The sequence below is a fragment of the Sulfitobacter sp. G5_S2_6_S6 genome, assembly GCF_054968505.1.
Map to the genome: position 1 here is coordinate 57,363 of NZ_JBQKUI010000011.1, position 45,003 is coordinate 102,365.

The window sequence follows — 45,003 nt, forward strand, 5'->3', positions numbered from 1 at the left end:
TTTGGAACCTGTTCCTGCCCGAGGAATATGGCGAATACAGCCCCGGCCTGACAAACCTAGAGTATGCGCCCCTGGCAGAGATCATGGGCCGCAACATGTGGTCTGCCGAAGTCTTCAACTGCTCCGCACCTGACACCGGCAATATGGAAGTCTTTGCCAAGTTCGGCACCGCCGCCCAGAAAGAGGAATGGCTGCTGCCGTTGCTCGCGGGAGAAATTCGGTCGGCATATTTGATGACCGAACCCGATCATGCCTGCTCTGATGCGACGAATGTCCGCACTGAAATCCGCAGTGACGGCAACGATTATGTCATCAACGGCAAGAAATGGTGGATTTCAGGCGTCATGGACCCGCGCTGCAAGGTCCTGCTGCTGATGGGCCAGACCAATCCGGAAAACCCGCGCCATACGCAGCAATCAACCGTTATCATTCCGCGTGACGCGCCGGGTGTTAAGGTGATCTGCGCCCAGACAGTATTCGGCGATGTCCATTCACCCGGCGGGCATTGCGAAGTGCATCTGAAGGATGTGCGCATCCCCAAAGAGAACATCATTCTTGGCGAGGGGCGGGGCTTTGAAATCGCACAGGGCCGCCTTGGGCCTGGCCGCATTCATCACTGCATGCCCTCCATCGGATCGGCGCAGCGTGCCTTGGAGCTGATGTGTCAGCGCGTGACAGAGCGCAAGACCTTTGGCCGGATGCTGTCGGATCGTTCCAGCATTCGGATGGAAATCGCAAAGAGCTATTGCGACATCGAACAGGCGCGCCTGCTCACGTTGAAAGCGGCGGATGCGATTGACCGTCACGGGGCCAGGAACGCCAAGGATTTGATCGGCGCGATCAAAGTCGTGGCCCCGCAAATGGCACAAACCGTGGCGGATCGCGCGATTCAGATCTTCGGCGGCATGGGGGTGAGCGATGACGTGCCCTTGGCAGAAATCCTCGCCACACAGCGTTTTATCCGCCTTGCAGATGGTCCCGACGAAGTGCACGCATCCCAGCTTGGCAAGTTCAAGATCGCTCAATACGCAAAACCCGGTGCCGGTTGGAATAACATCTCTGAAACTTGACTGCTACGATTGTGACTATGGTATTGCAACTCTGCCCGTCCGCGCAGGGCGTCGATCCTGCAAGGCCCTGACCCTAACGGGGTTTCGCAGGGACTACCAACCTCCACCACCGCCGCCGCCGCCGCCCGATCCGGCAGAGCTGTTGCTATCGTCTGCACCGCTATGGAGCGATGCAGCAACAGCTTCTGCGAAACGTGAAAGTCCGCTGATTGCGTCGTCATCATCGCCCACAAACCAGCTTGGTGCATAACTGGGTCCTGTGAGTGACTGGCCTGATATTAAATGAGCTCTGAACGCCTCGCGCCAAGGTTTTTCGATACCGAGAGCGATCGCGCTTGGCAGTAGGGTTTCGAAATGCGCTGGCGATAATTCCGGTGCGTCGCGGATGTTCATGCGGTCCATCTCTCCTACCGTGAGATAGAGGCGCAGCCCCGTGATGTGATCCCTTATCTTTGCCCCTGCACGTGTGGTTGATCCGATCAGCACAAGGAAGATCTGGTTGAACGTCACGCCACCCCAGACGACCAACAAAGCCTGAAAGGCGATATTCATTCCTGTGTCTTCGTAGAGCATGGCGCAAAACAATAGCGCCCCGAAGACCCACATGCCCGCAAGGATGGCCAATCCCAAAAAATTCAGGAGCCGCTTCATCCAAGAGTACGGATTCCTGCGCGATTTCAGCAGCTTCCAGATGCCTGCATTAAGGAATAGGGGCGCGAGACTGGAGAAGAATACGAGCTTCATGGCCGACTCATTAAGATCGATAACCACCAGCCAGGCAAAGGCAGCGGCACCCGATATGATGATGCCCAGATGGAACAGAATTTTGTTTTGACGGTAAAAGCGCCCGTCGTTTTCAGCCTCGACGCCAACTTTGAAGTTAAGCAAAACTGCTTCGATATCATCTTCGTGTAGTGAGGCCAGGGACATCTCACCTTCATGCGCATGAAGCATGTCCAGAATAGCGATATGACCGGCAGGCAGCCCGTCTGATATGGGCAAGTCAGTCCGCCTGATGGTGACCAGATGATCAAGGCCGTCCAGAACAACGTAGCCCTTCACAGCGAGATCCAGAACCGTGGCAGTAAGCGCCGTTTTCCCTTCATCCCGCAAGGTTCCATCAAAGATATAGCTCATCAATGCTGGCGAAATCCCCATTGGTAGATCCCACCGTGGGACGATTGTCCCTGCCTTGGGATCGCGCCCGAACCAAAGCCACATAAACACCATATAAGCAAAAACGGCCGCAAAGCCGTAGATCAAGACGACCCATCCCAGATTGTCCCGCCACCACCAGTCTGACAGTTGCGCGGTGGTTGGAGGTGCAACAGCGCCCTTGGGGAGCTGTACCATGATCGTCAGCCCTTCGAATGGATCAAGAGCGTGGGTGGTTTCAAACGTGGCACCGCGCCCGGATACTGTCGCGACTGCATCGGCCAACTTGCTGCCGCGGGAACCGGTAAAGGCTATCGGTTCAAAAGGCTGTGCGCCGCTCGACAGGATGACGTGCGCAGATGCACTCAGGATCGGGAAACTCCACTCGTCGCCAGTGACGTTCCAGCGCAATCTGTCGCTCACGTCTCCGAAGATAATCTGTCGGTCGGTCAAATAGCGGATCTGGTAGGTGTGGTTGCCGGTCGAAACGAGCTGAAACTGATCACCGATGCGAATCTTGGTGCCCAGATCGGTGTCAGTTGCCTCCCATGGTTCATCCTCCCCGTTGCGTGTGACCGAAAGGATCTCGAAGCTTACCTTGTATCGCGTACCTTCCGGCGTAGTGACATATTGCGGGAAGTCGCGATAAATCCCGTGCTGGATATCTGTTCCATCGGCATTCACTTTGATCGTCTCGGTCACATCAAGGACACCATCCTCCCGCACGAGGATATCGGCGTTGAAAGATCGGATCACATCGCCAGCGTGCGCCCCGTAGGCCCAGATAGAAAGTAATACAGCGGCAAGGACGCGCGCGATGTGCTTGGTCACAGCGTTAAAATCCAACCGTTGGGAGTCTGCGATCCGCGGGCTCTTCGATCTCGAAGAAAGCACTTTGTTCGAAGCCGAAGCTTTTGGCGACCAGATTGGAGGGGAAGCTTTCGACCTTGATATTCAGATCTCGCGCCGCGCCATTGTAGTAGCGTCGGGCCATTTGGATCTCACTCTCGACAGTATCAAGGTTAGCTGCCAGATCGCGGAAGTTATTGCTTGCCTTTAAGTCCGGATAGGCTTCGGCCAAGGCAAACAGCTTTCCGATGGCCTGCCCCACCACGTTTTCGGCGCGTGCACGTTTTTGCACATCAGAAGGGTTCAGGGTGGCCGCCGAATTACGGGCTGCAACGATCTCGTCAAAGGTGGCGCGTTCGTGCGCGGCGTATCCTTTTACGGTTTCGATCAGGTTGGGGATCAGATCTGCGCGTCGTTTCAACTGGACATCGATACCGGACCACCCCTCTCGAACGCGCTGACGGGCGCGCACAAGCGCGTTGTACAAAGAAATGAGCAAGACACCAGCAATCGCAACTACGGTAATAATAATCAGAAGCGTATTCAAAGGGTGGTTCCTATTCCAAGTGGAGCATTCAGGGTTGGGGCCAGTGGATCAGAACCGGCAATCGGGCAGGGCAGTCGCGTCAAAATCCCCTTCCACGGGCTCGTCGAAACTGGCGTCAATTCTGATCGGGTCGAAAGGGGCATAGTCTTGGGTGTCGGGGGCAAGCCGGACGACGTAGTGACAACTCGATCTGACGATGGTCGAACCCTCATTGGTTTCCATCTCTACAACGACGGGCACCGCCGAGACCTCTGTACCGACACCAGCGCTGGTGAATCCCAGTTCGAAGCGCAGCTTAATGCTGCGGATATCCTGAAATTTGTTGCGAAACGCATTGTAATCAGCGGCAAGCTGGTTCGCATCTTTTTCGGGAGTGCCTTTAAGGGTGTAACTGAAAGCGCGTGCTAGCTGCCCCGTGCCGATTGCGTTGTAGTAAGACTGGACGAGATCAAGCGCTGTTGATCTATTGTCGTAATACGTTGATGCGGCGGTCAGGTGTAGCGCGGGTTCCTTAGCTTGTGCCTGGGTGTACGGCAGCACCGCGCATAACCCTGCGCAAAGCAGTGGGCGGAACGCTTTTCGGATATGCATGGGAGCACCTTCTGAAGAAAATGTTTTCAGACGAGATGTTTATAAGTTGTTCGTTTGTCCACAATGGGCAAAAATTTTTAGCCCAGATATGAGTTGAGAGCGGCGCGGTCGATGCTGTTGTGCGCCCCTCTGAAAAGCGAAACTAGATAGATCATGATCCAGACTGCCGATACCGCACCTTCTTATGACGCAGCACAGCTTATTGCGCGCCCGATGTTCTGGGAGGCGCTGAAGGGAGAGGCAAGCGATCTGTTGAAGGTCCACGCCGTTGCTCCAGAGGTTGTGCATTACCTCGCCGATATACGGCATTGGATCTTGATCCATATGGCGATTGCCTTGCATTTCGAACGCAAGATTGACCCGGCCGCGCCGCCCTTAACGCCGAAAAAGCTTCTGACCGAACTGGCTGGCACAGGAATCGCCAGTCGCAATACTGTGCAGTCCTTCTTGCGAGAACTTTTGCGAATTAAGCTGACAGAACCGCCAAAAACCGGGACTTTGCGTCAGCATGCGACTGAAGTCTCCGCAAAAAGCGAAAAGCTTATGTTTGTCTACATCGACATCCACCTTCGCGCGCTCGATATGGTTGATGGGGGCGGGCGTAGTGCACTCTTTAACCGGAACCCGACGCTTTTACATAAGCTTCAACCCGCTTTCGCCCGAAAAATTTGTTTGAATCCTGCGTGGTACAATCCGCCGGCAATGGTCAACTGCTTTACCAATAGCGTCTCCGGCAGCAGCATCTTGCATGAAATGGTGCTGTCCACCCAATCCAACGAGCCGGATGGGGATGGCCGGTTCTGGCTCGGCACCGTGTCGACAGCGGGTTTGGCCGCACGCTACCACGTATCCGACGCTCATATTTCGCGCATACTGATAAAGGCACAGCAGGTCGGCGGTATCGGCTGGGAAAACGAAAGGCGACGCGGGGCGTGCTGGCTGTCAACGACACTGCGCGACGCTTATCTTTTGTGGCAGGCCGAAAAACTGGCTGCGTTATCGAGCGCGTTTAATCGGTGCGTCAGCGCAACCGCATAGGGGCAACTTTAAATCGCTCGATGACACTTAGCTGCATTGAGCCAGAAGTATGAGAGCTGGTGGCGTGTTTATATGCAAGGAAAGTTCAAGCCTTCTGCCAAGTTGTTAGGTTATGGGGAGCAACTGCGACTACCAGAGATGAACCCTCTTCGATTCCGAACAGCGGGGAAACCGAAGATACGAAGCCACCTTAGAGATGGGGCGCTACGTACCTCACAGCTGCGCCAGATAATTTCGCCAGTCCCCAAGCTGAGTGATGTCTGTACCATCTCCGACGGCTTCGGCCTCACAAATGAACCCTTTTACCTGCCGCCCGTCGGACAGATCGACAGTGCCGATACCAAGAGGGGCGGGAATGGCTTCCAGAAAGCCGCCGACCTTTTCAAAGGGAAGGGACCACAGTTCTACCGCAATGGAAGCACCTGATCCGGGGGTGCCTTTCACCAAGCCCGGCCTTGCAGGAGGGTCGCCGGCGAGCGCGTAGAAACGATAGCTGTCGGTCGTCGTCGCTGCGCCGTGATAGGTCGCGCCCCGCTGGGTCAATTGATGGTTCAACGGCAGCCCGTCCATATGGGCACCGCACACCGCGAGGATCAGACCGTCGGTCGCCGCAGCTTCAAGCGTGGGCGTGCCGTTGAATGGCCAACCCGTTGCGCCCAGGTTCCGCTTCTCTGCGGCCTCCAGTGCAAGACCTGAGGCGGCGATATCTGCATCTTTGCCCGCGGCTGCCAGCAATGTGACGCTGCCCGGACGGCCATCACTGCGCGCCGGCACGGGCACGGCGATACCGCACATATCCAGCAGGTTGACGAAGTTCGTATAGGTGCCGAAGTTCGAGTTCGGTCCGATGGGGTCAGCTTCTAGCTCGGCGACAGTGTGGAAGGTCGGGATGGTTGGCACGCAGAGCATATCCAAGCCCTCCAACGCGGTTTCAGCAATGCGCGACAGCTCTTTCAGACGGTACATGCCGCGAAACGCATCTGCGGCAGAAAGCGCTTCGGCCTTGCAAATGACCTGGCGCGTGACAGGCAGGATCGCCTCTGGGTCTGTATGCAAAAGATCTTCAATGACCGTATAACGCTCCGCGACCCACGCCCCTTCATAAAGCATATCAGCCACATCATAGAGCGGCGTGAAATCAATCTCGCGTATCTCGGCCCCTTGGCCGCGTAGCAGGTCCACCGCTGCGTTGAACGAAGCCTCTTGGACGGCGTCACCCGAAAAGCGGATGCTGTCACGGCTCGGAATGCCGATCACAGGGGCGGATTTTGGCGCAGCGAGGGGAGGGGCCGAGATGTGTCGTGCATAGGCATCGGCGGCATCATAGGCGCAGGCGACAGTGAAAGCCGTATAGGCGTCGGCGACGGTAAGTGCGAAGATCGAGACCGTCTCGACCGACCGGCACGCGGGCACGACACCAGTTGCAGATAAGGCACCGAGGGTTGGTTTCAGGCCTATAATATTGTTCAGCGCTGCTGGCACCCGCCCGGACCCTGCGGTATCGGTGCCAAGCGAGAAGGCGACAATACCATGGCCTACCGCCACGCCCGAGCCGCCTGAGGACCCACCGGGCACAATTTCAGGATCGATAGAATTGCGCGGCGCGCCATAAGGGGTGCGGACGCCCACAAGCCCTGTCGCAAATTGGTCAAGGTTGGTTTTCCCGATGAAAATTGCCCCCGCCTCGCGCAGTTTGGCGACGACGAAGGCGTCTTGCGTGGGGGTATAGGCATAGGCAGGGCATGCGGCGGTTGTCTCGTACCCCGCGACATCGATGTTGTCTTTCACCGCAAAAGGGACCCCCCACAGCGGTTTGGCAGGGTCGTATGGGCCAAGAGCCGCCGCCGCCGCTTGGGCGTCAGCCTCGCTTGCCATGGATAGAAAGATGCATGGGTCGTCCACTTCACGCAGTCGGGTATAGACTTGGGCGATGATTTGTTCAGGCGACACACCGCGCGCATAGGCCGCGTGAAGGTCTGGGATGGTCATCGCAATATCGGTCATAGGAGGCTCTTTTGTAGTTGCACTGGGGTCATCGTTGCGGGCCGTACCGCTGACGTGTCTCAGTCGTCCTCTGTTGCGCTGCGGAATTCAAATGCTAAGAATTCACAAAAGCGGTGCAAAAAATGCACCATCATGGGTTGGAAGGTCTTTTCTATGAAACATCTGCAAACTTTCCGCTTCATCGAGGCAGTGTCGCGCGCGGGCTCAATCCGGAAAGCGGCGGACGATATGAACATCACGGCCTCTGCCCTGAACCGTCGGATCCAGCGGTTCGAAGAAGAGTTTGGCGTCGAAATTTTTGAACGCCTGCCGCGTGGTGTGCGCTTGAACCCAGCCGGTGAGTTGCTGATGCAGCATTTCCTGATGCAGGAGTCCGACTTGCGGCGGGTGAGAAGCCAAGTGGCTGATCTGTCCGGCGAACGACGGGGCCATGTGACGGTGGCCTGCTCTCAGGCGCTGATCCCGTATTTTATGCCTGCGCACACCGCAGCTTACCGGCGTGACCATCCCGGGGTTTCTTTTTCTGTGCAAGTGCGTGATCGCGAAGACGCAGAGCGCGATCTGGCCGAGTTCAGAAGCGATCTGGCCTTGGTATTCGAGCCTGTCCATATGGTAGACCTCGATGTGCTGATGCGTATCCCTCAGGTCATCCATGCGATTATGCGCCATGATCACCCTTTGGCGTCAAAGCCCGACGTGCGGTTGCGTGATTGTCTGGACCAGCCGCATGTCATCCCGTCCCGCCGGTATGGGGTCCGGGCCATGCTGGATGATGCTGCGGCGCGGGGGTCGCGCCCGCTACGCCCCATTGCCACATCCGACAGTTTCGAGTTCATGCGCCACTATGTGCTGCATGAGGATGCCATCGCATTCCAGATCCCCATCGGTCTGGATATGGAGCATTGCGCCGAACTGACTTCGCGCCCGCTATCGTTACGTGACGTCGCGGCGGGTAGTCTGGTACTGTGTCAGTTACGCGGTCGGACCTTGCCCGTGGCGTCCGCCCGTTTCGGCTTGGCACTTTCCACCGCATTGGAACAGTTTTCCGACGTCTAGCAGGCGACTCTGGGGCGACCACACACCGAGCGATGCATTTTTTGCACCGCTTTGTGGAATAATGAGCAGACGTAATCACCGCTAAGATTTTGTAGTCATTGAATCACATCATATGCGCTCTCTCCTCCCAGGGCGGCGCATCATCATTGGAGATTTGAATGACACATGCACCGTTCCTGAACCGCCGTGGTTTCCTTGGTACTTCCGCCGCTTTGCTGGGCACTGCCGCAATCGGTGGTCTGGCCCGTCCCGCGATGGCGGCTGATCCTTTGACTGTGGGGTTCATCTACGTCGGTCCGAAAGATGATTTCGGCTATAACCAGGCGCATGCCGAAGGGGCAGCGGCGGTCAAGGCGATGTCTGGCGTGGTCGTGCTGGAAGAAGAGAACGTCCCGGAAAGCCAGGACGTGCAGAATTCCATGGAATCGATGATCAATTTTGACGGGGCCAAGCTGATCTTCCCCACGTCCTTCGGTTATTACAAACCCCATGTGCTTGAGACAGCGCCGAAACATCCTGACGTGCGCTTTCAACATTGCGGCGGCCTGTGGTCCAAAAATGACCCGTCGAACGCCGGTTCCTACTTTGGCTATATCGGCATGGGGCAGTATCTGAACGGCGTTGCCGCAGGTCATGCGACCAAGACCAAAAAGATCGGGTTTGTCGCGGCCAAGCCGATCCCTCAGGTGCTCAACAATATCAACTCCTTCCTATTGGGTGCGCGTTCGGTTGATCCCACGATCGTCTGTCAGGTGATCTTTACCGGTGAATGGTCGCTTGCCGTAAAAGAAGCCGAAGCGACCAATGCCTTAGCAGACCAAGGGTGTGATGTAGTCACCTGCCACGTCGATGGGCCGAAGGTGATCTGTGAAACCGCAGTCTCGCGCGACATTTTTGTTTGCGGTTACCACGCCGACCAGACACCGATTGCAGGGGACAAATACCTGACAGGGGCGGAATGGAACTGGGCCAATGTTTATACCGACATGGTGGCCAAGACCTTGGCAGGGGAACCGATCCCGAACTTCGTGCGCGGCGGGCTGGCGGACGGCTTCATCAAGATGAGCCCCCTCGGCCCCGCGGTCAGCGATGCGGCGCGTGCACAGTTTGAAGCCACGAAAGCAGAGATCGAGGCAGGCGGCTTTGCCGCGATCAAAGGGCCGCTGAAGGACAACAAAGGCAATGTGATCGCCGCCGAAGGGGAATCCTTTGTCGAAACCGATGTCGCGATCGAGAGCATGGACTACCTTGTCGAAGGCGTGATCGGGTCCACAAGCTAAGATGACTTTGGTTGCTCAAGCTGAAAAGCCCGCGGCCACTGCGGCGCGGTCCTTTATCGGGATCGCGCCGCGGGCCGAGGCTGTGGTAATCCCGATCTGTGCTTTGCTGGTCGGTTTCGCGTTATTTAGTGTCTTTTTGCTGATGGTCGGGAAATCCCCGGTCGCGTTTTACCAGCTGGTCTGGAAGGCGGGATTCTCGTCTGCTTTCTCGTGGCAGAACACGTTGTCGCGCGTGGCACCTCTGGTGCTGGCGGCATTGTGCGTCGCACTTCCCGCACGACTGGGGCTTGTTGTTATTGGCGGCGAAGGTGCGATCGTCCTGGGCGGGCTTGCCGCCGCCGTTGCAGGCACCGCCGTTGCCGGGATGCCCGCCGCTTTTGGCATGGTCACAATGGCGATTGCCGCGATGATCGTCGGCGGTGTCTGGATCGGTGCCGTGGGCGCGCTGCGGATCAAACGGGGCGTGAACGAAACAATCGCTTCCCTGCTGATGGCCTATGTCGCGATTGCGCTGTTGAACCACTTTGTCGAGGGGCCGTTCCGCGATCCGGCGTCGCTCAACAAACCCTCCACCGTGCCACTGACAGAGAGTTTGCGCGTCGGGGATATGCCGTTTCTGCCGTCGCATTGGGGCATTCTTGCGGGCGTGCTTGCCTGCCTCTTTGCATGGGTCTTGATTGAACGCACGACGCTGGGGTTTGCAGCGCGTATTGCGGGTGACAATGTGCGTGCCGCGCAGGTGCAAGGGTTACCCGTCGGGCGTCTGGTGATCGGTTTTACCGCACTTGGCGGTGCCTTTGCAGGGCTGGCGGGTTATTTCGAAGTGGCGGCGGTGCACGGTTCCGCCAATGCGTCGCTGATCGCGGGCTATGGCTATACCGGCATCCTGATCGCCTTTCTCGCGCGGCATAACCCGTTGGCGATCCTGCCGGTTGCGGTTCTGTTCGGCGGGTTCGAAGCCTCTAGCGGGCTGATCCAGCGGCGTATGGAGCTGCCCGATGCGACGATCCTTGTCTTTGAAGGCATCGTGTTCCTGGTGATCCTGCTGAGCGAGGCGCTGTACGGGCGGGTGCCGATCTTTACCGCTGCATATTGGGAGAAACGCTGATGGAACAGGTAGATGTCGGCCTTTGGGGCGTTCTCATCGCAATACTGGGCGGGGCCATCCGCGTCTCGACACCGTTCATATTTGTTTCGCTGGGGGAGCTGCTGACCGAACGTTCCGGTCGGTTCAACCTTGGGCTGGAAGGGACATTGGTGTTCGGCGCGATGAGCGGCTACGCCGTTGCTTACGAGACTAACAGTGCGTTTGTCGGCGTTTTGGCGGCGGCTGCGGCGGGGGCCTGCTTTGGGTTACTGCACGGGTGGATCTGCAAGTTCAAAGGGGTGAACGACATTGCTGTGGGCATCGCCATGATGCTGCTTGGCATGGGCCTCGCCTTCTTTTTTGGCAAACCCTACATCCAGCCGCAGGCACCTGATCTGCCTGCGATCAGCTTGGGCTGGTGGTCGGATATCCCGCAGCTTCGGGCGGCACTCGAGGTGAATGTGTTGTTCATCGTCGGCGGGCTGCTGGCGCTTGCCATTGCATGGATGCTGCGTACCACCCGCATGGGGCTGCGCTTGCGCGTTGTCGGGGACAGTACCGACGCGGCACGTGCCATGGGATTAAACCCCGATCGCATCCGGCTGCTGGCAACCGGCGCCGGTGGGGCAATGGCGGGCGTCGGCGGTGCCTATCTGTCGCTTTATTATCCCGGTAGCTGGACGGAAGGCATTTCTTCGGGCCAAGGCCTGATGGCCATTGCGCTGGTGATCTTTGCCCGTTGGAACCCGATCAACTGCTTTTGGGCGGCATTGCTCTTTGGCGGGGCGGGCGCACTTGGCCCGGCCTTGCAATCGGTGGGCATCACCGAAGGCTACTACCTTTTTGGTGCGGCACCCTACGCCCTGACACTGGGCCTTTTGATCCTCACCAGCGCGCCGGATCGCGCGGTACAAGGCGCACCGCTTGCGCTGACACTGACGAAATAAGGATAGAGATTATGAATGGTTTAGGTGGACTGAACAAATCTGACCAAGGTGTTGTGATTGGCATGGTTCAGTTGCAATTGCCGACTGTCGCGACCAAAGCCGAGCTGACAGCACAAACCGCCCGTGTGGTTGATCTGGTGGGCAAGGCGCGTCGCAATATGGCGACGATGGATCTCGTGGTATTCCCTGAATACATGTTGCACGGGCTGTCGATGAACACTGACCCCGAGATCATGTGTACGATGGATGGCCCCGAGGTCGCGGCGCTCAAGCAGGCCTGCGTCGACAATGACATCTGGGGCTGCTTTTCGATTATGGAGCTGAACCCCGGCGGATACCCTTACAATACGGGCCTGATTATTGACCCGCAGGGCGAGGTGCAGCTGTACTACCGCAAGATGCATCCTTGGGTCCCGGTAGAACCGTGGGAGCCGGGCAATGGGGGCATTCCGGTCTGCACCGGCCCCAAAGGGGCCAAAATCGGGCTGATCATCTGCCACGACGGGATGTTCCCTGAAATGTCCCGTGAAGCGGCGTATAAAGGGGCGGAGATCATGATCCGCACTGCGGGTTACACCGCCCCGATGCGCGAGGCGTGGCGGTTTACCAATCAATCCAACAGCTTCTGTAACCTGATGATCACCGCGAACGTGTGTATGTGCGGCTCTGACGGGACGTTCGACAGCATGGGCGAGGCAATGATCATCGACCACGAAGGCACCGTCATCGCGCATGGCAAAACCGGGCGCGTGGACGAGATCATTACCGCCGAGGTCCGCCCCGATATCGTCCGCGAGGCGCGCATTGGCTGGGGCGTGGAAAACAACCCTTATCAGTTCGGACATCGCGGATATGTTGCCGTGAAGGGTGGGGCGCAGGATTGCCCCTATACCTATATGACCGATCTCGCCAAGGGGGCGTATCGCCTGCCATGGGAGGATGAGGTCAAGGTCACTGACGGCACAAGCTGTGGCTTCCCGCTGCCCAACCGTAGATTCAACGAGCAGGAGCCGCAGACGTGACCACCGTTCAAAGCCACCCCTACGCCTGGCCCTATAACGGCGATCTGCGCCCCGAGAATACGGCGCTGGTCATTATCGATATGCAGACCGATTTCTGCGGGGTCGGCGGGTATGTCGATCACATGGGCTATGATCTGTCGCTGACCCAAGCACCGATCGCTCCAATCACGTCGCTGCTGGCGGACATGCGGGCCAAAGGCTACCACATCATCCACACCCGCGAAGGGCATCGCCCCGATATGGCGGATCTGCCCGCGAACAAGCGCTGGCGCAGTCAGCAGATTGGTGCCGGGATCGGCGACAGCGGCCCCTGCGGCAAGATCCTGATCCGTGGCGAGGCTGGGTGGGACATCATTCCGGAGCTCGCCCCGCTGGAGGGAGAGACAATCATCGATAAACCCGGCAAGGGCAGCTTCTATGCCACTGATCTGGAGCTGATCCTGCGCACAAGGCAGATCGACAATCTGATCCTCACCGGCATCACAACCGATGTCTGCGTTTCCACCACCATGAGAGAGGCGAATGATCGCGGGTTCGAATGTGTGGTCGTCGAGGATTGCTGCGGCGCAACCGACCCCGCAAACCATGCCGCGGCCATCAAGATGGTCACAATGCAAGGCGGCGTCTTTGGGGCCGTGACGACCAGCGCTGATCTGATTGCGGGGCTGCCGTCATGACAGTGCATGCGCGTACGTCTGGCGATGCCATCAGCGTCGAAGCCATCGGCATGACCATGCGCTTTGGCGATTTCACAGCGCTCGACGATGTCTCGCTCAAAATACCGGCGGGCAGCTTCCATGTGTTGTTGGGCGAAAACGGGGCCGGGAAATCGACGTTGGTGAAATGCCTCATGGGGTTTAACCGCGCAACACATGGCGAGATGATAGTGGACGGGGCTCAGGCCTTCATGACCGACCCGAAGGTCGCGCAATCGCTGGGACTGGGAATGGTCTATCAGCACTTTACCCTCGTGCCCGCGCTGACCGGTGCAGAAAACCTCGTGATCAGCCGCACCGACACCCCAAGCGTTATTGACTGGGCACAAGAACATCAGTCGCTTCGGTCCTTCATGGCGACGATGCCGTTTAACGTGCCGCTCGACCGACCGGTGAGCCAGCTTGCCGCAGGCGAAAAGCAAAAGCTCGAGATCATCAAACAGCTCTACCTTGGCAATCGATTTCTGATCTTAGACGAGCCGACATCCGTGCTGACCCCTGCCGAGGCAGATGAGGTTCTGGGCCATATCCGTGCGATGACGGACGCGGGCGCGCTGACTGTGCTCATGATCTCGCACAAGTTCCGCGAGGTGACGGCATTTGCCGATCACGTCACGATCTTGCGCCACGGTAAATACGTTGCCGGCGGCGCAGTTTCCGAGATGAGCGTGGAAGACATGAGCGCCGCCATGATGGACAAAGCGCCTGTACACAATCCGCGTGTTCGCGTTGATACGGCACGCAAGCCTGTGCTGCACCTAAACGGCATTCGGGCACAAGACCGCAGCGGGTTGAACAGCATCCAGATCGACGACGTTACCCTGCATTCCGGCGAGGTTCTGGGCATCGCTGGCATCTCGGGTAACGGCCAGATGGAGCTGATGGAAATCCTGACAGGTCAGCGTCGTCTTCAAGCCGGAGAGATACGGGCTAACGGCACCCGCTACACCGCCACACGGGCAGAGGCGCGGCAGCATAAAATCCGCTACCTGCCCGAAGAACCCCTGCGCAATGCCTGCGCCCCCAAGATGAGCGTCGCCGATAATCTTGCGTTCAAGATGTTCGATGTCAGGCGCAACGGCCGGCCTGCCTTCTGGTGCAATCGCAAAGATATGGCGCGCAATGCCGATCGGCTGATTGCCGAGTTCAACGTCAAGACAACCTCTCCCGATGCCCGTATCGCTTCGCTGTCGGGCGGGAACGTGCAGAGGGCTGTTCTGGGGCGCGAGCTGACCGGCGAGGTGAATGCGCTGATCATATCAAACCCCTGTTTCGGGCTGGATTTTGGTGCGGTCTCCGCCATTCGCGACCGCATCATCGAAGCCCGCAATAACGGCACGGCAGTGCTGCTGATCAGCGAGGACCTTGACGAGATCATGGAGCTTTCTGACCGCATATTGGTCATGTCAGAAGGGCGCATTGCCTTTGAAACCACCGCCGCCGCGGCAGATCTGACAGAGATCGGGCAGCATATGGCAGGGCATGCCGCATGACACAGATCCCCGCCCGACCTTTCGATTTTCCGCTTGCCCGTCATCAAGTTGCGCTGATCATTATCGACATGCAGTGCGATTTTGTCGAACCGGGTGGCTTTGGTGCAAGCCTCGGCAACGATGTCCGCCCGCTGCAGGCAATCGTGCCCACGGTTGCGCGGCTGCTTGCAGGCTTTCGCACCGCAGGCCTGCCGATCTTCCACACGCGCGAAGCACACCGCCCCGATCTGTCCGATTGCCCACCCGCCAAACGTCTCCGCGGTGCGCCTGCGCTACGTATTGGGGACCCCGGTCCAATGGGCCGTGTGTTGATCGCAGGCGCGCCCGGTTGCGAGATCATCCCCGCGCTGACCCCGCTGCCCGATGAACCCGTCATCGACAAACCCGGCAAAGGTGCCTTCTACGCCACAGACCTCGGCGATCAGCTTGCCGAACGGGGGATCACTCAGCTTGTCTGCGCAGGTGTCACGACCGAGGTTTGCGTACAAACCACGATGCGCGAGGCCAATGATCGCGGGTTTGAATGCCTTTTGGCGACCGATGCCACCGAAAGCTATTTCCCAAGTTTCAAAGCTGCCGCGATAGAAATGATCGTCGCCCAAGGGGGTATCGTCGGCTGGGCAACCGATACGGATACAATTCTAGGAGCGATCAATGGCTGAGGGTCTGCCATCACCAAACGTGTTTCGGGGGCTCGTGCCCGACGGTTGGCAAAACATGACGTTCGAGCCCTTCCGCGACGGGGTCGAGATTTGCCACCTTGGCCGCGGTGGTCCGGACGTCGCCTTGCTGCGCTACGCCCCCGGTGCCTCTGTTCCCCGTCATCGCCATCAAGGGCTGGAGGTGATCATCGTCCTGTCCGGCAGCCAAAGTGATGACCATGGGCGGTATCGCGCCGGGGATGTCGTGCTGAACCCGAAAGGAAGCGAACATGAGGTCTGGTCCGAGGATGGATGTACCGTCCTGATCCAATGGGAACGCCCGGTGACGTTTGTCGACTGAGCGACAAACCTTATCCAGATCGCCATGCTGAGCGCGGAACTGTTGCTTTTGCAAAGTTGTCGGGTCAATTTTCATACGTGTCTTGGATTTAAATTTGGCCGTAAGCCGTGCCGTCGAAAAGCCGAGGGATTAGCGACAAATGCCTCCGGGTTCGTAAGTGGACCCATTCGTTCGGACAGATGTACGCCCAGTTTAACGTGTATCTGTCTAAGCCAGCAGCACCCACACTAAATTGGTCAAAATTAGAGGCCTGAGAATACAACTATCAGCCCGGCCGCGCAGAGCGCGATCGTCTGTATGGGTCGGCGCGCTCCGATCAGACCGGATGAGAGTAACGTCAGCCCCAAGGCCACGCGCGCCGCCGCCAAGAGAGCGGCCAGTGGAGCGTCCGAGAGCCGCAGCATGTCGGGGTTGGCGACCATGCCCAACGGAATGATATAAAGCCCAATGCCAAGTGCCATTGCGGTCAGCGCGACCTTCAACCAGTTCTCGCCGATCATCCCCGCTGCAATGAACACCGCCCCGCAGACGGGGGGCGTAATCGTCCACAAGAGCGCGAACCAGAAGACAAACAGATGTGCCTGAAGCGGCGAGAGACCCAGGCCAATAAGCGCAGGTCCGGCGACCGAGACACAAATCACATAGGCCGCTGTGGTCGGCACCTCCATCCCCAGGATCAGGCAGGCCAGCGCCGTCAGCAGCAGGGATGGCCACAAAAGGCCGCCTGACCCTTCAAGAATGAGCGAAGTGATTTTCACGCCAAGCCCGGTGATCGACAGCACGCCGATGATGATGGACGCGCAAAGGAGGATCGACGCGTCCCGCAGCGCAGGGCGATCGACCGCGGCGGCAAGGCGTTTGGGATAGCCAAGCTTCGTCATCGCGGGCAGGGTGAGCGCGCCGGTGGAGGCGACATTCGCCGAGGCCGACATGGAGCCGAACAGGGCTGACGACAACACCGAAACCTTGGCGGCACCGCCCTTCAGCCGACCCCCCCTTCTTTTAAGGAGACTGCCATGACAGCGCTCGCACAAGATGTCTCGAAACTCACGGATCGGTATCAGACGACCGTGCCGGCCGGTGTGCGCAAACAGCTCAAGCTGGGGAAAGGCGACCAGATTCGCTACTGCACCGAGCCGAGTGGCAGGGTCTATATCGAGCGCGTCCGCAGCGACGAGGACTATCCCGTGCTCGGAGCCTTTCTCGATTATGTCGAGGCCGATATCAAGGCGCATCCGGACCGTATTCGGGCGTTCGATGGGGCCTTGCATGGCCGTCTTGCAGCACTGGTCGGAGACGTTGACGTCAATCTCGATGCGCCGCTATCGCTCGAGGATGAATGACCGGCGATAGCGCGCCCGCCCAAGCGCCCCTTGTCGTAAACGGATGGTCCATTTATGCGCATCCGCTCTTTCTGGACCAGCTCGAAGGGCTGACCCTGGCGGTCGAGGCGCGGAAGTCACGCGATCCAAAGACCTGGCGCAAGAAAAACTCGACGAAACGGCTGGCCGCCATCTTCAAGCTGCTCACCGAGGCCCTACCGGCAGATCCGGGTGCCGCCGCCTTGCGGCAAGGCGGCACACCCGGCGATCCCCGCAAGCACTGGTTCCCGCGAAATACTTCCAGCAGTATCGATTGTTCTACCGCTTCAACAGCGATGCGAAGGTCATCGTGGTGGCTTGGGTGAACGAAGGCAAGACCCTGCGCGCTTATGGTAGCAAGACGGATGCCTATGCGACGTTCAAAGGGATGTTGGAAGATGGCAATCCACCTGACGATTTCGACGTGCTCTTGAAAGAAGCGGGGGCGGACAAGTGGTTCGAAACGTCTCTTGAAGCGGCACCAGATCGGTAAGTGGGGTCGAATGCCGGAGAGGGCAGAATCCCCCGCTAAGGCTGCCAGTAAGGGGGGCGTTCTGCCTTTTAATCTCCCGTCACCCTTGAGCCGAGTGAAATAGGCGACATTGGTGCGTCATTTGGCTGGTACGACGAGATTCTCAGAAGTCCCAGCGTATCCGTACACCTGCCGTTCGCTGCATCGTGTACGAACTGGTAACGTGCGGACCTCACTTTGACCTTTGCCCGTATCCCCATCTGTTTTGCAATCCCACCCAACGATCACGAGAGCGTCCAGTAGCCTTGGACGCTCAAAATGCTCATACAATCACGTGAGGCTTGGAGGGCCGTTAGGGCAGTCGATCAGATAGCCCCAACCGCCGTTTGCCAGCTTTTTGGCGACTTCGGTGGATTGACCTTCGGCCATCACCGTGCCGTCCGGCGCAATCACGCTCCAATTTGCGCGCAGCATGGCGATATCGCCATTAATGACCTCGCTGAACACCTCGCTTTTGACCTGAGGCCGGATGTCCAAGAACCCCTCAAAGGCCTTGCGCGCACCGTCCAACCCCGTCAAGGGCGGCTGGTCGGGTGGAAAGAAGATCTGGCAATCAGGATGGAACATCGAGATGATCCCATACAGATCACCCTCTTGCAGATAGGCGCTGACGCAATCCGCGATTTCGCGGGGCTGGTGGGCGATACGTTGTGTCATGTCATTGCTTTCGGATTAGGGTTGACTAGAAGTCGTAGGAGCCAGCTTCACGTAGATCATCACGAAGCCATGTTTCTTGAATGTGCAGCCAGGTCACCGGATCGGTGATTTTCATCAGTACGCTGGACAGACGCGCGTTGTTCTTTTCGGCTGAATTCGCGGCACCTGTCTGCCACTCGGTATATGTTGCCATCACCAGATCACCGAATTCATGCCGGATGGTGACGTCACGGATTTGGGCGCGGAAGCCCTTGTTTGCGCCATATCCGCGGTCGAATCCGCCTTTGAGCATGTCGCCCGTCATGATGCGTCCTACGGGCGGGATGAAGACCACATTCTCATCCAAACGCGACAGGAACCGTGGCTCCAGTTGGTCGCGCTCTACGGTTCCGTTGAACCACTCGGTAAAGAAGTCGTGCAAATCGACGATTTCCTTTGTGACAATCTGCAGTGTGGTCATCTCGAACTCCTTGGTCTTTCCTGAAATGTAGGAAGGCCGCGCCAGAACAGGCGCGGCAGTAACGGCCTAGGCCGGGCCGTTATTGTCCATGTCGAGGAACATCTTCCACGCGCCGGTTTTGTCGCGCTTATAGCCAAGCACCAAGCGGCCCTCGGGCGTCTTGACCTCGCCTGTGTCGCGCATCTTCATCGTTCCGTAGAAACGGCCCGATACGATGACAGTGTCGCCGTATTCCTGTAGGTCTTCGATATCATAACCAGAGGTGATTTCTGCGGCGGCGATACGCGGGTTGTACTTGTCGCGGATCGCTTGCGTGCCTGTTGTGACAGGCTGGCGTTCGTTCACCGTCATCACATCAGGATGACATGACGCCACCATCCGTTCGATGTCACCATTGTCGAGGCCAGTGTTCCACTCAGCGATGGCGGCTTGGATTTCTTCAAGTACTGTCATTGTCTTGCTCCTTGGTCTGTTGATTGAAGGCCCGGTCATCGACCTGATCTTTGCGTTTTCATTTCCATGTTGCTGAGAATGTAGGCGGCTGGTATCGTAAGGATAACCCCACTTTAACCTGACACAGTGATCGGAAAAGCGAACAATGACCCGTAGCAGCTTTGGTGACATTCGTGTTTTTGTCGAAGTCGCGCGCCGCGGGGGCTTCCGTGCAGCGGCCGAGCACCTTCAGCAAGCCCCCGCCTCGGTGAGCGAGGCCATCCAACGGTTCGAGGACCGTCTGGGTGTGCGTCTTTTTGAACGGTCATCACGCTCCGTTGTGCTGACACGCGCAGGCGAACAGCTCTATGATAAAAGCCTGCCCGCCATTGTGGATCTGGAAGGTGCGCTGGATGACATCCATGCGCAGAAGGACGAGGTCGCAGGCACCTTGAGGCTTTCGGCTCCCTACAGCGCTGGCCCCTTCTTTCTGGATGATCTGGTCGCACGTTTCGCGACTGCATTTCCGACGGTCGATGTTGAAGTTATCTATGATGACAAAAAGGTCGATCTTTTGACGTCAGGCATCGACGCCGCGATCCGTTCAAACACGATGCTTGGACCAGATACACATGCTGTCGCTGTTGGACCAGAGCTGGAAATGACCATCGTCGGTTCGGCCGAGTACCTTGCGGGGAAGGGGACGCCTGCGCATCCGCGGGATATCCTGAAGCACGATGCAATCTGCTATGCCTTTGGCTCGGGCGCTCATCTGGCCCCGTGGGGGTTCGACGGGCCGGAGGGCATGTACACGATGCAGCCGAAACCGCGCATGGTGGCGAACGATATGCGGTCGCTTCTGACCTATGCACAGCAAGGGCTTGGTCTTGCGTATCTGTACAGGGAAATAGCCCTGCCTCATCTGGAAAAAGGCGGCCTGACCGAAGTTCTAAGCGGCCATGTGGGGCAGCTTCCGCGCTATTCCTTGAATTACCGCAGCAAGCGGAACATGACGCGCCGGCTCAGAGCTTTCGTCGATATGGCAAAGGCGTAGCGCAAGTCAGGTCTTGGCGCTATCGGAACAAAGCTCCGGATCATCCGCGAGATGGTCAATAAGCGCCCGCACCCGCGTTGTAAGGCGCCTGTTCTGCGGGAAGAGCGCAGCAACGGCATAGGGCGAAACCCGATGCTCGGCGAAAAGCTCCACCAGATCACCGGATCTGAAGGCATCCGCTACCGTGTAGGCGGGGCAACGGGCAATTGCAGCGCCTGTTGCGGCAAGCCGGGCTGCAGCTGCGGGCGCGTTCATGCGGAAACGCCCGCGGACCGGAACAGCCTCTTCCTGACCATTGATATCAAACCTCCAGATGGTCGGCTCGGTCATGTTCCCGTCAAGAATACACTCATGCGTGGCCAGCGCCCGCGGATGGACCGGCGTTCCGGTGCGTTCCAGATAGGCGGGCGACGCACACACGACCAACGGCATCGGGCCCAGTTGCCGTACTTTGAGCGAGCTGTCGCGCATCGGGCCAATCCTGATGGCGAGGTCAAAGCCCTCCTCAATGATCGACACGCGCCGGTCAGAGAATTGCAAATTAAGGTCCACATTGGGGTGTTTCGCCCCGAATCTTGCCAGCGACGGCGTCAGCCGCAAAGCTCCGAATCCGGTGGGGGCCGAAATGTGTATTACACCACGTAGCGACGTCTGATCGTGTCTGACCCTCTCCTCCAACTCGTCAAAGCCATCAAGAAGCGGCTCACATAGCGCAAGATATGTCGCACCAGCGTCTGTCAAAGAGACACTCCGCGTGGTGCGATTAAGCAACTGCACCCCAAGCGCGTTTTCCAAGTCAGCGACATATTTGCTGACCAATCGGGCAGATCGCCCCATACGCTGCGCGGCAATCGTGAAAGAGGCGTTCTTGGCGACAAGCGCAAAGGCCCGCATCCGGTCGATTTTATCCATCTCATTGCGCCTTATCAGGGCTTAAATATACGCCAATTTAGACAATTATCGCCGGAATACGCAACTGGTAGGGCTTGCACATATCTTGAAAAATGACTGGAGACATCGATGTCAAACGCCGTTCGCATTCACCACTTCGCAAAATCAGGTCACGCTCACCGCGCCTTGGTGTTTGCGAAGCTCGCAGGGATCGCACATGAGGAAGTTCCCGTAGATCTGGCAGGTGGTGCGCATAAGTCGTCTGAGTTTCTGGCCATGAACCCGAACGGGCAGGTCCCGGTCTTGCAAGATGGGGATGTAACCGTATCGGACTCCAACGCAATCCTCGTCTACCTCGCACGGACATATGCGCCGGACTGGATGCCAAGCACTCCGATCGATGAGGCCAATGTTCAACGCTGGCTGACACTTGCGGCAGGCGAAGTTGCCTTTGGGTCCTGTGCCGCACGACTGATCACCGTTTTCGGCGCGCCCTTGGACGTAGAATTCGCCGATGCAACAGCGACCAAGGCAATGCAAAAACTGGAACATGGGCTGGAAGGTCGCGATTGGTTGGTTGGCGATCGCCCGACAATCGCCGATGTGGCGAATTATTCCTATACCGCCCATGCGCCCGAGGGGAACGTCTCGCTTGACCCCTACCCGAATGTCCGCGCATGGCTCGCCCGTTTCGAAGCCCTGCCCGGGTTTCAGGCCATGCCAGCAACCGCTGTTGGCCTTGCGGCTGAATAGGGGGGGCCATGACATCCGAAGCCCCACGCCATCCGGGTCTAAGCGATCTGGGGCTATAGCGCTGACGCCGTAACACCAATAACCGCTGACGCCTTTCAGTCCTAAAGAAAGGCGTCAGCGCAAACACCGCAACAGGACCGCTTTTCAGACGAACGATTGGAATACGAAATGGCCCAGTTTCATAAATCGCACAAAGGCGAGCTGCGGCTTCAGGAGCGGCGCAATACGCCCAAGGAATTGATCTTATCCATTCCCCAGTACATCGCCCCTGACATGCCAAAGCAGCACGCGGATTTCTTTGCTGAACTGCCTTATTTGCCGCTCGCAACACTGGATCACGACGGGCGGCCTTGGGTGAGCCTTCTGGTTACACGTTCGGAGAGTGACCCGTCGATAGACATCAAAATTTCCGATCAAAACACAATGGAGGTTGTTGCCGAAAGCAACCCATACGATCCCTTCGCGCGGGCATTGATACAGAATCCAATCTCTGGCCATGCACAGAAACTCTTTGCCGGCGTAGGGGTCGATTTCAGCAATCGCCGGCGCAACAAAATCGCCGGGCAAATTAGTGCGGCATCTGTTGAAAAGAGCGGAAAGATTAGCCTGCACTTGGCGTCCGACCAACATCTGGGAAACTGTCCCAAATATATTACCGTGCGTGAGTTGGCGTATGAAAAACGCAGTGCAGGCCTTGTGTATGAGAGGTTTGAAACCCACACCGCCGCTTTGCCGGATGCCGCCAAAGCCGTTGTGGACCAAGCCAGCACGGTGTTTTTGGCGACAAAGCACACTGCAGATGAGGCCAGTTCTGGCCTCAAGACCGACATGGGCGTCAATCACCGCGGCGGCGCACCGGGTTTTACCCGCATCTACGAAGACGCCAATGGTGACGACATCACGACGTATCTGGTTTTGCCCGACCATTCTGGCAATCGCTTCTATCAATCTTTGGGAAATATCGAGACGGACCCACAAGTCGGACTCGTTTTTCCAGATTTCACGACAGGCAGTGTCCTTTACATTACGGGGGATGCCGAAAACTTGCTTGATGACGATGCAGAAGCACTTATTCCACGCGTGAGCCTGCTCACGCGTATCAAAGTGACAGGTGCCGTCTTTGTCAAAGACGGTCTAAACCTCAAGTTAACATCTCAAGAGCAGTTCTCGCCGTATAACCCGCCGGTCAAGCTCCTGCGTCGGGAAATGCAAGAAATGGGGCATGTACTGGTTGCTCACGAAACTGAAACCCCCATCACAGCCACACTCGCATCGACAGAAACGCTTTCTGAGAGCATCAAGACTTTCAATTTCGAACTGTCACAGCCTGTCAGTACGCCATTGCCCGGCGGGTTCGGTGTCTTCGACTTCTCAAACCTTTTGGACTCGGGATACAGTCATATGAACGAAGCCAATCCGCAGCTGGTCAACGAAGACTACGTGCGAACTTGGACGATTTCAAATACGCCCGTTTTCGACGCTGACAGCAACGAGTTTGCTGCCACCAATCAGGTGAGCGTCACCGTCAAAAGGAAACCGGGCGGCTTGATGTCCAATGTTCTTCACGCCAACGCTTACAAACTTATCGAACAAAGGCTGCCGGTTGAGTTCAAAGGTTCTGGTGCAGGCTTTACGTGCTTTACGCCGGGTACTCAGAATGCTCCTCCAAGTGTTTCATCCAAGATGCTCTGGATCGCGGGCGGTGTCGGCATTACACCATTTATGGCGATGTGGGACGGTATCCTCCAACTGGCGAACGCTCACCCGCAAACAACGACTGACATCGTCCTCCTATTTTCTGGTCGTGGTGATGACATCAAAGTTCTGAAGCATTTTGTCCGGCAAATTGGTCCTGGCCCCGCCAATGTGAAACTGCGCATTGTGGCGTTTCAAAGCATCGGCGATGATTCACTGGTCGCAAAATCTGCACGGGAGGATCTGTGTCTGACATTTTCTGAGGATGCGCTGCAGATCAAAGAACGTCGCGCGCAGGTTGAAGATATCCAATCCATCCCCGCACTCGACAAGCGAGAGGTCTATATGTGCGGACCCGATGCGTTCATGAGGTGGAGCGAAGCAACCCTCAGCACACTAAACGTCGAAGACGGGCGACGTCATCGCGAGTCCTTCATCTTCTGAGTACAAGATTCATAAAGCCGACGACGATTTTGCCCGCAGTCACTGAACTTTGAACCAAATTTTTGCGGCGCTATGTACGCACGGCTGGTCTATCCACCGCGCGGCAGCACTAGATTTTACACCGACGCAGCATTTCCCATGCTGCATGCGCGCCGAGCGACACCGTGCGCAGCTCACCGCGAAATCTTAGATACTTTAGTCAACTGTCGTTTGCATTCCAGTGGCACGTCAGAATGTATCCACGTCGGGCACCGGGATCAGCAAGGTGACACGGTCCGGGTTCATTTCTGCGATGATGATGGTCCCATCGCGCTGAACAGCCAATCCATGACCAAAGGTTGAAAAGGTGCGACAGCGACCGACCAACTCACCACTCGGAGTATAAGCGGACAGACGCGGGGTCTGATCACTGACCAGCAATAGGCCATCAGGCGTTAGCGCCAGCGCCATCGGCTTGTACAATCCCTCAATCTGACCCAGCCAAGTGCCATCCCCATCAAAAAGCTGAACGCGGTTGTTCTCACGGTCCGCTACACAGAGCCTGCCTTGGCCGTCGAACAACAGGCTGTGCGGGGTCGAGAACGCGCCCGGTTCAGTACCGGGGTGTCCAAAGGTCTTGAGGTGGCGCAGTTCCGGGTCAAAGATGTGAACCGCGCTATTCCCGTATCCGTCAGCGACATAATAGCGGCCGTCGGGACCTTGGGTGCAATCGCAGGGATGGTTGAAGGGGCGCCCCAAGCCCGGCCGCTCCGCGCAGTCCATCCGGGTGATCTCGTGCATCGTTTCATCGAGTAGCACGATCTTGTGGCCATCCATGTCCGTGGCGGCCAATTGGTTCGCAGAGGTGGCGCGCAGCCCGTGGCCGCATACGAACTGCGGCAGATCGGTGCTTTCGCCACTCATTGCACCGTTGGGCCCGACTATGACCAGCTCAGGCGCTTGCCGCCTGAGAACAACGATCCTGTCGCCCAAGACCGCGACATCGGAAAGGCCCGACAGCATTGGATCGCTGACATGGCGCATGCGGTAGCGTTGCGTGCCCAAGGCCACATAGGCGCAAGGTCGTTTCGTCGTCTCGCTCACAATGCGCCCTGCAATGTTTCGGCCATGGTGATGAGCATCGCATCCCGGCCTGCCGGAGCGGTCAACATTAGCCCCGTGCCGGGGTCGTCGGTGATGGGTATGCTGACCGAACAGCCGTCGATCACATTCGCAAGGCTGGTGTTGCGCAGCGCCAGCAGGTTGATCCGGTCATAGGTCGCGTCGTCGTTCAGATCATCCAGCTTCGGCGGCATGATGGCGACGCTTGGCAAGGCCACGGGCGTGTCGCCAAAGAGCCGGTCTGCCCGTGCGATCAGTGCTTCCCGCGCGGCTATCGTGCGGGCGAATTCGATGCCGGTGACGCCGTCCGCCCGGGCCATACGCGAGGCGACGCGCGGATCAAGCTCGGCACGTGTCTGGTCAAAATAGGCCCCGTGGTGGGCGCGGGACTCGACTGCCGAGAATTGCCAAACGGGTAGGGCGCGGTAGTCCTCGAAAAAATCGAGGGTCTGTCGTCGTACGCTGACGCCAGATGCCCGAAGCACCTCGAGCGCGGCTTCAAAGGCGTCGATGACTTCGGCATCCAACCCGTCCATGCCGAAGTTCTCTGGCACGATGACTGCACGCGGTGCAGAGGACGCGGGAAGCGGTCGGTCTCGTAGCACGTTCAACACCGGCCGCAGCAGGCCAACGTCTCGGGTTAGCACCCCGACACTATCCAGCGAATGCGACAGCGGCACCGCCCCCTCGCGAGAGATCGTTTGCGCTGTCGCTTTGAACCCGAATAACCCGCAAAAGGCCGCTGGAATACGTGCGGAGCCGCCGGTGTCTGTCCCAAGCGCGATGTCAGCCACACCTCGCGCCACGGCAGAGGCACCGCCCGAGGTCGATCCACCCGCGATACAGCCTTCTTTCAACGGGGTGAGGGGGGGGCCGTAATGTGGGTTCAGGCCAAGACCGGAATAGGCGAATTCCGTCATATTTGCGTGACCAACGAGGCCCGCACCTGCACCGCGCAGCCGCGCGACCGCCACAGCGTCCTTGATGGCGGGTGACGCGTCTTTACGGACCAGCGATCCCGCACGGGTGACTTGGCCCCGCACGTCGAACAGGTCTTTGACTGCTACGTTCAGCCCTGATAGCGGCCCTTCGCCTTCGACCGGATCATCGAAGGTGCGGGTGAAATCGGGCGAGGTTGCGCGCGCGCGGGCCGCGTCGAGGAGAGATTGAGGGGTCTGTGTCATCAAATCAGCCTTTAAATCGTTTGCTCTACAAGCCATGTCGCGATGCCGGGGAAAGCCGTCAGCAGGATCACGGCCAGCACAAGGATCAAGAAGTAGGGGACGATCATACGAGTGATCTCGAAGATCGACTTGCCTGTCAGGTTCTGGATCACGAACAGGTTGAACCCCAGCGGCGGCGTGATCTGCGCCATTTCGACGACGATGATCAGATAGATCCCGAACCATACCGGATCGATCCCAACGGCAGCCACGGCGGGCATCACAACCGAGGTCGTGAGCACCACGATGGAGATTCCGTCTAGGAAACAGCCAAGCAACACGAAGAACACCGTCAGCACAGCAATCAACCCCGGTGCGCCCAACCCACTGGCAGAGATGATTTCGGCCAGTTGCCCGGGCAAGCCGGAGAAGCTCATGGCCGAAGTGAGAAAGGCCGCGCCAAGCAGGATCAGGCCGATCATGGCAGAGGTGCGGGTGGCCCCCAAAAGCGAGGCGATGAAACTGTCGCGGTTCAGTGACCGGCCAAAGGCCGCGATGATGAGCGCCCCGGCCACACCGATGGCGGCGGCTTCGGTCGCGGTGGCGACCCCGGCATAGATCGACCCGATGACCCCGATGATCAAACCGACCACCGGCAGCAGCATCCGCAGGCGGTGCAGGCGCTCAGCGATCGGTAGACGGGGTTCGGGGGCGGGCACGCCATCGGGGTTCATTTTTGCCCAGATGGCGATATAGCCCGAGAACAGCGCCATGAGCATCAGCCCCGGCACCACGCCCGCAATGAACAGACGGTTCACGGACACTTGGGCCGCGACGCCGTAGACGATCATCACGATCGACGGCGGGATCAACAGGCCAAGTGTGCCCGATCCAGCCAAAGAGCCGATGGCGAGACGGTCGGCATAGCCGCGCGATTTCAGTTCGGGCAGGGAAATGCGGCCAACGGTGGCGGTGGTGGCTGCCGATGATCCCGACACAGCGGCAAAGATCCCGCAGCCCGCAACGTTGACATGCGCCAACCCACCGGGCAGCCGCCCGACCCAAGGGGCGAGACCGGAAAATAGGTCTTCGGCCAGACGGGTGCGGTAGAGAATTTCGCCCATCCAGATGAAGAGCGGCAGCGCCGTTAGCGTCCAGCTGGCGGAATGCGCCCACATCGTGGTGCCGAGGATCGCATCGACCGGCGTCGAGGTGAACATCATGAAGATCACGACGCCCGACGCCATCAGTGCCACGCCAACCCAGATGCCCAAGCCCAAAAGGACGAGCAGAGACACGACCAGAACGGCGGATTGCAGAAAAATATCCATGATTATTCGCCCCGACCTTGTTCGTTTGTATCGTCGCTCTCGACCGGTAGGCCGAGGATGAGGCGCAGCGTGCGCTCGGCAAAGGCTAGAGCAAAGAGCACCGACCCCAAAACCATCGCAGATTGAGGCCACCAAAGCGGAACGGCCACCACACCTTGGCTGACTTCGTTGTAGGTCCAGCTTTCGTGGACATAGCCAAAGATCGCCCAAGCGACCCAGCCCATCATCGCAGTGGCAAAGGCAGCGGCCAGAATGTCAGCGATATGTCCCAGACGATCCGGCATCAGCTGGCGTAGCGAGGTGACGCGGATATGATCGCCCCGTATCAGGGTCGCCGGCAGCGCAAGGAAAATCGAAGCGCTTAACCCCCATGCCGCGAAATCATCAGCCGACGGGATTTGACTTCCCATCAGGCGAAGGCCGATTTGCGACAGGATCAGGGCCGCGATCCCCAGAAGGGACAGCGCGGCCAAGACTCCGCAAAAGTTGAATAAATGGCGGGTTAGCAACATGGCGGGGGCTCCGGATTGGTGGGGCGGGCGGGGTAGGGACACCCCTAGCTGTTTGCATAAAGGCCCGGGCGTTTGACAGCCCGAGCCTGCTTGGATCAGTTCAACGCATCGACGATCTTTTGACCGTCTTCACCTGCCTGTTCCAGCCATTCTGCACGCATGGTCGCGGCAATCGTCTCGAAGTCGGCGGCCAGTCCTTCGGGGGTCGGCAGCACGTTCATGCCATTGTCAGCCATTGTATTTGTCGCTTCGGTAGTGGCCACTTCGGCCATCTCAAAGCCACGGGTTTCCGCCAGTTCAGCCGCTTCTTGCAGCGCGGTTTTCACCTCGTCAGACAGACCGTCGTAGACCCCTTTGTTCACGATCACCATGTTCTTGGGCAGGAAGGCCTGAACGTCATAGTAATGCGACACGAAATCCCACGCTTGGCTGTCCACACCCGTCGACGGCGAGGTGATCATACCGTTGATGACCCCGGTCGAGAAGGCTTGGCTGATCTCGGAGGTGGCGATGGTGGCGGGAACGGCACCCAAAAGCTCGGCCAGGCGCGCGGTCGATGGGTTATAGGCGCGGAATTTGACCCCGTCGAAGGAGGAGGCGTTGGTCACCTCTTGGTTCATGTAGACGCCTTGCGGTGGCCAAGGGGCAGCGAACAGCAGAACCAGTCCATCTTCGGCCAGTTTTTCTTCGTAGATGGGGCGGGAGGCTTCCCAAAGCGCGCGGGCCTCGTCAAATGTGGTCGCCAAAAGCGGCACGGCATCGGCAGAGTAAACGGCGTCTTCGTTGCCAAGGGCCGAGATCAGGACTTCGCCGATGGGAACGATGCCGCGCTGGACGCCGCGCTTCAGTTCGGGGCGCTTGAGCAGGACAGAGTTCGACACAACGTCGATTTCCAGCGCGCCATCCGACAGGCGGGCCACGTCATCGGCGAAGGCGCGGATGTTCTGCGTCAGATAGTTGCCGTCTGGTGCGTCCGCTGACATTTTCCACGTTTCAGCATGGGCCAGACCGGCCGTCAGGGCTGCGATCGCAGTTCCGATGAGAAGGTGTTTCATGTGAGGTATCTCCTGTTGGGGTGGTTTGTTGTTCTTGCCCTGCCGTTGTGGCAGGGCAGGGTGGTTCACTCAGTCTTCTAATGCGGGCAGGTCCTGCGCATCCAATGACCACATCAGGCGGAAGGTTTCGGCCTCGCGTACCGCGCCGCCCAATTGCTCGGTCAGTTGGCGCAGGGTCGCTTCGGCGATAGGCTCTGACGTCACATCTATCGCGATGCAAGGGGCCAGAACGCGCCCTTCGATGGTTTCGGACGGCAGCGGGGTCGAAAGGGTTTCGTCGGGGATCATATGATGCACGCGCAGCACGCCTTCCTCGGCCATCAACTTGCCAAGCACGGTGCTGACGGCGTCGGTATCCATTGCATTCGGCACCAGTTCGATCAGCACCAGTGCGCCGCCCCAGCCAAAGCCGCCCTCTTGCGCGACCTGCATCACCCGGCGGCGGGTGTTGGACATCCGACCGAAGTTGGTGATCGACCACTGGGTCTGTTTAGTAAAGGCTTTGCGGTAGGCGTCGGAGGTGAAATCGGCAAGGCTGCTGGCGCGGTAAAGCGCAAGGTATCGCCGGGCCGAGCCGGATACCGCACGATAGCGCCGCGCACCGGTGAAGCCCGGAATGCGAACGCGCTCCTCCATATGCTCTCTGTCATACCACTGGTTGAAATCTGCTTCATGATCTGGGTCGATATCGCTCCAGACGAAAAGCTGTGCCTGATCGGTTGTACGGATATTGCTCATTCTGCATCCTGATCTTGGACATAGCTTTCCCGTCACGTGGCGGGGCACGGCCCGCCTCCGTCGAGGTGCGGTCAAGCTCTGTCGATTGTTGTTGGGGCACCCTTGCCGAGATGGGGCCCAACGACAAACGGGATTATTCAGGGGGGGGTGATAGGGTTTTCCGATCAGGCCGGTTCACACCGCGTCAGGTTTGGCGCTGATGACGCTCTGCACAGTCCCGCGCAAGATCGGCGATTGCCTTGTAAGTGGCCACATCGGAACTGCGCCGCCAAATGCAATACAGCGGCAGCGGCGGCAGTTCCGCATCGACATCAAGCTCGTAAATACCTGGCCCGGCCAAATCACAGGCCAGTGGCATGGTCGCAATCCCAAGTCCGCGCTGTGTCAAACGGGCAATCGCGGCCATTGATGTGATACAATGTACGATCGAAGGCCGCAGGCCGCGATCGCTGAAAAGCGCGAGTACATTGGCATGGGGGCGCGAATTGCGGGTGAAGGTGATCAGCGGGCTGGTGACAACATCAGCGAGGGAGAGTTTTTCCTCGCGCATCCCCTCTGGCCCGAACCAGCCCATGGCCAGTGGCGGCAAGTCGGCGCAGACACAGGTTTGATCATGGCGGTCATCTGTCGTCAGCAACATATCCAAAGCACCGCGTTCAAAGGCGGCCGCGATGTTCGGCGTTGGCTCAACCGTCAGTTCAAGCTCTAGCCGGGGATAGCAGCGCGCCACCTCTTCGATCAGATCGCAAAGCCAAGTATGAACGACCGAAGATACCAGCCCCAGACGCACCCGCCCCACGGCGGTGGTCGGATCGGACAAGGTGGCGCGCAGATTGCGCTCCGTCGCGAGCATCTCTTGCGCTGTTTCAAGAATCATGGCCCCAGCCACGGTGATCCGGGTGGCGTGAAACTCACGGTCAAACAGGTCGACCTGGAGGTCCGTCTCCAGCGACGAAATCCGGCTGGAGACCGTCGCTTGGCTCACATTCAATTGCTCGGCCGCCGCTCGGAAACTGCCCAAGTTGGCGACTGTGACGAATGTCTCTAAAAAGCGCGTGTTCACGAAGAGCCTCTATTTCTTGTTTCGGTCGCGAAGGAAGAGGGTAATTCAGCCCGACGGTGAAGTCACCTGTCGTCAAAGAACGCTGGACCAATCAGGTGGTGAGCAACAATTGGGCGGTGAGGGCCCTTCGCTATAGCATGCATAGATGTCCGGTGTGCGGACCAAAGCTGCCTTTCGCTGCAAGTGCGTTAAATGCCCAAGACCGTCAAATAGCGCTTTCTTAAACCATAGTATTTAACGATGCTGCATCAGTTGCAGTTGCCACCTGGCAGAGGGTTTTGAGGGTGTTGAGTTGACCGATCAAATGGTCTCTGTCACGTGCATCGCTGCTGGCTGCTTTGGCGGAACGCTGAACAAAGTCAGAGAGACCAATGGCGGTCAGCCCCGAGCGCAATAATGCGGCTTCGTGAGGTGACAGGATCCTTTCAATCACAGCTCGGAATTTTTCAGCCGAGGCCTCCAATTCCCTCTGACCGATTGCGTTGAACCCTTCGATGATGTCTTGGGCATTCGGTGTGGCTTGAACCAGGTCGAAGCCAGCGACGGACATCCTGTTGAAGATAATGTCGAGTTGGTCGCCAAGAGCCTGGACGCCATCCAGTCCGGCCTCGATCTCGTCGATCGCCATATCTGTGTGGTAGCGGATCAGAGCCCTCAGAACGTCATCCTTGTTCTTGTAGGCATTGTAGAGCGTCTGGCGCGCCACCCCGGCCTCTTCAGCCAGGTCGCCCATGCTGGTGCGCTTGACGCCATAACGCGAGAACAGGCGCACCGCAGCGTCGAGGATATACTTATCTCTGTCGGTCATGCTGCGCATATTGACATTTGGACGAATAATGTCAATATAGACAATCATACGAAAAATGTCCATTCGACAGGGGGGCACGACATGCGACAGAACGTGAGTTTCAAAAGCCATGGAGAGGTCATTCGGGGACATCTCTACCTCCCCGAAAATTTCGACGCCGGTCAGAAATACCCCACGATCGCCGTTGCTGGCCCGATGGCGACCGTCAAGGAGCAATCACAGGGCGTCTTCGCCAACGCGCTGGCCGAACGGGGTCTGATCGCGCTCGCCTTCGATCACCGGACCTTCGGGGAAAGCGGCGGGCAGCCGCGTCAATACGAAGACCCGAATTCCAAGACCGAGGACATCCAGAACGCGATTTGCTTCCTATGCGCTCATGAAAACGTGGGGAGCGTGGGTGCATTGGGGATCTGCGCGGGCGCGTCCTACACTGCCGACGCCCTGCAAGGCGACCGGCGGGTCAAGGCCTTTGGCACAGTCAGCGGTCATTTCAGCCTGCGTGAGGCGTTGGTCTCGAACCCGCTTGCGACCGACGAACAGAAGCGTGTCATGTATGACAGGTCCAACACGGCGCGGCAGCGCTATTTCGAGACAGGTGAGGCCGAGCCGGATGACATGCTCATCCCTGACATGACCGAAGTGCCCCCAGCCGGGGCCGATCCGTTCCTGGCCGAGCAGTATGATTACTACTTTTGCCGGGTGGCCGCCGAATGGCCAAACTACAGCAACCACATGGTGCCGTTTTCGTATCAGCAACTCGCGCGCTCGCACGGGCTGGACTACGCCGGTCAGATCACCTGTCCGTATCTGGGCATCGTGGGTGAACAGGCCTTCACCAAACCGTTCACCGAACGCTTTATCGCAGCCAAAACGCAAGGCGCGGCCGAGATGGTGGTCCTTGAAGGCGGCAGCCATCTGCGCACCTACGACACGCCAGACCTCGTGGTGCAGGGCGCCGACGCGCTGAGCGCATTCTTCAAGAAAAGCCTCGGAAATTGAGACTGACATGCCCCTGATCAGCGACCGCACCCGCATCACGATCAACCTGTTCCGGCCGCAGCGCCGGACGCCCGATCCACGCCACGCAATTCCCCAAGCCGACCGTGATCTGACGGGCAAGACCATCGTTATGACCGGCGGCACAGACGGTATAGGTCGCGTAGCCGCCGGGATGCTATGTGACATGGGGGCGAACCTTGTCCTTCTGGGGCGCAGGCAGGCCGTGGGTGATCGCGTGATACGGGAACTGGCGGCGACAGGCGGCGCAGGAACCGTCAGTTTTCAGGTCTGCGATCTGGCCTCGATGGACAGCGTCAAAGCCTGTGCCGAACGGATACTCGCCGCGCATGATCGGATCGACGTTCTGATCAATGGCGCAGGGGTCAACGCAACCAGGCCGACCTTCACCGAGGATGGGTTCGAGATGAATTGGGCGGTAAACTATCTGGCGCCGATCCTGTTGACCCGGTTGCTGGCCGACCGGATCACTGCCTCGGCTCCGGCGCGTATCGTCTATCTGGTAACCAATCTGGCCTTTCTCGACCGGATCAACATGGACGAGATCGCCGCCAAGCCAGACTTCGCCACGAGCGAGGCTTATGTGGAATCCAAACTTTCGGGGTCGATGTTCATGATCGATCTGGCGCAAGAGCTTGAGAGCAAGGGCGTTACCGTGAATTACCTGCATCCCGGCAATATCCGGTCCAACCTGCTGCGAGACCTGACCGGAGCCGACCGGATCATGGGATACGTCATACGTGTCGCAGCCTCACCCACCGAGGTGGGGGCCGACAGGATTGTGCGCCTTGCGGCCTCTTCCGAATTTGACGGCATCACCGGGGCCTATCTTGTCGAAGACACTGTCCGCCCGGCGCATCCCGAAGCGCAGAATGCGTCGCAGAGGAAGCAGCTCTCCCGGATCACGGAACGAGCCCTGAAAAACTGGCTCCCGGCAGATGAGCCTGCGTCCGGAGAAGCGGTGCTGCTATGAAAAAGTGCGTCCTGATCTTTGGTGCCACTGGCACAGTGGGTGCCGGTGCCCTTCTCGAATGTCTGGATCATCCGGAAATCGGCGAGGTCCTCTGCATTGTCAGACGCCCGACAGGAAGATCGCACCCGAAGCTGCGAGAGATCATTCATCGTGATTTCCTGGACTTCGCGACGATTGCCAGTGACATGCACGACATCGACGGATGCTTCTGGGCGGTCGGAACACCCAGTTCCGGCGCTGATGAGCAAGCCTATATCCGGGTGGAGCATGATTACGTCGCCGCCGCTGCCCGAGCCTTGCACAAGCAAAGTCCGCAATGCTGCTTCGTCTTCGGGTCCGGCGCAGGTGCCGACGAAACCGAGACCTCTCGGCAGCTTTGGGCCCGTGTCAAAGGGCAGGCCGAAAACGCCGTTCTGGGTATGGGCTTCAAGCAGGCGCTGATCTTTCGGCCGGGTACGATCGCGCCCCGGCGGGGCATCAAACACAACGTTCCAGTGTACGGCCTGGCGGCCTGGCTGGCACCGCTGATGCGCCCGTTCGGGATGGCAACATCAACGGAAGAAATAGGACGCGCGTTCATCGCTGCGGTTCTGGGAAAGAACGCAGAACAGCCTGCAAGAATCCGCCTCGGCTCAGCCGAAATCAACACCCTGGCCAAACTGGCCTAACAAGACGCGATCAAGGATCGCAAAGGAGAAACACTATGGATACCCAAGAGAACAAGGCCCTTGCGAATAAGGTCATCCAAGCAATCGGCGCTGGCGACTGGACGTTCGTCGAAGAAGCCTTTGCTGAGGATGCAAAGGTCTGGGTGGCGGGATCAATGCCGATCTCTGGAAATCACGGCAAGGCGTTCGTTCTGGCCTCGGGAGGGCGAACCAAGGCGTTCTTTCCGGAGGGCATGAGTCTTACGCCCAAGGCACTGACAGCGGAAGGTGAGCGTGTTGCGGTTGAGGCCGTGTCATTGGGCAAGCATGTCAGCGGCAAGATCTATAACAACCATTTCCATATCCTGATGGTGATCCGGGACGGCAAGGTCCAGGAATGGAAGGAATACATGGATACAATGCACGCCAACGACGTTTTCTTTGGCGGGCCAGATTGATCCGGCCCTTCCAGGGACCAAGCACTTGGCAGGCTTTCCTCCCAAAGGCGCGGGCTCATGAGGGCCGGATGGGCACCATGCCCGGCTCCGCAGCCCGTCCGCAAAAACAGATCCCGAACACGAGAACCTCCTCAGTTGACATCCATTGGCACCGAATGCCTGAAACTTAGGATAACAAGATGAACAGCAAAACAGTCCTCATCACCGGATGCAGCTCCGGCTTTGGCAAGCAGTCCGCGAAGCTGTTTCAATCCAAAGGCTGGAATGTCGTTGCAACGATGCGCTCTCCCGAGAAGGAGGCCGATCTGGGTGAGTTGGAAAACACGCTTCTGTGCCGGCTCGATGTGACCGATCCGCAGAGCATCAAGGAGGTCGTCGACAAGAGCCTTGATGCCTTCGGACGGATTGACGTTCTGGTCAACAACGCAGGGATATCCGGTGTTGGGGTTTTCGAGCAATGGGATGAGGGCTCAATCCACGGCCTTTTTGACACCAATGTGTTTGGCCTGATGCGCGTGACGAAAGCGGTCCTTCCCGTCATGCGGCGGCAGCGCGAGGGGACGATAATTAACATCTCGTCGCTCGCGGCCTTGATCGCTTTTCCGTTTGCTTCCGTATACAGCTCCGCGAAATTCGCCGTAGAGGGCCTGACCGAGGCTCTGGCGCTTGAATACGCGCCGTTCAACATCTCTGTGAAGGCCATTGCCCCCGGATCATACGAGACGAACCTCTATACGTCGATGGACGAAGGGATACTGGCAAACGGTGACGACCACATAAGGGCTTATTCGGCCAAACTCGCTACGAAAATGAACGATGCCGTGACCCAGATGGCTCGACAGGGTGGTGAGCCATCTGACCCGCGTGAGGTGGCCGAAAAAGTCTATGAATGCGCGACCGAAGATACGCCCACCCACAATGTTTGCGGCCGTGATGCGGAATCGTTTCTGCAGATGAAGAAGTCGCTGTCAGAACAGGAGATGTCCCAGTTCATCTCAGACCAGGTGGTGCCAAAAGACCTGTAGCAGCGCCGAGACGCGCCAACCAACGGGTGGCGTGCATCAACACTAAAAACTTTGGTCGCCAGAATTGAATTATCTCCCTTAAAGAATGGAACACCCCATGCCCCTCATTCCTACCCGTCGAGCGTTCCTGGCAGCAGGTATTGCCAGTACTGCAGCACTTGCATTGAAGCCCGGAAGCGCGCGAGCGCAGATTTCTACTCCGGCAGCGGACCCTGAGGACAGCACACTTCATCTGGTCGACCCGCAATATCGCGAGATGGCGCAGGCGATGCCCGCCATGCTTTTTACGCCGGACATCCTGCCGGATATCAGGGCGGCGCAAGATGCCACTACGGTTCCGGGGTCGGAGAATCCGGTATTCGAGAGCTTTGAGCTGCCTGACAGTCCCGCCAGCTTTTTCCTCTATCGGCCCGACACACTGCGCGCCACGCCAACGCCCGCCATCGTCTATATCCATGGCGGCGGCTATATCCTGGGCAGCGCGGTCAGCTATCATGCCTATTGCTATGATCTTGCGCAGAAATCTGGCGCCGTTGTGGCCAGTGTCGAATATCGGCTCGCCCCGGAAACACCGTTCCCCGGGCCGGTCGAAGACTGCTATGACGTCCTTTCTTATGTGTTTCGGACTGCGGCACGACTTGGCATCGACCCTGACCGAATCAGCATAATGGGCGCCAGTGCAGGCGGTGGTTTGACGGCGGCATTGGCGCTTCTGGCGCGCGACCGCGGACAGATCCCGGTGAAGGCGCAATTCCCAATCTATCCGATGCTGGACTATCGCACCGGTACCCAAGCCGCACCCGTAGACAACCCGACCACCGGGGAATTCGTCTGGGGCCGGGCCGCAAACCGTTTCGGCTGGACTTCTCTGCGCGGCGACTATGGGCTGGATGATGACCGGGTCGGGCATTTCTCACCCAGCCACGCCGCCACGCTGGAGGGATTGCCACCATGTTTCATGGTCGTGGGCGCGCTGGACCTGTTCATGGAAGAAAACGCGGCCTATGCACTCCGCCTCAGCCGTGATGGCGTCCCGGTCGATTTCACCATCTATCCTGGTGCGATCCACGGGTTCGACATCGTTCCTGGTACAGAGTTGACGCAGCGGTTCGATGCCAACCTGAAGCAGGCTTTTGACCGGCTGTTGTGACCAAAAGAACATCGCTTCAATGAAACAAGCCCGACGGACAAAAGCCAACCTGAGCGAGTGGGTAACACCGGGGGTCGCGAAGTCGAATGGTTAAGCCGATACCTCAAAGCGACATCCGGAAAAACGGTCATACATGCGTCGCGCAGCATCGGTCCCTTCGGGCTCGAAGCCGCCATCAGCTTCTACAACCAAATCCCCGAAAAACGGGGGGATTGCTGTATCTTGATACTAATCAAGCGCGTTTCAAAACTTTCGACGACGCCACTATTCATCAGCTTTTATAAATTAGGCTGGCTTGAGGCGATGTCTTGGCTGTTGCTGGCGTTCAGGACTGAACCTATCGTTTTTCCGATCGGCGCAGACTCGCAACAATTCAGGTCCGCAAATGTTTAGCCTGTTCCAATAACCAATTCTTGAAGAACGCCGGGGCGGACGATCCTGAAGTATTCTTGTCCAGACCAATTTCGTACCAGATACACCTTATCGCCCGTTGATCTACAGCGACAAGCTGGCCCGAAGATAACTCGCGCTCGCACAAGATATTATCTGCGAGGATAACGCCTTCACCATCTATTGCGGCATCAATGGCGAGTGAGAGGTCGGAATAAACCTTTCCAGTTTTCCAGCCAAGGCTTTGCGGTTCATGCGCCGCGTACCATTTGTGCCATGTCTCTTTGCCATTGTCGTGAATGAGGGTTGCGCTGCTCCAGTCCACAGAGGCATTTTGAGACGTGAGTTGGGCATTGAGGTGTGGGGACGCGGCGGGAAAGCCATCTATGGGAAACAGACGGTCTTTGGTAATCCCGCTCCCGGGCATTCTGGTTTCGAAGTGAATAGCGATATCCGCATGCCCTTCGCCGATCTGCGCGGGGCTCCACGCTGGCCTTAAATCTACTTCGATCCGCGGAAAAAGGCTGCAAAACTCTGTGATCCGCTTGCGCAGCCACAGGGACGCAATGGCGGGTTCTGCGCTGACTATGACGGCCCCAGAACGGGTTTTGCGCAACAGGGTTTCACTGGCGTCAGTAAGCGTTTGAAGGCCGCTCGCGACTTGGGGCAACAAGTCCCGCCCGTTTTCACTGAGCTCGACCCGGTTGCGATGCCTGATGAAAAGATCGGTTCCGAACCATGCCTCAAGATTTTTGATGTGCTGGCTGACAACGCTGTGGCTGACATTCAATTCACTGGCCGCTTTAGCGAAATTACAATGCCGTGCGGCGGCCTCAAAAACCCTAAGCGCATTCAGATGACGGAGCGTGTTCTTCATTAATCCAGCGTAGTTAAAACCTTCGCTGAGAGCAAGTTAAACGCGCTTTTGATTTGAGGCTGATGATGAGTAGCCTTCATTCAACGAATTGCTCCCTAACGCAGAACGGAAACCCGCATGGTCGCTGCCTTGTCCGCCGATAAATCCAATGTCTCGCTCAGCGTAACCGATCTGCACAAATCCTTCGGATCGCATGAGGTGCTCAAAGGTGTTTCCCTCAAGGCCTGTGAAGGCGATGTGATTTCTCTTCTTGGATCGTCCGGTTCTGGCAAGAGTACCTTCCTACGCTGCATCAATCTATTGGAAACGCCGACATCCGGTTTGATCACGGTCCATGGTGAAGACATCAAAATGTCAAAGGATCGCCACGGCGTGTCTCACCCAACTGATCCGCGACAGGTTGAACGCATCCGCGCCCGGCTGGCGATGGTCTTCCAATCCTTCAACCTGTGGTCGCACATGACTGTCTTGGAGAATGTTATTGCAGGACCGATCCATGTTCTAAAACAGTCGCGGGCCGAAGCGATTGAACACGCCAAAGAGGTGTTGGAACGCGTTGGCATGTATGAGCGCCGAAACTACTACCCCGCCCACATTTCAGGCGGTCAGCAACAACGTGCAGCCATCGCCCGCGCGCTGGCTATGAAACCCGAAGTGATGTTGTTCGATGAGCCGACCTCCGCACTTGATCCGGAGCTTGTGGGGGAGGTGCTGAGAGTGATCCGGTCGCTGGCCGAAGAAGGCCGCACGATGGTTGTTGTCACTCACGAAATGGCCTTTGCGCGAGATGTCTCGTCACAGGTCGTTTTTCTGCACCAAGGTCTGATCGAGGAGCAGGGTGCCCCCGCTCAGATGTTCAGTGACCCTGAAACCGTACGTTTCAAAGAATTCCTGTCGACCACGCGGCAGTAACCACAGGGCGCGCAAGGTGCCTTCACAAACATAATGAAAACAAGGGAGTACGAATATGACACTCAAAAACACATTACTTGCCACCGCAGTTGGGGCAGTTGCACTGGTGGCTGGCATGGCTACCGCGGACACTTTGCGCATCGGCGTTGAGGGCGCTTACCCTCCGTTCTCGCAAAAAGGGGCTGATGGCACTCTGTCAGGCTTTGACATCGATATGGCAATGGCCCTCTGCGCAGAGCTGGAGCGCGAATGTGAGCTGGTTGAGCAGGAGTGGGACGGCATGATCCCGGCACTGATCGCTGGGAAATACGACGCCATTGTTGCTTCTCTGTCGATCACCGAGGACCGCAAGAAGCGGGTAGATTTTTCGGAGAAATACTATTTCACCCCGTCGCGGTTTATCGCCAAAGAGGGCGCCACCTTTGAGATGACGGAAGACGGCACAGAAGGCGTCAAGATTGGCGTTCTGCGAGGAACGACCCTGCAATGCCACGTCGAGAAAGCTTTCCCGAAGGCCGACCTGCGCCTCTACAACACACAAGAGGATGTGTTTGCTGACCTCGCAACAGGGCGGCTGGACCTTCAACTGAACAACACGCTGGGTGCATTGGACGGCTTTCTGAACACACCTCAGGGGGATGGGTTTGCCTTTTATGGCGAGGATGTGGATGACCCTGAGTGTCTTGGCGAAGGCACAGGCATTGCGGTGCGCAAAGGCGACCCGCTTGCCGGCGAGTTGAGCGAGGCGATCGCCGCGATCCGGGCCGACGGCACCTACGCGACTATTAACGATAAATATTTCGACGTTGATATTTACGGCAAGTGATCAGCCAAACCCAAAAGTCAGGGGGACCATCTGGTTTCCCTGACCTCCCTTCCATTTTTCTAACGGGTTCAGCGCATGGACGTGATCTTTGAATACAGACAAATCCTGATCGAGGGTACTTTGGTCACAGTCTCGCTTGCGGTCCTGTCGCTGCTTTTGTCCATTATCATGGGCCTGATCGGTGCCTTTGCCAAACTGTCTGCGAAACCAAGCATCCGCCGTGCGGGAAGTGTCTATACCCTGTTCGTACGTAGCGTGCCCGACCTTGTGTTGATGATGCTCATTTTTTTTGGCGGTCAAACACTGGTGAACCAGATCGGCAGTTCAACAGGGCTTTGGGGATACGTTGAAATCAACCAGTTCCTTGCTGGGGTGCTGACCCTCGGGTTCATTTTCGGGGCCTATATGTCGGAAACCTTTCGGGGGGCAATTCTTGCCATCCCGCGCGGCCAAATCGAGGCGGCAATGGCTGTGGGCATGAAACCGGGCCAGATCTTCCGCATCGTCACTTGGCCTCAAATGGTTCGCTTCGCCCTGCCCAGTTTTACTAATAACTGGTTAGTCTTGGTCAAATCCACAGCACTTGTTTCGGTGATCGGCCTTCATGATCTGGTTTGGAATGCCTTTTCGGCAGGTCGCTCCACACACCAGCTTTTCAGCTTCATGATCGCGGTCATGGTTGTCTATCTGATCATCACCGGTATCTCGGACCTTGCTCTGCGAGCGGTTGACCGCAAATACGCCGCCGGCGTGAGAAAGGCGTAAGACGATGGAATCTGAACGCAGCTTTTACGAGTACCTCCAAAGCTTTAGCGAAACGCGATCCCCGATTGATTTCGTGTTGATCTACGACAACCTGCCGCGGTTCTTTGATGGTGCATTGGTCACGCTTCAACTGACATTCCTCGCTCTTCTTGTGGGCGGGATGATCGCTGTACCACTGGCCATCGCGCGCGCCTATCGCAAGCCGTTCCTAAGCCCGGCAATCCGCGTCTATACCTATGTTTTCTGCGGCACGCCGCTCTTGGTGCAGGTCTATCTGTTCTATTTCGGTCTCGGGCAATTTACCGTCGTGCAGGAAAGCTTCCTATGGGATCCGATCCTCAGCAAACCGTGGTGGTGCGTGATCATCGCCTTCACATTGAATACCGCCGCCTATACCACCGAATTTCTGCGCGGTGCGATTGAGGCGACACCCCATGGTGAAGTCGAAGCAGCCAAAGCTTGTGGTATGTCACCGTTCACCCGGATGCGGTTGGTGGTTTTGCCCAATGCGTTCCGCCGCGCCCTGCCGGCCTATTCCAACGAAGTCATCTTTACGCTGCACGGGTCTGTCATCGCCAGCACTGTCACCTTGCAGGATCTGTTGGGCGTGGGGCGCTGGCTGAATGGCCGTTACTATCTGGCCTATGAGGGGTTTTTGACGGCGATGGTGTTCTACATGGCAATCGTTTTCCTGATCACCTTTGTTTTCCGAATGGCCGAAAAACGCTTCCTGGGGCACTTGCGGCCCCGTGAAACGCCGGTGCCCGGCAGCGCCAGAGTGGCGGCATGACCGGCGGGTCGCACTCCTCGATCCACAAAATCTCATATCACTTCCTGTAAGAGGCAAAACAATGACAACTTCAAAAAAACGAGACTTGATCGAAGGGCGCGCGGCGCTGATCGTCATCGACATCCAGAAATCCACCTTTGCGCCAATTCCCGACGACAAACGTGCCATCGCTCATATGCCGGACTACGCAGAGCGCATGGCACGTTCCAAAGTGGCGATCGACAAGGCGCGCGAGGTCGGCATTCCGGTGGTCTTCATTCAGGAAATTCACCGCGCCAACCTGATCGACATGGGCCGCGAAACCGATGGCGACGAGGACGTGCATTGCCTTGACAGCAACCCGCTGACTGCCTTTGCCGAAGAAGAGTTGGGTATGCGTCCGGATGATTATCGCATTTCCAAGCGCCGCTATTCCGCATTCTACGGCACCGATCTGGAAATCCTGTTGAAGGGCCTCAAGGCGGAGACTCTGATCCTTGTGGGCGGCTTGACCGATGTATGCGTACACTACACCTTTGTTGATGCGCATCAGGGTGATTACTTCTGCCGCGTGATCGAGGATTGCGTCGCAGGCTCAAGCCGCGAGGCGCATGATGCCTCACTTAAAGCAGTCGAGTACCTGCAACACGGCGCAGTGCGTTCGCTCGAAGAGGTGCTGGAGGCCATGCAATCCAATGTGGCAACCGATGCTGCCTGATAAAACGCTTATGGCGGTTGGCCTCGCGCTGGCCGCCTCAGCAGTCCTAAGCTTCATAGACAACTTCGTTGCCCCCGTCAGCCAAGAGGCCGGCCTGTGGCAGTTTCAGGTGTTTCGCACTATGTTCGCCGTGCCGTTATTGCTGGTGGCAGCGCGGATGTCGGGGCGTGTGATACGACCCGTCAACCTGCCACGGCTGGCGGGGCGCAGCCTTGCGGTGTCGGTCGGTTTATTGATCTACTTTGCCGCACTCGGAACCTTGCCTGTGTCACAAGCGGGGGCTGGTCTGTTCAGCGCGCCGCTTTGGGTGGTATTGTTGTCCGCCCTTTTGTTCCGCCACAGGATCGGTCCAGTCGGGGCCTTCGCCGTCGTCATCGGTTTCGCTGGCGCTTTGATGCTGCTGCAGCCCGACTTTGCGAACCTGACCCTGCTTTCCGTGATGCCTCTGGCCGCCGGGTTATTCTATGGTCTGGGCATGATGTTGACCCGTCACTGGTGCAGCGATGAAAGCGCAATTGCCTTGGCAATCGGGATATTTGTCACCATCGGCGCGGCTGGCCTGATCATGTTGGCAGTCGTAACGATCTGGCCCGGCGATGCCTTCATCACCGCGCCTTGGACTGCGCCGAGCGCTCGCTTCTTGTGGCTCACCTTGTTCCAAGCCGTGGGCGCTGTAATCGCGGTAACACTGATTGCCCAAGCCTACCGGATAGGAAACCCTGCCGTGGTCGCCGTATTCGAGTATTCGTTCCTAATTTTTGCCAGCCTCTGGGCGTTTCTGCTTTGGGGCACGGCAACCAATCCACTCGCCTGGACGGGAATCGCTGTGATCCTGCTCTCTGGCATCGTGATGGCCCTCAGCCAGAAAGAAAAAGCAAATGCCCCCATCGCCGTCTGAACTCGCCTATGTCCCCTTTGTGTCTGTCGAAAACATGATGGGCCTTGTCCATCAGATCGGAATCGAAAAAGTCCTGTGCGACCTTGCCGATGCTATTGAGGCCGACTTCAAACGATGGGAGCTATTCGACAAGACACCGCGCGTCGCCAGCCATTCCGCAGTGGGCGTAATCGAATTGATGCCGACATCTGACGGAGAGATGTACGGTTTCAAATATGTGAACGGCCATCCCAAGAACACCAAAGAGGGGTTGCAGACGGTCACCGCATTTGGCCTGCTGGCGGATGTGGATACAGGCTATCCGAAACTCCTGTCGGAAATGACCTTGCTGACCGCATTACGCACGGCCGCTTCTTCGGCAATGGCCGCGCGCCACCTTGCACCCAAAGGCGCACGTATCATGGCGATGATCGGGAATGGAGCGCAGTCGGAATTCCAGTGCCTCGCGTTCAAGGCAATCTGCGGCATCGACACCGTGCGCCTTTATGATATCGACCCGTCGGCCACGGCGCGTTGTGCGTCCAACCTGAAACGGCACGGGTTGAAAGTAGTGTCCTGCACATCGGGCCAAGAGGCCATGGAGGGGGCAGAGATCATCACGACCTGTACTGCGGACAAGCAGAATGCCACGATCCTTACTGACAACATGGTCGGAAGCGGCGTGCATATCAACGCGATTGGTGGCGATTGTCCGGGAAAAACCGAATTGCACCGCGACATCCTGCTGCGTTCCGAAATATTCGTGGAATACCCGCCGCAAACCCGCATCGAAGGCGAAATCCAGCAGCTCGAGGACGACCACCCCGTGACCGAATTGTGGGAGGTGATTTCTGGAAAGGCCAAGGGCCGCACTGACGCAAAACAGATCACGCTGTTCGACAGCGTCGGCTTTGCGATCGAGGATTTCAGCGCATTGCGTTACGTGCTGACGGCGATCAAGGGCACGCCTTGGTTTTCCAACCTTGATATGGTCGCGGACCCCGACGACCCCCGCGACCTATTCGGCATGTTCGAACGCGCAAACCAATAAGCTTTGGCAGCAAAGGATCGGTGAATGGCTTGGTTTCTCCTAGTTCTCGCGGGCCTGTTCGAAGTGTGCTGGGCCGTCGGGTGAAATCCTTCACCGTTTTTCCCGACAATGTGCAGCAGCAAAGGCCCTCCTTGCAGGGTGCGATGCTGATCTTTGACGATCGAACAGGAGCGCCGCTGGCCGTCGTCGATAGTGGCTTGGTGACCTATTGGAAAACGGCCGCGGATTCCGTTTATGGCGCGTCTCTTTTGGCGCGCCCTAATAGTAAGACACTTTTGATAGTGGGGTCGGGCATCGTGGCGGACAGTCTGGTAGGCGCATATTCTGCGCTTTTTCCGGGTTTGGAGCGCATTTTGATATGGGGCCGAAATCCGGGAAAAAGCCGCGTGCTGGCAGGGCTACACGCGCATCAGAAAGCCGCCGTTGAGACAATTGAGGTGTTGATTGTCACCGAGAACTGACCCGGCGGGGGTGCGGACAAAAATTTGGACTGTTTTCACGGCATAAGGCCGAGGCTTTTACGATATTCGATGGGGCTTCTGCCACCAAGGGACATCTTGATGCGCGTTTCGTTATACCAGCGGATGTAGGCGTCAACCTCGTCAACGAATTGGGCCACGGTGAAGGCCCGCCAATCGCGG

At 57.9% G+C, this 45,003-nt stretch carries 48 protein-coding genes and 1 pseudogene (1 of these 49 cut by a window edge); 30 read left to right on the forward strand and 19 right to left on the reverse strand.

Annotation, left to right across the window (positions count from 1 at the left end):
* Positions 1 to 1,070: the 3' portion of an acyl-CoA dehydrogenase family protein gene (locus ACTRWK_RS15395; protein WP_289081847.1), read on the forward strand. It extends 178 nt beyond the left edge of the window; only the last 1,070 of its 1,248 coding nucleotides appear in the window; its start codon lies beyond the left edge, outside the window; it ends in the stop codon at positions 1,068 to 1,070.
* A 93-nt stretch (positions 1,071 to 1,163) separates the two neighbouring features.
* Here ACTRWK_RS15395 and ACTRWK_RS15400 read toward each other — a convergent pair whose 3' ends face one another.
* From ACTRWK_RS15400 to ACTRWK_RS15410, 3 genes are read right to left on the reverse strand one after another with little or no spacing between them, the layout of a single operon-like run.
* Positions 1,164 to 3,056 carry a DUF2207 domain-containing protein gene (locus ACTRWK_RS15400; protein ID WP_289081846.1) on the reverse strand — a complete coding sequence of 631 codons (1,893 nt, stop codon included), beginning with the start codon at positions 3,054 to 3,056 and terminating at the stop codon, positions 1,164 to 1,166.
* A 4-nt stretch (positions 3,057 to 3,060) separates the two neighbouring features.
* A complete protein-coding gene (locus tag ACTRWK_RS15405) occupies positions 3,061 to 3,621 on the reverse strand; it encodes a LemA family protein (RefSeq protein WP_168593017.1) in 561 nt (186 codons plus the stop codon).
* A gap of 48 nt (positions 3,622 to 3,669) precedes the next feature.
* Positions 3,670 to 4,212 carry a hypothetical protein gene (locus ACTRWK_RS15410; protein ID WP_037942169.1) on the reverse strand — a complete coding sequence of 181 codons (543 nt, stop codon included), beginning with the start codon at positions 4,210 to 4,212 and terminating at the stop codon, positions 3,670 to 3,672.
* Positions 4,213 to 4,365: 153 nt separating this feature from the next.
* Here ACTRWK_RS15410 and ACTRWK_RS15415 point away from each other — a divergent pair, with 153 nt between their 5' ends.
* Positions 4,366 to 5,250, forward strand: coding sequence for a hypothetical protein (locus tag ACTRWK_RS15415; protein WP_051843857.1), 885 nt, complete (start codon positions 4,366 to 4,368; stop codon positions 5,248 to 5,250).
* 213 nt (positions 5,251 to 5,463) lie between these two features.
* Here ACTRWK_RS15415 and atzF read toward each other — a convergent pair whose 3' ends face one another.
* Positions 5,464 to 7,254: an allophanate hydrolase gene (gene atzF, locus ACTRWK_RS15420; RefSeq protein ID WP_462844042.1), complete on the reverse strand. Its 1,791-nt coding sequence runs from the start codon at positions 7,252 to 7,254 to the stop codon at positions 5,464 to 5,466.
* A 153-nt stretch (positions 7,255 to 7,407) separates the two neighbouring features.
* On the opposite strand from atzF, the gene ACTRWK_RS15425 reads away from it, so the two are divergent.
* The 9 genes from ACTRWK_RS15425 to ACTRWK_RS15465 all read left to right on the forward strand — a co-directional run bounded on the left by ACTRWK_RS15425 (position 7,408) and on the right by ACTRWK_RS15465 (position 15,857).
* A complete protein-coding gene (locus ACTRWK_RS15425) occupies positions 7,408 to 8,310 on the forward strand; it encodes a LysR family transcriptional regulator (protein ID WP_037942258.1) in 903 nt (300 codons plus the stop codon).
* A 158-nt stretch (positions 8,311 to 8,468) separates the two neighbouring features.
* Positions 8,469 to 9,590: a BMP family ABC transporter substrate-binding protein gene (locus tag ACTRWK_RS15430; protein ID WP_037942167.1), complete on the forward strand. Its 1,122-nt coding sequence runs from the start codon at positions 8,469 to 8,471 to the stop codon at positions 9,588 to 9,590.
* A gap of 1 nt (position 9,591) precedes the next feature.
* The gene (locus tag ACTRWK_RS15435; RefSeq protein ID WP_289081843.1) at positions 9,592 to 10,698 is read left to right on the forward strand and encodes an ABC transporter permease; all 1,107 of its coding nucleotides are present in this window, start codon (positions 9,592 to 9,594) and stop codon (positions 10,696 to 10,698) included.
* On the forward strand, positions 10,698 to 11,624 hold the full coding sequence (locus ACTRWK_RS15440) for an ABC transporter permease (RefSeq protein WP_289081842.1): 927 nt from the start codon (positions 10,698 to 10,700) through the stop codon (positions 11,622 to 11,624). Before ACTRWK_RS15435 ends, ACTRWK_RS15440 begins: the two co-directional genes overlap by 1 nt.
* Positions 11,625 to 11,635: 11 nt before the next feature.
* The gene (locus ACTRWK_RS15445) at positions 11,636 to 12,646 is read left to right on the forward strand and encodes a formamidase (RefSeq protein ID WP_037942163.1); all 1,011 of its coding nucleotides are present in this window, start codon (positions 11,636 to 11,638) and stop codon (positions 12,644 to 12,646) included.
* Positions 12,643 to 13,323: a biuret amidohydrolase gene (gene biuH / locus ACTRWK_RS15450; protein WP_288960931.1), complete on the forward strand. Its 681-nt coding sequence runs from the start codon at positions 12,643 to 12,645 to the stop codon at positions 13,321 to 13,323. Before ACTRWK_RS15445 ends, biuH begins: the two co-directional genes overlap by 4 nt.
* Positions 13,320 to 14,855, forward strand: a complete 1,536-nt coding sequence (locus ACTRWK_RS15455; protein WP_289081841.1) for an ABC transporter ATP-binding protein — start codon at positions 13,320 to 13,322, stop codon at positions 14,853 to 14,855. Before biuH ends, ACTRWK_RS15455 begins: the two co-directional genes overlap by 4 nt.
* Positions 14,852 to 15,517: a cysteine hydrolase family protein gene (locus tag ACTRWK_RS15460; RefSeq protein WP_289081840.1), complete on the forward strand. Its 666-nt coding sequence runs from the start codon at positions 14,852 to 14,854 to the stop codon at positions 15,515 to 15,517. Before ACTRWK_RS15455 ends, ACTRWK_RS15460 begins: the two co-directional genes overlap by 4 nt.
* Entirely contained in the window at positions 15,510 to 15,857 is a 348-nt protein-coding gene (locus ACTRWK_RS15465) for a cupin domain-containing protein (RefSeq protein ID WP_037942156.1), read from the forward strand. The genes ACTRWK_RS15460 and ACTRWK_RS15465 overlap by 8 nt, the downstream gene beginning before the upstream one ends.
* Positions 15,858 to 16,099: 242 nt before the next feature.
* Here ACTRWK_RS15465 and ACTRWK_RS15470 read toward each other — a convergent pair whose 3' ends face one another.
* A complete protein-coding gene (locus ACTRWK_RS15470) occupies positions 16,100 to 16,891 on the reverse strand; it encodes a TRAP transporter large permease subunit (RefSeq protein WP_258182283.1) in 792 nt (263 codons plus the stop codon).
* Between ACTRWK_RS15470 and ACTRWK_RS15475 the strand changes: the two genes are divergently transcribed.
* Together ACTRWK_RS15475 and ACTRWK_RS15480 are read left to right on the forward strand one after the other, a co-directional pair.
* Positions 16,874 to 17,200 (forward strand): type II toxin-antitoxin system PrlF family antitoxin, encoded by a 327-nt coding sequence (locus ACTRWK_RS15475; RefSeq protein WP_037942154.1) that lies wholly within the window; start codon positions 16,874 to 16,876, stop codon positions 17,198 to 17,200. The genes ACTRWK_RS15470 and ACTRWK_RS15475 overlap by 18 nt on opposite strands.
* Positions 17,197 to 17,711 (forward strand): annotated as a pseudogene (locus ACTRWK_RS15480) (type II toxin-antitoxin system YhaV family toxin). Before ACTRWK_RS15475 ends, ACTRWK_RS15480 begins: the two are co-directional and overlap by 4 nt.
* 309 nt (positions 17,712 to 18,020) lie before the next feature.
* Here ACTRWK_RS15480 and ACTRWK_RS15485 read toward each other — a convergent pair.
* The 3 genes from ACTRWK_RS15485 to ACTRWK_RS15495 form a co-directional block, all read right to left on the reverse strand.
* Positions 18,021 to 18,407: a YybH family protein gene (locus tag ACTRWK_RS15485; protein ID WP_037942153.1), complete on the reverse strand. Its 387-nt coding sequence runs from the start codon at positions 18,405 to 18,407 to the stop codon at positions 18,021 to 18,023.
* 25 nt (positions 18,408 to 18,432) lie between these two features.
* Positions 18,433 to 18,867 (reverse strand): hypothetical protein, encoded by a 435-nt coding sequence (locus tag ACTRWK_RS15490; RefSeq protein ID WP_037942152.1) that lies wholly within the window; start codon positions 18,865 to 18,867, stop codon positions 18,433 to 18,435.
* Positions 18,868 to 18,933: 66 nt separating this feature from the next.
* Positions 18,934 to 19,320, reverse strand: a complete 387-nt coding sequence (locus tag ACTRWK_RS15495; RefSeq protein WP_037942151.1) for a YybH family protein — start codon at positions 19,318 to 19,320, stop codon at positions 18,934 to 18,936.
* A 145-nt stretch (positions 19,321 to 19,465) separates the two neighbouring features.
* Here ACTRWK_RS15495 and ACTRWK_RS15500 point away from each other — a divergent pair, with 145 nt between their 5' ends.
* Positions 19,466 to 20,353, forward strand: coding sequence for a LysR family transcriptional regulator (locus tag ACTRWK_RS15500; protein ID WP_180829610.1), 888 nt, complete (start codon positions 19,466 to 19,468; stop codon positions 20,351 to 20,353).
* A 6-nt stretch (positions 20,354 to 20,359) separates the two neighbouring features.
* On the opposite strand, the gene ACTRWK_RS15505 is transcribed toward ACTRWK_RS15500, so the two are convergent.
* Positions 20,360 to 21,265 carry a LysR family transcriptional regulator gene (locus ACTRWK_RS15505; protein ID WP_289081839.1) on the reverse strand — a complete coding sequence of 302 codons (906 nt, stop codon included), beginning with the start codon at positions 21,263 to 21,265 and terminating at the stop codon, positions 20,360 to 20,362.
* Between the two features lie 108 nt (positions 21,266 to 21,373).
* On the opposite strand from ACTRWK_RS15505, the gene ACTRWK_RS15510 reads away from it, so the two are divergent.
* Together ACTRWK_RS15510 and ACTRWK_RS15515 are read left to right on the forward strand one after the other, a co-directional pair.
* Positions 21,374 to 21,997 (forward strand): glutathione S-transferase family protein, encoded by a 624-nt coding sequence (locus ACTRWK_RS15510; protein WP_289081838.1) that lies wholly within the window; start codon positions 21,374 to 21,376, stop codon positions 21,995 to 21,997.
* A gap of 168 nt (positions 21,998 to 22,165) precedes the next feature.
* Entirely contained in the window at positions 22,166 to 24,136 is a 1,971-nt protein-coding gene (locus tag ACTRWK_RS15515) for a pyridoxamine 5'-phosphate oxidase family protein (protein ID WP_289081837.1), read from the forward strand.
* Between the two features lie 228 nt (positions 24,137 to 24,364).
* On the opposite strand, the gene ACTRWK_RS15520 is transcribed toward ACTRWK_RS15515, so the two are convergent.
* From ACTRWK_RS15520 to ACTRWK_RS15555, 8 genes are all read right to left on the reverse strand, one after another.
* On the reverse strand, positions 24,365 to 25,219 hold the full coding sequence (locus ACTRWK_RS15520) for an NHL repeat-containing protein (RefSeq protein ID WP_289081836.1): 855 nt from the start codon (positions 25,217 to 25,219) through the stop codon (positions 24,365 to 24,367).
* Positions 25,216 to 26,421, reverse strand: a complete 1,206-nt coding sequence (locus ACTRWK_RS15525; RefSeq protein WP_289081835.1) for an amidase family protein — start codon at positions 26,419 to 26,421, stop codon at positions 25,216 to 25,218. Before ACTRWK_RS15525 ends, ACTRWK_RS15520 begins: the two co-directional genes overlap by 4 nt.
* Before the next feature lie 11 nt (positions 26,422 to 26,432).
* A complete protein-coding gene (locus ACTRWK_RS15530; protein ID WP_005848388.1) occupies positions 26,433 to 27,731 on the reverse strand; it encodes a TRAP transporter large permease in 1,299 nt (432 codons plus the stop codon).
* 2 nt (positions 27,732 to 27,733) lie between these two features.
* Positions 27,734 to 28,243: a TRAP transporter small permease gene (locus ACTRWK_RS15535; protein ID WP_051843852.1), complete on the reverse strand. Its 510-nt coding sequence runs from the start codon at positions 28,241 to 28,243 to the stop codon at positions 27,734 to 27,736.
* Positions 28,244 to 28,338: 95 nt separating this feature from the next.
* Entirely contained in the window at positions 28,339 to 29,298 is a 960-nt protein-coding gene (locus ACTRWK_RS15540) for a TRAP transporter substrate-binding protein (protein ID WP_037942142.1), read from the reverse strand.
* A 69-nt stretch (positions 29,299 to 29,367) separates the two neighbouring features.
* A complete protein-coding gene (locus ACTRWK_RS15545) occupies positions 29,368 to 30,036 on the reverse strand; it encodes a DUF4286 family protein (protein ID WP_037942140.1) in 669 nt (222 codons plus the stop codon).
* 184 nt (positions 30,037 to 30,220) lie between these two features.
* On the reverse strand, positions 30,221 to 31,099 hold the full coding sequence (locus ACTRWK_RS15550) for a LysR family transcriptional regulator (protein WP_051843849.1): 879 nt from the start codon (positions 31,097 to 31,099) through the stop codon (positions 30,221 to 30,223).
* A gap of 220 nt (positions 31,100 to 31,319) precedes the next feature.
* The gene (locus tag ACTRWK_RS15555; protein WP_235183706.1) at positions 31,320 to 31,955 is read right to left on the reverse strand and encodes a TetR/AcrR family transcriptional regulator; all 636 of its coding nucleotides are present in this window, start codon (positions 31,953 to 31,955) and stop codon (positions 31,320 to 31,322) included.
* 33 nt (positions 31,956 to 31,988) lie between these two features.
* Here ACTRWK_RS15555 and ACTRWK_RS15560 point away from each other — a divergent pair, with 33 nt between their 5' ends.
* The 6 genes from ACTRWK_RS15560 (at position 31,989) to ACTRWK_RS15585 (ending at position 37,177) form a co-directional block, all read left to right on the forward strand.
* A complete protein-coding gene (locus ACTRWK_RS15560; protein WP_037942138.1) occupies positions 31,989 to 32,906 on the forward strand; it encodes an alpha/beta hydrolase in 918 nt (305 codons plus the stop codon).
* Positions 32,907 to 32,913: 7 nt separating this feature from the next.
* Positions 32,914 to 33,897 carry an SDR family NAD(P)-dependent oxidoreductase gene (locus ACTRWK_RS15565; protein WP_051843848.1) on the forward strand — a complete coding sequence of 328 codons (984 nt, stop codon included), beginning with the start codon at positions 32,914 to 32,916 and terminating at the stop codon, positions 33,895 to 33,897.
* Complete coding sequence (locus tag ACTRWK_RS15570; RefSeq protein ID WP_037942137.1) at positions 33,894 to 34,565, forward strand: Rossmann-fold NAD(P)-binding domain-containing protein; 672 nt, start codon at positions 33,894 to 33,896, stop codon at positions 34,563 to 34,565. The genes ACTRWK_RS15565 and ACTRWK_RS15570 overlap by 4 nt, the downstream gene beginning before the upstream one ends.
* 35 nt (positions 34,566 to 34,600) lie before the next feature.
* Positions 34,601 to 35,002 carry a nuclear transport factor 2 family protein gene (locus ACTRWK_RS15575; protein ID WP_180829630.1) on the forward strand — a complete coding sequence of 134 codons (402 nt, stop codon included), beginning with the start codon at positions 34,601 to 34,603 and terminating at the stop codon, positions 35,000 to 35,002.
* Positions 35,003 to 35,181: 179 nt separating this feature from the next.
* On the forward strand, positions 35,182 to 36,027 hold the full coding sequence (locus ACTRWK_RS15580; RefSeq protein WP_037942134.1) for an SDR family oxidoreductase: 846 nt from the start codon (positions 35,182 to 35,184) through the stop codon (positions 36,025 to 36,027).
* 97 nt (positions 36,028 to 36,124) lie between these two features.
* Positions 36,125 to 37,177: an alpha/beta hydrolase gene (locus tag ACTRWK_RS15585; protein WP_200875462.1), complete on the forward strand. Its 1,053-nt coding sequence runs from the start codon at positions 36,125 to 36,127 to the stop codon at positions 37,175 to 37,177.
* 373 nt (positions 37,178 to 37,550) lie between these two features.
* Here the strand turns inward: ACTRWK_RS15585 and ACTRWK_RS15590 are convergent, their stop codons facing one another.
* A complete protein-coding gene (locus ACTRWK_RS15590) occupies positions 37,551 to 38,444 on the reverse strand; it encodes a LysR family transcriptional regulator (protein WP_037942131.1) in 894 nt (297 codons plus the stop codon).
* A gap of 117 nt (positions 38,445 to 38,561) precedes the next feature.
* On the opposite strand from ACTRWK_RS15590, the gene ACTRWK_RS15595 reads away from it, so the two are divergent.
* The 8 genes from ACTRWK_RS15595 to ACTRWK_RS15630 all read left to right on the forward strand — a co-directional run bounded on the left by ACTRWK_RS15595 (position 38,562) and on the right by ACTRWK_RS15630 (position 44,823).
* Entirely contained in the window at positions 38,562 to 39,356 is a 795-nt protein-coding gene (locus ACTRWK_RS15595) for an ABC transporter ATP-binding protein (protein ID WP_051843845.1), read from the forward strand.
* A gap of 55 nt (positions 39,357 to 39,411) precedes the next feature.
* Positions 39,412 to 40,182 carry a transporter substrate-binding domain-containing protein gene (locus ACTRWK_RS15600; protein ID WP_037942129.1) on the forward strand — a complete coding sequence of 257 codons (771 nt, stop codon included), beginning with the start codon at positions 39,412 to 39,414 and terminating at the stop codon, positions 40,180 to 40,182.
* Between the two features lie 75 nt (positions 40,183 to 40,257).
* Positions 40,258 to 40,947 carry an ABC transporter permease gene (locus ACTRWK_RS15605; RefSeq protein WP_289081834.1) on the forward strand — a complete coding sequence of 230 codons (690 nt, stop codon included), beginning with the start codon at positions 40,258 to 40,260 and terminating at the stop codon, positions 40,945 to 40,947.
* Between the two features lie 4 nt (positions 40,948 to 40,951).
* Positions 40,952 to 41,737, forward strand: a complete 786-nt coding sequence (locus ACTRWK_RS15610) for an ABC transporter permease (RefSeq protein WP_289081833.1) — start codon at positions 40,952 to 40,954, stop codon at positions 41,735 to 41,737.
* A 61-nt stretch (positions 41,738 to 41,798) separates the two neighbouring features.
* On the forward strand, positions 41,799 to 42,434 hold the full coding sequence (locus ACTRWK_RS15615) for a cysteine hydrolase family protein (RefSeq protein WP_037942125.1): 636 nt from the start codon (positions 41,799 to 41,801) through the stop codon (positions 42,432 to 42,434).
* Entirely contained in the window at positions 42,424 to 43,332 is a 909-nt protein-coding gene (locus tag ACTRWK_RS15620) for a DMT family transporter (RefSeq protein ID WP_289081832.1), read from the forward strand. The genes ACTRWK_RS15615 and ACTRWK_RS15620 overlap by 11 nt, the downstream gene beginning before the upstream one ends.
* Complete coding sequence (locus ACTRWK_RS15625; protein ID WP_180829640.1) at positions 43,313 to 44,362, forward strand: ornithine cyclodeaminase; 1,050 nt, start codon at positions 43,313 to 43,315, stop codon at positions 44,360 to 44,362. The genes ACTRWK_RS15620 and ACTRWK_RS15625 overlap by 20 nt, the downstream gene beginning before the upstream one ends.
* A gap of 80 nt (positions 44,363 to 44,442) precedes the next feature.
* Positions 44,443 to 44,823 carry a hypothetical protein gene (locus ACTRWK_RS15630; RefSeq protein ID WP_289081831.1) on the forward strand — a complete coding sequence of 127 codons (381 nt, stop codon included), beginning with the start codon at positions 44,443 to 44,445 and terminating at the stop codon, positions 44,821 to 44,823.
* Between the two features lie 35 nt (positions 44,824 to 44,858).
* Here the strand turns inward: ACTRWK_RS15630 and ACTRWK_RS15635 are convergent.
* The coding region (locus tag ACTRWK_RS15635; protein ID WP_462844043.1) for an IS3 family transposase at positions 44,859 to 45,003 on the reverse strand (145 nt) is incomplete at its 5' end.

Excerpts from the sequence above, each read along its gene's own strand:
- ACTRWK_RS15410 (WP_037942169.1), bottom strand. The coding sequence starts at position 4,212 with ATGCATATCCGAAAAGCGTTCCGCCCACTGCTTTGCGCAGGGTTATGC.
- ACTRWK_RS15415 (WP_051843857.1), top strand. The coding sequence starts at position 4,366 with ATGATCCAGACTGCCGATACCGCACCTTCTTATGACGCAGCACAGCTT.
- atzF (WP_462844042.1), bottom strand. The coding sequence starts at position 7,254 with ATGACCGATATTGCGATGACCATCCCAGACCTTCACGCGGCCTATGCG.
- ACTRWK_RS15425 (WP_037942258.1), top strand. The coding sequence starts at position 7,408 with ATGAAACATCTGCAAACTTTCCGCTTCATCGAGGCAGTGTCGCGCGCG.
- ACTRWK_RS15430 (WP_037942167.1), top strand. The coding sequence starts at position 8,469 with ATGACACATGCACCGTTCCTGAACCGCCGTGGTTTCCTTGGTACTTCC.
- ACTRWK_RS15435 (WP_289081843.1), top strand. The coding sequence starts at position 9,592 with ATGACTTTGGTTGCTCAAGCTGAAAAGCCCGCGGCCACTGCGGCGCGG.
- ACTRWK_RS15440 (WP_289081842.1), top strand. The coding sequence starts at position 10,698 with ATGGAACAGGTAGATGTCGGCCTTTGGGGCGTTCTCATCGCAATACTG.
- ACTRWK_RS15445 (WP_037942163.1), top strand. The coding sequence starts at position 11,636 with ATGAATGGTTTAGGTGGACTGAACAAATCTGACCAAGGTGTTGTGATT.
- ACTRWK_RS15455 (WP_289081841.1), top strand. The coding sequence starts at position 13,320 with ATGACAGTGCATGCGCGTACGTCTGGCGATGCCATCAGCGTCGAAGCC.
- ACTRWK_RS15460 (WP_289081840.1), top strand. The coding sequence starts at position 14,852 with ATGACACAGATCCCCGCCCGACCTTTCGATTTTCCGCTTGCCCGTCAT.
- ACTRWK_RS15465 (WP_037942156.1), top strand. The coding sequence starts at position 15,510 with ATGGCTGAGGGTCTGCCATCACCAAACGTGTTTCGGGGGCTCGTGCCC.
- ACTRWK_RS15475 (WP_037942154.1), top strand. The coding sequence starts at position 16,874 with ATGACAGCGCTCGCACAAGATGTCTCGAAACTCACGGATCGGTATCAG.
- ACTRWK_RS15485 (WP_037942153.1), bottom strand. The coding sequence starts at position 18,407 with ATGACACAACGTATCGCCCACCAGCCCCGCGAAATCGCGGATTGCGTC.
- ACTRWK_RS15490 (WP_037942152.1), bottom strand. The coding sequence starts at position 18,867 with ATGACCACACTGCAGATTGTCACAAAGGAAATCGTCGATTTGCACGAC.
- ACTRWK_RS15495 (WP_037942151.1), bottom strand. The coding sequence starts at position 19,320 with ATGACAGTACTTGAAGAAATCCAAGCCGCCATCGCTGAGTGGAACACT.
- ACTRWK_RS15500 (WP_180829610.1), top strand. The coding sequence starts at position 19,466 with ATGACCCGTAGCAGCTTTGGTGACATTCGTGTTTTTGTCGAAGTCGCG.
- ACTRWK_RS15505 (WP_289081839.1), bottom strand. The coding sequence starts at position 21,265 with ATGGATAAAATCGACCGGATGCGGGCCTTTGCGCTTGTCGCCAAGAAC.
- ACTRWK_RS15510 (WP_289081838.1), top strand. The coding sequence starts at position 21,374 with ATGTCAAACGCCGTTCGCATTCACCACTTCGCAAAATCAGGTCACGCT.
- ACTRWK_RS15515 (WP_289081837.1), top strand. The coding sequence starts at position 22,166 with ATGGCCCAGTTTCATAAATCGCACAAAGGCGAGCTGCGGCTTCAGGAG.
- ACTRWK_RS15525 (WP_289081835.1), bottom strand. The coding sequence starts at position 26,421 with ATGACACAGACCCCTCAATCTCTCCTCGACGCGGCCCGCGCGCGCGCA.
- ACTRWK_RS15530 (WP_005848388.1), bottom strand. The coding sequence starts at position 27,731 with ATGGATATTTTTCTGCAATCCGCCGTTCTGGTCGTGTCTCTGCTCGTC.
- ACTRWK_RS15535 (WP_051843852.1), bottom strand. The coding sequence starts at position 28,243 with ATGTTGCTAACCCGCCATTTATTCAACTTTTGCGGAGTCTTGGCCGCG.
- ACTRWK_RS15540 (WP_037942142.1), bottom strand. The coding sequence starts at position 29,298 with ATGAAACACCTTCTCATCGGAACTGCGATCGCAGCCCTGACGGCCGGT.
- ACTRWK_RS15545 (WP_037942140.1), bottom strand. The coding sequence starts at position 30,036 with ATGAGCAATATCCGTACAACCGATCAGGCACAGCTTTTCGTCTGGAGC.
- ACTRWK_RS15555 (WP_235183706.1), bottom strand. The coding sequence starts at position 31,955 with ATGATTGTCTATATTGACATTATTCGTCCAAATGTCAATATGCGCAGC.
- ACTRWK_RS15560 (WP_037942138.1), top strand. The coding sequence starts at position 31,989 with ATGCGACAGAACGTGAGTTTCAAAAGCCATGGAGAGGTCATTCGGGGA.
- ACTRWK_RS15565 (WP_051843848.1), top strand. The coding sequence starts at position 32,914 with ATGCCCCTGATCAGCGACCGCACCCGCATCACGATCAACCTGTTCCGG.
- ACTRWK_RS15570 (WP_037942137.1), top strand. The coding sequence starts at position 33,894 with ATGAAAAAGTGCGTCCTGATCTTTGGTGCCACTGGCACAGTGGGTGCC.
- ACTRWK_RS15575 (WP_180829630.1), top strand. The coding sequence starts at position 34,601 with ATGGATACCCAAGAGAACAAGGCCCTTGCGAATAAGGTCATCCAAGCA.
- ACTRWK_RS15580 (WP_037942134.1), top strand. The coding sequence starts at position 35,182 with ATGAACAGCAAAACAGTCCTCATCACCGGATGCAGCTCCGGCTTTGGC.
- ACTRWK_RS15585 (WP_200875462.1), top strand. The coding sequence starts at position 36,125 with ATGCCCCTCATTCCTACCCGTCGAGCGTTCCTGGCAGCAGGTATTGCC.
- ACTRWK_RS15590 (WP_037942131.1), bottom strand. The coding sequence starts at position 38,444 with ATGAAGAACACGCTCCGTCATCTGAATGCGCTTAGGGTTTTTGAGGCC.
- ACTRWK_RS15595 (WP_051843845.1), top strand. The coding sequence starts at position 38,562 with ATGGTCGCTGCCTTGTCCGCCGATAAATCCAATGTCTCGCTCAGCGTA.
- ACTRWK_RS15600 (WP_037942129.1), top strand. The coding sequence starts at position 39,412 with ATGACACTCAAAAACACATTACTTGCCACCGCAGTTGGGGCAGTTGCA.
- ACTRWK_RS15605 (WP_289081834.1), top strand. The coding sequence starts at position 40,258 with ATGGACGTGATCTTTGAATACAGACAAATCCTGATCGAGGGTACTTTG.
- ACTRWK_RS15610 (WP_289081833.1), top strand. The coding sequence starts at position 40,952 with ATGGAATCTGAACGCAGCTTTTACGAGTACCTCCAAAGCTTTAGCGAA.
- ACTRWK_RS15615 (WP_037942125.1), top strand. The coding sequence starts at position 41,799 with ATGACAACTTCAAAAAAACGAGACTTGATCGAAGGGCGCGCGGCGCTG.
- ACTRWK_RS15620 (WP_289081832.1), top strand. The coding sequence starts at position 42,424 with ATGCTGCCTGATAAAACGCTTATGGCGGTTGGCCTCGCGCTGGCCGCC.
- ACTRWK_RS15625 (WP_180829640.1), top strand. The coding sequence starts at position 43,313 with ATGCCCCCATCGCCGTCTGAACTCGCCTATGTCCCCTTTGTGTCTGTC.